The sequence below is a fragment of the Nocardia sp. CC213A genome (genome assembly GCF_030766805.1).
Taxonomy (GTDB): domain Bacteria; phylum Actinomycetota; class Actinomycetes; order Mycobacteriales; family Mycobacteriaceae; genus Nocardia; species Nocardia otitidiscaviarum.
Genome location: NZ_JASFXA010000002.1, coordinates 403,701 through 461,371, shown reverse-complemented (window position 1 = coordinate 461,371; position 57,671 = coordinate 403,701). Strand labels below are relative to the sequence as shown.

General features: G+C 69.5%; 49 protein-coding genes and 1 tRNA gene (2 of these 50 cut by a window edge). 22 read left to right on the top strand and 28 right to left on the bottom strand.

From position 1 onward, the window contains the following. From QJS31_RS05230 to QJS31_RS05215, 4 genes are all read right to left on the bottom strand, one after another. Nucleotides 1-7,154: the 5' portion of a non-ribosomal peptide synthetase gene (locus QJS31_RS05230; RefSeq protein ID WP_306356046.1), read on the bottom strand. It extends 1,027 nt beyond the left edge of the window; 7,154 of the gene's 8,181 nt are visible here — the first part of the coding sequence; its start codon is at nt 7,152-7,154; the stop codon falls past the left edge of the window. A gap of 123 nt (nt 7,155-7,277) precedes the next feature. Further along, a complete protein-coding gene (locus QJS31_RS05225; protein WP_282781335.1) occupies nt 7,278-8,117 on the bottom strand; it encodes an ABC transporter ATP-binding protein in 840 nt (279 codons plus the stop codon). An 11-nt stretch (nt 8,118-8,128) separates the two neighbouring features. Next, the gene (locus tag QJS31_RS05220) at nt 8,129-9,178 is read right to left on the bottom strand and encodes an iron chelate uptake ABC transporter family permease subunit (RefSeq protein WP_306356045.1); all 1,050 of its coding nucleotides are present in this window, start codon (nt 9,176-9,178) and stop codon (nt 8,129-8,131) included. Continuing rightward, a complete protein-coding gene (locus QJS31_RS05215; protein WP_306356044.1) occupies nt 9,175-10,227 on the bottom strand; it encodes an iron ABC transporter permease in 1,053 nt (350 codons plus the stop codon). Before QJS31_RS05215 ends, QJS31_RS05220 begins: the two co-directional genes overlap by 4 nt. 342 nt (nt 10,228-10,569) lie before the next feature. On the opposite strand from QJS31_RS05215, the gene QJS31_RS05210 reads away from it, so the two are divergent. From QJS31_RS05210 to QJS31_RS05200, 3 genes are all read left to right on the top strand, one after another. Continuing rightward, nucleotides 10,570-11,208: an MspA family porin gene (locus tag QJS31_RS05210; RefSeq protein ID WP_029931915.1), complete on the top strand. Its 639-nt coding sequence runs from the start codon at nt 10,570-10,572 to the stop codon at nt 11,206-11,208. Nucleotides 11,209-11,273: 65 nt separating this feature from the next. Then, nucleotides 11,274-11,939, top strand: a complete 666-nt coding sequence (locus QJS31_RS05205; RefSeq protein WP_029931914.1) for an MspA family porin — start codon at nt 11,274-11,276, stop codon at nt 11,937-11,939. A 228-nt stretch (nt 11,940-12,167) separates the two neighbouring features. After that, nucleotides 12,168-12,980 carry a DUF4389 domain-containing protein gene (locus tag QJS31_RS05200; RefSeq protein WP_306356043.1) on the top strand — a complete coding sequence of 271 codons (813 nt, stop codon included), beginning with the start codon at nt 12,168-12,170 and terminating at the stop codon, nt 12,978-12,980. Here QJS31_RS05200 and QJS31_RS05195 read toward each other — a convergent pair. Genes QJS31_RS05195 through hutH form a run of 4 tightly spaced genes read right to left on the bottom strand, consistent with a single transcriptional unit; the run spans nt 12,977 to nt 18,679 of the window. Beyond that, nucleotides 12,977-14,272, bottom strand: a complete 1,296-nt coding sequence (locus tag QJS31_RS05195) for a formimidoylglutamate deiminase (protein WP_306356042.1) — start codon at nt 14,270-14,272, stop codon at nt 12,977-12,979. The genes QJS31_RS05200 and QJS31_RS05195 overlap by 4 nt on opposite strands. Beyond that, nucleotides 14,269-15,483, bottom strand: a complete 1,215-nt coding sequence (locus QJS31_RS05190) for an allantoate amidohydrolase (RefSeq protein ID WP_282785252.1) — start codon at nt 15,481-15,483, stop codon at nt 14,269-14,271. Before QJS31_RS05190 ends, QJS31_RS05195 begins: the two co-directional genes overlap by 4 nt. Nucleotides 15,484-15,488: 5 nt before the next feature. Further along, nucleotides 15,489-17,138, bottom strand: coding sequence for a urocanate hydratase (hutU, locus tag QJS31_RS05185; RefSeq protein ID WP_282785251.1), 1,650 nt, complete (start codon nt 17,136-17,138; stop codon nt 15,489-15,491). Continuing rightward, on the bottom strand, nt 17,135-18,679 hold the full coding sequence (gene hutH, locus QJS31_RS05180) for a histidine ammonia-lyase (protein ID WP_306356041.1): 1,545 nt from the start codon (nt 18,677-18,679) through the stop codon (nt 17,135-17,137). Before hutH ends, hutU begins: the two co-directional genes overlap by 4 nt. 104 nt (nt 18,680-18,783) lie before the next feature. Here hutH and QJS31_RS05175 point away from each other — a divergent pair, with 104 nt between their 5' ends. Then, on the top strand, nt 18,784-19,572 hold the full coding sequence (locus tag QJS31_RS05175) for an IclR family transcriptional regulator (RefSeq protein ID WP_306356040.1): 789 nt from the start codon (nt 18,784-18,786) through the stop codon (nt 19,570-19,572). Nucleotides 19,573-19,579: 7 nt separating this feature from the next. Here the strand turns inward: QJS31_RS05175 and QJS31_RS05170 are convergent, their stop codons facing one another. Further along, entirely contained in the window at nt 19,580-21,235 is a 1,656-nt protein-coding gene (locus QJS31_RS05170; protein ID WP_306356039.1) for a S8 family serine peptidase, read from the bottom strand. Between the two features lie 532 nt (nt 21,236-21,767). Between QJS31_RS05170 and QJS31_RS05165 the strand changes: the two genes are divergently transcribed. Further along, complete coding sequence (locus QJS31_RS05165) at nt 21,768-22,949, top strand: cation:proton antiporter (RefSeq protein WP_306356038.1); 1,182 nt, start codon at nt 21,768-21,770, stop codon at nt 22,947-22,949. 17 nt (nt 22,950-22,966) lie between these two features. Further along, nucleotides 22,967-23,368, top strand: coding sequence for a hypothetical protein (locus QJS31_RS05160; protein ID WP_372341490.1), 402 nt, complete (start codon nt 22,967-22,969; stop codon nt 23,366-23,368). Between the two features lie 41 nt (nt 23,369-23,409). On the opposite strand, the gene QJS31_RS05155 is transcribed toward QJS31_RS05160, so the two are convergent. Both QJS31_RS05155 and QJS31_RS05150 read right to left on the bottom strand, forming a co-directional pair. Then, a complete protein-coding gene (locus QJS31_RS05155; RefSeq protein WP_143979858.1) occupies nt 23,410-24,162 on the bottom strand; it encodes an SDR family oxidoreductase in 753 nt (250 codons plus the stop codon). Between the two features lie 106 nt (nt 24,163-24,268). After that, a complete protein-coding gene (locus tag QJS31_RS05150; RefSeq protein ID WP_282777342.1) occupies nt 24,269-25,189 on the bottom strand; it encodes a LysR family transcriptional regulator in 921 nt (306 codons plus the stop codon). A 152-nt stretch (nt 25,190-25,341) separates the two neighbouring features. On the opposite strand from QJS31_RS05150, the gene QJS31_RS05145 reads away from it, so the two are divergent. Continuing rightward, complete coding sequence (locus QJS31_RS05145) at nt 25,342-27,153, top strand: hypothetical protein (RefSeq protein WP_306356037.1); 1,812 nt, start codon at nt 25,342-25,344, stop codon at nt 27,151-27,153. 33 nt (nt 27,154-27,186) lie between these two features. Here QJS31_RS05145 and QJS31_RS05140 read toward each other — a convergent pair whose 3' ends face one another. After that, on the bottom strand, nt 27,187-27,552 hold the full coding sequence (locus QJS31_RS05140; protein ID WP_029931897.1) for a hypothetical protein: 366 nt from the start codon (nt 27,550-27,552) through the stop codon (nt 27,187-27,189). Nucleotides 27,553-27,916: 364 nt separating this feature from the next. On the opposite strand from QJS31_RS05140, the gene QJS31_RS05135 reads away from it, so the two are divergent. Then, the gene (locus QJS31_RS05135; RefSeq protein ID WP_306356036.1) at nt 27,917-28,963 is read left to right on the top strand and encodes a hypothetical protein; all 1,047 of its coding nucleotides are present in this window, start codon (nt 27,917-27,919) and stop codon (nt 28,961-28,963) included. Here the strand turns inward: QJS31_RS05135 and QJS31_RS05130 are convergent. Next, complete coding sequence (locus tag QJS31_RS05130) at nt 28,950-29,591, bottom strand: dihydrofolate reductase family protein (RefSeq protein WP_306356035.1); 642 nt, start codon at nt 29,589-29,591, stop codon at nt 28,950-28,952. The two genes, QJS31_RS05135 and QJS31_RS05130, sit on opposite strands and share 14 nt — an antisense overlap. Before the next feature lie 220 nt (nt 29,592-29,811). On the opposite strand from QJS31_RS05130, the gene QJS31_RS05125 reads away from it, so the two are divergent. Beyond that, the gene (locus QJS31_RS05125; RefSeq protein WP_143979854.1) at nt 29,812-30,273 is read left to right on the top strand and encodes an SRPBCC family protein; all 462 of its coding nucleotides are present in this window, start codon (nt 29,812-29,814) and stop codon (nt 30,271-30,273) included. Nucleotides 30,274-30,285: 12 nt separating this feature from the next. Here the strand turns inward: QJS31_RS05125 and sigJ are convergent, their stop codons facing one another. Beyond that, entirely contained in the window at nt 30,286-31,182 is an 897-nt protein-coding gene (sigJ, locus tag QJS31_RS05120) for an RNA polymerase sigma factor SigJ (protein WP_282777353.1), read from the bottom strand. A gap of 160 nt (nt 31,183-31,342) precedes the next feature. Here sigJ and QJS31_RS05115 point away from each other — a divergent pair, with 160 nt between their 5' ends. After that, nucleotides 31,343-33,535 carry an MMPL family transporter gene (locus tag QJS31_RS05115; protein WP_306356034.1) on the top strand — a complete coding sequence of 731 codons (2,193 nt, stop codon included), beginning with the start codon at nt 31,343-31,345 and terminating at the stop codon, nt 33,533-33,535. Between the two features lie 106 nt (nt 33,536-33,641). Beyond that, nucleotides 33,642-34,511 carry a class I SAM-dependent methyltransferase gene (locus tag QJS31_RS05110; RefSeq protein WP_282777358.1) on the top strand — a complete coding sequence of 290 codons (870 nt, stop codon included), beginning with the start codon at nt 33,642-33,644 and terminating at the stop codon, nt 34,509-34,511. A 39-nt stretch (nt 34,512-34,550) separates the two neighbouring features. Here the strand turns inward: QJS31_RS05110 and QJS31_RS05105 are convergent, their stop codons facing one another. Genes QJS31_RS05105 through QJS31_RS05095 form a run of 3 tightly spaced genes read right to left on the bottom strand, consistent with a single transcriptional unit; the run spans nt 34,551 to nt 38,528 of the window. Further along, nucleotides 34,551-35,768 carry an aminotransferase class V-fold PLP-dependent enzyme gene (locus QJS31_RS05105; RefSeq protein ID WP_306356033.1) on the bottom strand — a complete coding sequence of 406 codons (1,218 nt, stop codon included), beginning with the start codon at nt 35,766-35,768 and terminating at the stop codon, nt 34,551-34,553. 4 nt (nt 35,769-35,772) lie between these two features. Next, on the bottom strand, nt 35,773-37,092 hold the full coding sequence (locus QJS31_RS05100; RefSeq protein ID WP_143979849.1) for a pyridoxal-phosphate dependent enzyme: 1,320 nt from the start codon (nt 37,090-37,092) through the stop codon (nt 35,773-35,775). Beyond that, nucleotides 37,089-38,528 carry an alanine racemase gene (locus QJS31_RS05095; protein WP_282777362.1) on the bottom strand — a complete coding sequence of 480 codons (1,440 nt, stop codon included), beginning with the start codon at nt 38,526-38,528 and terminating at the stop codon, nt 37,089-37,091. Before QJS31_RS05095 ends, QJS31_RS05100 begins: the two co-directional genes overlap by 4 nt. A gap of 320 nt (nt 38,529-38,848) precedes the next feature. Here QJS31_RS05095 and QJS31_RS05090 point away from each other — a divergent pair, with 320 nt between their 5' ends. The 4 genes from QJS31_RS05090 to QJS31_RS05075 all read left to right on the top strand — a co-directional run bounded on the left by QJS31_RS05090 (nt 38,849) and on the right by QJS31_RS05075 (nt 41,691). Continuing rightward, complete coding sequence (locus QJS31_RS05090; protein WP_282777364.1) at nt 38,849-39,385, top strand: hypothetical protein; 537 nt, start codon at nt 38,849-38,851, stop codon at nt 39,383-39,385. A 196-nt stretch (nt 39,386-39,581) separates the two neighbouring features. Further along, a complete protein-coding gene (locus tag QJS31_RS05085; protein ID WP_282777365.1) occupies nt 39,582-40,163 on the top strand; it encodes a DUF1707 domain-containing protein in 582 nt (193 codons plus the stop codon). A gap of 371 nt (nt 40,164-40,534) precedes the next feature. Continuing rightward, complete coding sequence (locus tag QJS31_RS05080; RefSeq protein ID WP_282777367.1) at nt 40,535-41,110, top strand: ABATE domain-containing protein; 576 nt, start codon at nt 40,535-40,537, stop codon at nt 41,108-41,110. Next, the gene (locus QJS31_RS05075; protein WP_306356032.1) at nt 41,107-41,691 is read left to right on the top strand and encodes a GNAT family N-acetyltransferase; all 585 of its coding nucleotides are present in this window, start codon (nt 41,107-41,109) and stop codon (nt 41,689-41,691) included. Before QJS31_RS05080 ends, QJS31_RS05075 begins: the two co-directional genes overlap by 4 nt. Nucleotides 41,692-41,752: 61 nt before the next feature. On the opposite strand, the gene QJS31_RS05070 is transcribed toward QJS31_RS05075, so the two are convergent. The 4 genes from QJS31_RS05070 to QJS31_RS05055 form a co-directional block, all read right to left on the bottom strand. Next, nucleotides 41,753-42,127: a VOC family protein gene (locus QJS31_RS05070; protein ID WP_282777371.1), complete on the bottom strand. Its 375-nt coding sequence runs from the start codon at nt 42,125-42,127 to the stop codon at nt 41,753-41,755. 186 nt (nt 42,128-42,313) lie between these two features. Continuing rightward, nucleotides 42,314-43,162: an SDR family NAD(P)-dependent oxidoreductase gene (locus QJS31_RS05065; protein ID WP_306356031.1), complete on the bottom strand. Its 849-nt coding sequence runs from the start codon at nt 43,160-43,162 to the stop codon at nt 42,314-42,316. Nucleotides 43,163-43,342: 180 nt separating this feature from the next. Continuing rightward, a complete protein-coding gene (locus QJS31_RS05060; protein WP_306356030.1) occupies nt 43,343-43,786 on the bottom strand; it encodes a PIN domain-containing protein in 444 nt (147 codons plus the stop codon). A 133-nt stretch (nt 43,787-43,919) separates the two neighbouring features. After that, a tRNA-Ala gene (locus tag QJS31_RS05055) sits at nt 43,920-43,992 on the bottom strand. Between the two features lie 128 nt (nt 43,993-44,120). On the opposite strand from QJS31_RS05055, the gene QJS31_RS05050 reads away from it, so the two are divergent. Next, on the top strand, nt 44,121-46,037 hold the full coding sequence (locus QJS31_RS05050) for a DUF222 domain-containing protein (RefSeq protein ID WP_306356029.1): 1,917 nt from the start codon (nt 44,121-44,123) through the stop codon (nt 46,035-46,037). 481 nt (nt 46,038-46,518) lie between these two features. On the opposite strand, the gene QJS31_RS05045 is transcribed toward QJS31_RS05050, so the two are convergent. From QJS31_RS05045 to crcB (QJS31_RS05020), 6 genes are all read right to left on the bottom strand, one after another. Beyond that, complete coding sequence (locus tag QJS31_RS05045) at nt 46,519-47,256, bottom strand: thioredoxin domain-containing protein (protein ID WP_282777379.1); 738 nt, start codon at nt 47,254-47,256, stop codon at nt 46,519-46,521. Nucleotides 47,257-47,318: 62 nt separating this feature from the next. Then, a complete protein-coding gene (locus QJS31_RS05040) occupies nt 47,319-48,545 on the bottom strand; it encodes an MFS transporter (RefSeq protein ID WP_282777381.1) in 1,227 nt (408 codons plus the stop codon). Further along, nucleotides 48,542-50,179, bottom strand: coding sequence for a phosphoglucomutase (alpha-D-glucose-1,6-bisphosphate-dependent) (pgm, locus tag QJS31_RS05035; RefSeq protein ID WP_282777383.1), 1,638 nt, complete (start codon nt 50,177-50,179; stop codon nt 48,542-48,544). Before pgm ends, QJS31_RS05040 begins: the two co-directional genes overlap by 4 nt. 47 nt (nt 50,180-50,226) lie before the next feature. Further along, nucleotides 50,227-50,604, bottom strand: a complete 378-nt coding sequence (crcB, locus tag QJS31_RS05030; RefSeq protein ID WP_372341491.1) for a fluoride efflux transporter CrcB — start codon at nt 50,602-50,604, stop codon at nt 50,227-50,229. Nucleotides 50,605-50,606: 2 nt separating this feature from the next. Further along, nucleotides 50,607-50,954, bottom strand: coding sequence for a DUF190 domain-containing protein (locus tag QJS31_RS05025; protein WP_282777387.1), 348 nt, complete (start codon nt 50,952-50,954; stop codon nt 50,607-50,609). Then, the gene (gene crcB / locus QJS31_RS05020) at nt 50,951-51,385 is read right to left on the bottom strand and encodes a fluoride efflux transporter CrcB (protein WP_282777389.1); all 435 of its coding nucleotides are present in this window, start codon (nt 51,383-51,385) and stop codon (nt 50,951-50,953) included. The genes QJS31_RS05025 and crcB (QJS31_RS05020) overlap by 4 nt, the downstream gene beginning before the upstream one ends. Nucleotides 51,386-51,509: 124 nt before the next feature. On the opposite strand from crcB (QJS31_RS05020), the gene QJS31_RS05015 reads away from it, so the two are divergent. Continuing rightward, complete coding sequence (locus QJS31_RS05015) at nt 51,510-52,718, top strand: lipase family protein (protein WP_282777391.1); 1,209 nt, start codon at nt 51,510-51,512, stop codon at nt 52,716-52,718. Between the two features lie 146 nt (nt 52,719-52,864). Here the strand turns inward: QJS31_RS05015 and QJS31_RS05010 are convergent, their stop codons facing one another. Further along, on the bottom strand, nt 52,865-54,361 hold the full coding sequence (locus tag QJS31_RS05010) for an MFS transporter (RefSeq protein WP_282785974.1): 1,497 nt from the start codon (nt 54,359-54,361) through the stop codon (nt 52,865-52,867). 111 nt (nt 54,362-54,472) lie between these two features. Between QJS31_RS05010 and QJS31_RS05005 the strand changes: the two genes are divergently transcribed. The 5 genes from QJS31_RS05005 to QJS31_RS04985 all read left to right on the top strand — a co-directional run. Next, nucleotides 54,473-55,198, top strand: coding sequence for a TetR/AcrR family transcriptional regulator (locus tag QJS31_RS05005; RefSeq protein WP_081592936.1), 726 nt, complete (start codon nt 54,473-54,475; stop codon nt 55,196-55,198). A gap of 33 nt (nt 55,199-55,231) precedes the next feature. Continuing rightward, entirely contained in the window at nt 55,232-56,530 is a 1,299-nt protein-coding gene (locus tag QJS31_RS05000) for a D-arabinono-1,4-lactone oxidase (RefSeq protein ID WP_306356028.1), read from the top strand. Between the two features lie 163 nt (nt 56,531-56,693). After that, a complete protein-coding gene (locus QJS31_RS04995; RefSeq protein ID WP_282785972.1) occupies nt 56,694-56,903 on the top strand; it encodes a hypothetical protein in 210 nt (69 codons plus the stop codon). A 14-nt stretch (nt 56,904-56,917) separates the two neighbouring features. Then, a complete protein-coding gene (locus tag QJS31_RS04990) occupies nt 56,918-57,253 on the top strand; it encodes a hypothetical protein (protein WP_306356027.1) in 336 nt (111 codons plus the stop codon). Between the two features lie 171 nt (nt 57,254-57,424). After that, a protein-coding gene (locus QJS31_RS04985) for a BCCT family transporter (RefSeq protein WP_306356026.1) crosses the window boundary here: on the top strand, nt 57,425-57,671 show its 5' end (the start). 1,280 nt of this gene lie beyond the right edge of the window; only the first 247 of its 1,527 coding nucleotides appear in the window; it begins with the start codon at nt 57,425-57,427; the stop codon falls past the right edge of the window.

Here is a 57,671-nt window from a genome sequence, read left to right as displayed (position 1 = left end):
GGGTGGGAGACCACGGCGACCGGGACAGGCGGGGTGGCGCGGTCCGAATGGTCCGCGAGACCGCCCGCGGCAGCGGGGCCGAGCACCGCGCCGCGCGCGCCGATGCGCAGGGCGAGGGCACGTGCGGTCGGGGCGGCGAAGATGTCGTCCAAGACGGTGTCCATGCCGGTGCGTCGCAGCCTGCCGGTCAGGCGGACGGCGGTGAGCGAATGACCGCCCGCGGCGAAGAAGTCGTCGTCCACGCCGATATCGGGCGCGGACAGCACCGCCGCCATGGCGGCGCGGATATCGCCGAGCAGCGCTGCCTCCGTGTGCGAATCGGTTGCCTGCGCGACGGCAGCGGCCACCACCGACGCGAGCCCGCCCGCAGGTGGGCACTCCGGCTCCCCGGGGAGCTGGGAGGACGCGGCCGTGTTTCCGCCCGCCGCCGCGGATCGGGCTGTGGCCGAACGACTGCTCGGCACCGTGTGCGGGTCTGCGGGCATCGTTGCGCGGCCGGTGCCGCACGTCGCTGCCTCCGCCGCCGGGCCGGAGTTCTCCACCACGCCGGTACCCGCTGTCGGCGCGGATTCCGAGACCGAGCCGGGGTCGCGCGGCACGGCGGCATCCGCTGTCCGCGCGAGACCCGCCGTGCCCGACAGATCGTTTCGTCCCGGAGACTCATGCTCCGCTGCGCCGACGCCGTTCCGAGCGCGGTCCGCACTCTCGCCCGGCGTTTCGTGGGCTGGTGTCCGGCCGCCGGGGACTCCCGGAGCGGTCGAGTCGGCAAGGTCGGCGTCGTAGCTCGGGACCGGCAGGGCCCTGCGGTCGATCTTCTCGCTGGCGGTGCGGGGGATCCGGTCGAGGGCCACGTAGCCGGCGGGGATCATGTACGCGGGGAGGGTGGTTCGCAGTTCGGTGCGGATCGTGTCGGGGTCGAGATCGGCACCGGCGCGCGGGATGAGGTAGGCCACCAGGCGCTGGTCGCCGGGGGTGTCCTCGCGCAGCAGGACCGCCGCCTGCGCCACGCCGGTGCAGGTCGACAGGGCCGCTTCGATATCGCCGAGTTCGATGCGCTGGCCGCGCAGTTTCACCTGGCTGTCGCCGCGGCCGAGGTAGTCGAGTTCGCCGTTCGGGTTCCACTTCACCAGGTCACCGGTGCGGTACATGCGGGCACCGGGGGCGTAGGGGTCGGCGACGAAGGCGGCGGCGGTCAGGTCGGGGCGGGACAGGTAGCCGCGGGCCAGCTGGGCACCGGTCAGGTAGAGCTCGCCGATGGTTCCGGCCGGGACGGGGAGCAGCCGCTCGTCCAAGACGCGGGCCCCGGTTCCCTTGGCGGGCTTGCCGATCGGCACCGATGCGGTATCGGCGTCGGTGGCCTCGTGGTAGGTGATGCACACCGCGGCCTCGGTCGGGCCGTACAGGTTGTGCACCCGTGCGCCGGTCAGTTCCCGTACCCGCCGCGCGGTAGCCGGGGGCAGCGCCTCCCCGCCGGTGATGACGCAGCGCAGATCGGCGCACCCGGCCAGATCGGTCTCCTCGGCGAGCACGGTCAGCATGGAGGTCGTCATCTGCACGACGCTGACCTGCTCGGCGCGCATGAGTTCGGCCTGGTAGTAGGGGTCGCGGTGGCCGTCCGGGCGGGTGAGCACGATCCGCGCGCCGACCAGCAGCGGCAGATACAGCTCCAACAGCGAGGCGTCGAAAATGGGCGGGGTGCGGTACAGCACGGTATCGCCGGGGCCGAAACGCTGCTGCTCCCACAGCCATTCGAAGGTGTTCACAATGGACTCGTGGCTGACTGCCACTCCCTTGGGCACGCCGGTGGAGCCGGAGGTGAACAGCAGGTAGGCGGTATGGGCGGGCCGCAGCGGTGCGATGCGATCGGCATCGCCCAGTTCGGTGTCCGCGAATCCGGCGGTGTCGATATCGTCCAGAGATTCCAGAACCAGCGCCGGAGCGGCGGTGTCGAGTATGCGTTCGCGGCGCTGGGCGGGCTGGTCGGGGTCGACCGGCAGGTAGACGCCGCCGGAGCGCGCGATGGCGTGGGCGGCGACGACCGCGTCGATGGTGCGCGGCATGGTCGACGCCACCACGGTCTCGGGGCCGATACCGCGCGCGATCAGCCAGCGCGCCAGACGATTCGCGCGGGCGTGGAACTCGCCGTGGTCGATCGTGGTGTCCGCGAGCGTCACGGCCGGTGCCGTCGGTGCGACGACGGTCCCCCAGTCCGCGAGCGTGCTGCCCCGCGTTTCCCGCAGAGCCGTCGCGGCGGCCAGCGCCGCCACCGTGGCGGTGGGATCGGTGACCAGAGCGGACAGTACGGCACCGAGGTGCTGGGCCAGGCGTGCCGCCGTCGTATCCGCGACCGCCGCCGGGTCGTGGTGCAGCATCAGACGGAACCGCTCGCCGGGGCGTGCGGTGACCGTGATCGGGAAGTGGGTGAGGCTGTGCACCGCTACGTCCGCGACCCGCACCTCATGGGTGTCGGGTTGGCGCAGGCCCGATTTCGGGAAGTTCTCGAAGACGACGAGGGTGTCGAAGAGTCGTCCGAGCCCGGCAGCGCGTTCGACGGTGGCCAGGCCGAGATAGCCGTGGGCCTGTATGTCGAAGCACGACCGCTGGATCTCACCGAGCTGCGCGGCGAGCGGCCGGTCCGAGTCCAGCCGCACGCGTACCGGCACCGTATTGCTGAACAGCCCAACGGTTCTCTCGACCTCCGGCAGTTCGGCCGGGCGGCCGGAGATGACGGTCCCGAAGACCACATCGGTGCGGCCGACGTACTCGGCGAGCACCATCGCCCATGCGCCCTGTACGAGCGTGCTCATGGTGAGGCCGTGCCGGCGGCCCAACGCCTCCAGGTCGGTGCCCAGGGTCGCGGGTAGGTCGACGTCGCGGCCGACGGCGGGCAAGCGTCGCCCCGCGGGGACACCCACCAGCGTGGGTGCGGGCAACCCGGCCAGGTAGTCGCTCCACCGTTCGACCGCCGTCGCGTTGTCGCGGCCGCCGAGCCAGGCCAGATAGTCACCGTAATACGGTGGGGCGGGCAGATGTCGGTCGTCGCCGTGGTACAGCGCGAGCGTTTCGCGCAGCATGATCGGCACCGACCAGCCGTCGGCGAGCAGATGGTGGGCGATGAGCACCAGTCGGTGCGCGGTATCGGTCAGGCGGATCAGGACGACGCGCAGTAGCGGCGGTTCGGCGATATCGACGGGTTCGGCACCCGCGCGCAACTCCAGTTCGGCGGCGGTCCGCTCGGCGGCCCCGGCCGTGCGGTCGCGCAGGTCCACCACCCGGACGTCGGCCCGCGGCACGGCCGGAACCACCTGGACCGGCTGATCGAAGTCCTCGTAGCGGAAGGCCGCACCCAGATTCGGGTGCCGGGCCAGCATACGCTGGAAGGCCGTCGCCAGCCGGTCCGGGGCGACCGGACCCTCCAGGTCGAATCGCGCCGTCATGGTGTAGACGTCGGCGTCTCCGTCGCGCAGTGCGTGGAAGAGCAGGCCCTCCTGCAAGGGGGACAGCGGCAGTACGTCGGCGATCTCGCCGTAGCGGGCGGTCAGCTCGTCCAGGCTCGTCCGCGGCAGCGTCAGCCCCCGCGCGGGTCGGCCGGGGAGCGCGGCCTCCCCGGCAACCGTTGCGCCGGCGGCGAGTTCGCTCAGCGCCCGGCGGGACAGCAGCTCCTGCGGTGACAGCACGAGCCCGCGCTCACGCAGGCGGCTGCTGACGCTGATGGCGGTGATGCTGTCCCCGCCGACACCGAAGAAGTCCTCGTCCACACTGACGGTGTCGTGACCGAGCGCGGACCCGACCACCTCGCACACCGCGATCTCCGCCGGGGTGGATGGCGGACGGCCGCCGGTGTCGGACGGCGGTTCGGGCAACGCCGCACGGTCGATCTTCCCGTTCACGGTGTGCGGCAGCGCGTCCACCACGACCAGCCGCGACGGCACCATGTGGTCGGGCACCGCATCCGCCAGCCGCGAACGCAGTTCGACCGCGTTCGGCGCGGCCCCGGCCGCGACCGCGTAGCCGACGAGCGTGGGTCGTCCGGAGATCTCACGAATGTCGGCGGCCGCCGCCCGCACCTCGGGCAGCGCCCCGAGCGCGGCCTCGACCTCCCCCAGTTCCACGCGGTGACCGCGGATCTTGACCTGATTGTCGACGCGGCCGACGTACTCGTAACCACGACCGGGCACCCAGCGCGCCCGGTCGCCGGTGCGGTACATGCGCGCGCCCGGCGGTCCGTAGGGGTCGGCGACGAAGCGGTCCGCCGTCACGTCCGCACGGCCGAGATAGCCGCGCGCGAGCTGCGGTCCGGCCAGATACAACTCGCCCACCCGATGGTCGGCGACCGCCTGGAGGGCATTGTCCAGCAGATGGATTCGCGCTCCCCGAACCGGCGCACCGATGGCCGGAAGCGCGCCGTCCACCGGTGCGCTGAGCGCGTCGACGGTGGCCTCGGTCGGCCCGTACAGATTGACCGCCGTGATCCCCGCGCGCTGCACGGCCCGCCACAGCTCCGGCGGGCACGCCTCCCCGCCGAGCGCCAGCAGTCGCGGCCCGATATCGGCCAACCCGTGCTCCAACAGCGCCGCCGCGAAGGTGGGCGTTCCGTCCACGACGTCGATCCCGTCCCGCGCGAAGGCCGCGACCAGTGCGCCGGGATCACGCCGAATCTCACTGTCGTACAGGTGGATACGGTGGCCGTCGAGCAGCCACAGCAACGGATCGAGCGCGGCGTCGAAGGCGAACGACGTCGTATGCGCCACGGCCAGCGGCCGTCCCGCGCGCTCGGCCGTCTCGGCGTACATCCCGGCCCGATGCGCGGCCAGCAGCGCCGCCAACGCCCCATGCTCCACCAGCACGCCCTTGGGCCGCCCGGTCGACCCGGACGTGTAGATCAGGTACGCGCCGTGTCCCGCGTCCGGACCGCCGCTGGGCGACGACGGCTTCCGTGCGCCTGCCCCCGCGCCGACGGCGAGAGCCGACACCGTGCCGTCCTCGGCCGGGGCGACGACGCGTGGAGCGGACCCGGGTGCAGATGCGACCGCCGCCAACGCTCGCGAATCCGCGACCGCCGCCGCGGTGGAGCCCGTACCGCGATCAGCACCCGCACCCACGGTCTCGGGTACGGTCGACTCGGTCCCGGAGGAGCGGTCACTGACCATCCAGGTCGACCCGATCCGGGAGGAGGGGTCCCCCGTCTGCCGGGTCAGCGGTTCGGGGCCGACCCCCGCACCGTCCACACCGTCGGTATCGAATGGAGCGCCCGAGCACCGGTCGAGTTCGTCGTGGAATCCCACGGCGTCGATGTCCACATAACGGCTCGGTGTTCGTCCGTGCTCCGGACACCCTGCACCGGACCCGACGGTTTTCGGGTCGCGAGCGTCGTCCTCGGCCGCTAGCCGGGCCGCCAGGTCGCCCGCGCTGAGCACCAATTCGGGGTCGGCGTCGTCGATGACGGCGCGCAGGCGCGGGAGGGGATGTTCGGGGTCCAGGGGCAGGAAGACGCCGCCCGCACGCCACACCGCGAACATGGCCACCACCAGGTCCGGCGTGCGGGGCAGGGCGATGCCGACCACGGATTCCGGGCCCACTCCCCGGCCGCGCAGCCAGCGGGCGAGGCGGTTCACCCGGATGCCGAATTCGGCTGCTGTCCACGGGTTCTCATGCGGTTGTCCGCTGCCCGCCGCGAGTACGACGGTGTCGGGTCGCTCGGCCACCAGACGCTCCAGGGCGTCCGGCACCAGTTCGGCGCTGTCGGTCGCCGCCGCGCCGGACCGGGCGGCCAGCAGCCGGGCGCGCTCCGCCCGCGCGATGAGTTCCAGCGCCCCGACCGCGGGTTTGCCACCGCCGGTGAAGGCGTCGATCACCCGAACCAAGCCGTCGATGCGCCGCCGCACATCCTCCGGATCATTGGTGCGCGCATCGGGTTCGAAGCCGAGCAGCACCGTGCCGTCGGGCAGCGGGGTGACGGTCAGGCCGAGGTCCTCCGGCGGCCCGCCGGCCACATTGCGCAGGACGCCGCGCGCACCGTCGAAGTCCAGTGCGAAGTCGAAGACCTTGAGGTTGATGCCGACGCCGTGCAGCAGCTCGCCCGCACCGTAACCGTGGAAGTCGCGGGCCAGATCGTCGCCGCTGTAGCGCTGGTGCGCCCGCACCGCACGCAACGCCTCGGCCACGCGCGGCCCGAGATCGCTCAGGCGGTCGTCGGCGCGCACGGGCAGGCGCAGCGGCAGCACGTTCACGGCCATGGCCGGGGTCGTCAGGGCGGCCCGGCCGACTCGGCCCATGAGCAGCATGGAGATCACCACATCGGAGGTGCCGAGCTGCCGGTTCAGGAAGGCCGCGTAGCTCGCCACCAGTACATCCGCCCAGGTGATGCCGTAGTTCTCCGCGCATTCACGCAGCCGGGCCAGCGTTTCGGCCGACAGCACGGCCTCGGCGCGCAGGGTGCGCTCCACCGCTCCGCCCACGTGACGACCGCGGCCGTCGAGATCGGGCCACGGGGTGAGCTGATCGCGCCAGAACCGGCGGTCGAGTTCGAATTGCGCACCGGCGCGGTACTCCCGCTCCTCCGCCACCAGCGCGGCGATGGTGCCGAAAGTGGGCTTGGGCGCGGGCTTTCCGCGCCGCAGCGCGGTGTAGTGCGCGGCCACCCGACGCGAGAGCAGGGCCGCGCTGTAACCGTCCACGATGAGGTGGTGGTAGAGCTGCACGCACCACACCTGGCAGTCGGTGACCCGGATGAGCGTGTAGTTGTACAGCTGCCGGTCCACCATGGCGCGGCAGTCCTCGGCGGCGCGCTGCCGTTCGAGGGCCACCGCCTCGTGGGCCAGCGCCACGGGTTCGGCGGCGGCGCGCAGGTCGATGGTCGGCCGCAGCACGGCCTCGGCATCGGTGACGAACTGCCGTGGCCCCTCGGCGGTTTCCCGGAAGCGCAACCGCATGTTCTCGGCCTCGGCCACGGTGCGACGGATGGCCTCGGCGAGCAGTTCGACATCGACGGGAGCGTCGCCGGTGATCTCCAGCACCTCGCCGACCAGGTAGCGGTCCGAGTCGGGATCGAAGCGCTGAGCGTTCCAGATGCCCAGCTGCGGTCCGGTCAGCGGCAGTCCGAGAGAGGTTCTCGCATCGTTCCGCTCCACCGACACCACGGCAACTCCCTTCATCAGCAACAACATTCGGCCCGCACCACCCCTGCGGACGTCCCACCAAAAGACAACTGAAGTAGGTTAGCCTAACTTAAGTTGGAGTGGGGAAGCTTCGTCTCGACGCACCCCGACCGGCGGTCGTCAACCGATTCGGGCCGCGTCGCGCGCCAGTGGAACGACCAGCGGCGCACCGGTTTCCGGATCGTCGATCACCCGGCAGCCGAGCGAGAAGACCTCCCGCACCAGCTCCGCCGTGACGATCTCACCGGGCGGTCCGGCGGCGACCACGCGCCCGTCCCGCATGGCGATGAGGTGATCGGCGTAGCGGAAGGCGTGGTTCAGGTCGTGCAGCACCGCCACCACAGTGCGACCGGATTCCCGATTCAGCGCCCGGCACAGATCCAGCAGGTGAATCTGGTGGGCGATATCCAGGTAGGTGGTGGGTTCGTCCAGCAGGATCACCGGCGTGTCCTGCGCCAGCACCATGGCGATCCACACCCGCTGCCGCTGCCCGCCGGACAGTTCGTCCACCGGGCGCGCGGACAGTTCGGTCACGCCGGTGGCGGCCATGGCGGCGGCGACGGCCTCGGCGTCGGCTCGCGACCACTGCCGCAGCAGCGACTGATGCGGATAGCGGCCACGTGCCACCAGATCCGCCACTCGGATGCCGTCGGGCGCGGTGGAGGTCTGCGGCAGCAGGCCGATGCGCCGCGCCACCTCTTTGGCCGGATACGACGCGATCGCCTTGCCGTCCAACAGCACCGCGCCGTCCTCGGGCTTCAGCAGCCGGGCCAGCGCCCGCAGCAGCGTGGACTTACCGCAGGCGTTGGGGCCGATGATGACGGTGAACGTCCCATCCGGAATATCCACCGAGAGCCCGTCACTGATCACGCGGCCGCCGTAGCCGAGCCGAACCCGGTCCGCGCGCAGCCGCGCCGCGGCGGCGGCTGATTCCCCAGCGGTATCGGCGGTTTCGTTCATCGTCGCTTCCTCTAGTTCCGTCGCGCCTCGGCCACCAGCAGATAGGCCAGGTACAGTCCGCCGATCGAGACGGTGACGACGCCGACCGGAAGCGTGGTGGGGGCGAAGGCACGCTGGGCGATCCAGTCGCAGGCGACCAGCAGCAGCGCACCCATGGCGGCGGCCGGGGCGAGCGCGGTGGACGGGGTGCGCGCCAGGCGGCGACCCAGTTGCGGCGCGGCCAGGGCCACGAAGGCGATCGGTCCGGCGACGGCGGTGGCGGTCGCGGTGAGCGCCACGCTCAGCACGATCAGCAGCATGCGGGCCCGGCCCACTCGAATCCCGAAGGCGTGGGCCAGATCATCGCCCAGTTCCAGCGTGCGCAGCCGGGGCGCGGCCGGAAACACGGCGACGGTCAGGACTGCCAGGATGGCCAGTGCCGGACCGACCTGGGGCCAGGACAGGCCGTTCAGGGAACCCGCGCCCCAGGCGGCAGCCGACATGGCCGCGTGCAGATCGGCCCGCAGGATCAGCCAGGTGTTGACCGAGGCCAGCATGGCGCTCACGCCGATGCCCACGATGATCAGCCGGAAGCCGCTGACATGATGGCGGAAGGCCAGCAGTTGAATGGCCAGCGCCGCACCGAGACCGCCGAGCAACGCACCGGCCGCGGTCTGGAAGCTGCCGCCGCCCAGGGTGAGCATGACGATCAGCGCACCGGTGTAGGCCCCGGTGTTGAATCCCACGATATCCGGACTGCCCAGCGGATTCCGGGTCACCGATTGCAGGATCGCGCCGCTCACGCCCAAGGCCGCGCCGAGCGCCAGCGCGAGCAGCACCCGTGGGAATCGCCACTCCCACACCACGAGTCGGTCGAAGCGGTTGTCACCGACGAACAGGGCGCGCACCACCCGATCCGGTGGAATGGCGTAATCGCCCGTGCCCAGGGCCAGTACGGCCACACCCAGCGCCACGGCCAGCAGCACCGCGCACACCACGACGGTGCGCAGCCCCATCCGGACGCTGCGGCCGCGGGCGCGCACCACCAGGGTGGTGCGGCCGAAGTCGATCGCCGTGCTCATGCCGCACCCGCCCGGGCGCGACGGGCCAGCCAGATGAGCACCGGTGCGCCGAGGAAGGCGGTCACCAGACCCGCCGGGACCTCGTCACCGGGAATGAGGATGCGGCCCAGTACATCCGCGCCCAGCACCAGGGTCGGCGCGAGCAGCAGCGAGTAGGCGATGATCCATCGCTGGTCGGGGCCCACGATCCAGCGCGCGATGTGCGGGACCGCCAGGCCGATGAAGGTGATGGGACCGACGGCGGCTGTCGCGGTGCCGCACAGCAGGGTCAGGGCCGCGGCGGTGAGCAGCCGGGTGCGGGTGACGCGCACGCCCAGTGAATGGGCCAGATCGTCGCCGAGGGCGACGGCATTGAGCGACCGGGCGGCGATGACGGCGGCCACCAGTCCGACGGCGATGAAGGGCGCGGCACCGGCGATGATGTCGTAGCCTCGCCCGGTCAGCGATCCGGAATCCCACTGGCGCATCTCGTCGAAAGCCTTGGCGTTCAGCAGGATCAGTCCCTTGGTCAGGCCGGTCAGCACCGCGGTGACCGCCACGCCCGCCAGGGTCAGGCGCACCGGATCCGCCCCCTGCCTGCCCGCGGTGCCCAGGCGGTACACCACCAGCGCGATGAGCGCGGCACCGATGAAGCCGAACCACACGTAGGAGGCGAGCTCGGTGACACCGAGGAAGGCGACCGCGACGGTGATCGCGAAGGCGGCCCCGGCATTGATGCCCAGCAGCCCCGGATCGGCGAGCGGATTGCGGGTGAGTCCCTGCATCAGGCAGCCCGCGACGCCGAGCGCGACGCCCGCCAACAGCCCGAGCAGGGTGCGCGGCAGCCGGTACTCGGTGACGATCAGCCGGTCCGGCGAGTCGCCGCCGTGCCACAGGGCTGCCCAGAATTCGCCCACGGCAATGGCTTTCGCTCCGACGAGCAGGCTGAACAGGCAGACGAGCGCTAGCACCGCACCCGCCGCGAGCCAACCCCGCCAGTGCCGGGTGGGCGCGGCGACGATTGCCGGAGCATCGCTGGCCGTGCTGAGGCTTTCTCGCGGTCTGTCCATCGGGGCTTTCTCATCAGCGCGTCAGTGCAGGTCACGCGGCACGTCAACGACTCCGGTCACATCAAGCGAGGTTAGCCTAACCTACAAACCGGGGGATTTGTCCAGCCGCGCGAATGCCGGGGAGCAGTACGGCCAATACCCTCCTTCTTAGCGAACTCATTTGCCCACCAGGGATTTTCGCCACAGCACTGTGATACATCCCATATTTTTACACCGTACGAGCCCTATTCCCGGTCCTGGTGGTGGTAGTCCTTCCCACTGCTAGACGCGAGTCGGTTCCCGGTCGCTGCGAGTTGTCCGAGAACGCGATTCGATTCACCCACCTGATGAGGAAATCCCACGATGCGAAAACTCCTTGCTGCCTCCGCGCTGGCAACCGCCGCCCTCGGGCTGGCCAGCGGTACGGCGACCGCCGACACCTTCGTCCCGCTGCCGGACGGTGAGACGGTCGGACCCGGCGTGACCATCAAGCGGGTCGCGGAGAGCGCCCTGATCTCGCCGTCCATGGCTGCCAACGGCGCCGGACGCGTGGCCTGGGTGAGCGGCACCGTACTCGCCGACGTGACCGAAACCCCCAAGGGCGACCCCAAGCCCTTCGTCGGCGGCAGCGGTGCGCCGGGTACCAACAACTCCTCGACGCACGGCTCCTCGCGCATCAACACCGGCTACATCATCGGCTGCCAGGTCAGCATCGCCGACAACGCCATCTCCGCCGGCGTCTCCGGCGGCATCACCACCACCGGCATGAACGCCGGTGGCTCCATCTCGGTGAAGATCGGCCCCGGCGAGGTCAAGTTCGTCGGCGTCGAGGGCTTCGACATCGTCGAGGCGGGCCAGTACCACGTCAGCTACAAGGATGTGGAACTCCAGATCCAGGGCTGCGCCGGATACGCACAGGCGCGCGCCTACACCGTGGTCGAGATCATCGGCACCAACTACTCGAAGACCACCCTCTACGGGGCTCCGTTCAGCATCGGCTGACACCGGCCGTCTTCGTCGATCCCCCTCGTGCTGAACAGCATTCACGCTCCGAAAGAGACATCATCATGACCATCCTGAAGAAAGCCGCCGCCCGCCTGGCCGGTGTCGCGGCGACCGCCACCGTCGCGCTGGGCCTGTTCTCCCCGGGTGCCGCGCACGCCGACACCTTCATCCCGCTGCCCGGCGGTGAGATCACCCAGACGCTGCCCGACGGCACCGCCGTCACCATCCGGCTGGTGAACGAGTCGGTCAATATCAACCCGTCCATGGGTGCCACTCCGCTGCACCGCAATGTGTGGGCGTCCGGCCGGGCCGAGGTGGAGATCCACGGCGAGCACAAGTACTCGAAGATCTACCCCGGCTACGTGGTCGGCTGCCAGGTCGACATCAGCGGCGGCAACGGCACCGGTGGTGCGAACGCCGCCACCACCTGGGAGGGCAAGGGCAGCGGCGGGGTCAGCACCGGCGGCAACCTGACGCTGGGCCCCGGCCAGGCGTCCACCTTCTGGCTGCTCGACCTCGAGGGTCCGGATGCCTACGGTGAGAAGAGCTACCTGCGCGGCTTCAAGTTCACCGAGCAGCAGGCGTCGGTGAACTGGAAGGACTCCACGCTCGGCCTGTCCGGCTGCGCCGGATACGCCCAGGCCCGCGCCTTCGTCGGCGTCGAGGTGACCACCAAGTTCGGCCGTTCCGAGCTGCGCCTGTGGGGCCAGCCGTTCAGCCTCGGCTGACCAGACGGCCCTGGCGCGGCCGCGGTCCCACCCGAATCCCACGGGCGGGACCGCGGCCGCACCTGTGATCCCATCGAAATCGAGGTAGCACCGGCGGCTCTCGAATGAGACCATGTCAGCGTCACTCGGAGGCGTCCGGGGGTTTCGCACCACCCGGCTAGCGAATTCTGGGCTACATTCGCCTGAATCGAAGAACGCACCGACTACGTCGACCCGGGAGGTCCCGTCATGACTGGCCCCGAAAACTATCCCGCCCCCGAAACCGGAGTTCCGGGCAAGGAACCCACTGTCGATCTGGATATCTTTCCACCGGAACAGCATTCACGCCTCACCGTGTTGCTGCGCCTGCTGCTGATCATTCCGCAGGCCATTGTCGTCTGGCTGCTGGGGCTGGCCGCGATCGTCGTCGTGATCTGCGGCTGGTTCGGTGCGCTCGTGCTCGGCCGCCTGCCCGACTGGTGCACGGAGTTTCTGCGTGGCTACTTCTCCTACACCACTCGGGTCTACGGCTACGGCATGCTGCTGGTGGACGACTACCCGCCCTTCGCCCGGAATCCGACCGACTATCCGGTCCGCGTGCTGTTCCACGCGCCGACCGAACTGAACCGGCTGACGGTGCTGTTCCGCCTGATTCTGGCCATCCCGATCCTGATCTTCGCCAGCTGGCTGACCACCGGGTGGACGGTCATCGCCTTCTTCATCTGGCTCATCGTCCTCATCACCGGCCGCATGCCGCAGCCGGTGTTCGAGGCCACCGCCGCGGTGATCCGCACGCAGCTGCGCACCAGCGCCTACGCCTATCTGCTCACCCCCACCTATTTGAAGGGGCCCTTCGGTGACGGCACGCAGCCCACCGATCCGGTGCTCGCCGCCGCGCAGCCGCCGGTCGCCTCCCCCACCCGACCGCTGTGGGTTTCGCAGGGCGGCAAGATCCTGCTCATCGTCATTCTGGTGCTGGGCATTCTGGCCAGCATCGGCCAGTCCGTCGCCCAGCCCGGCTACGACGACACCGATACGGTCGACACGTCACAGGCCGACTAGGTCGTCAGCGCGGCGATTTCGGCGGCGAGTGCCGCCGCGATATCGGTGACGTCGCGGTGCACTCGCCCACGGACCACCCACCGGCCCGCGACCATCACATCGGTGACATCGGAAGCGGTTGCGGCGCACAGGGTCCCAGCGCCATCCGCACCCGCCGTACGCGGCGAGCCGGTATCGACGACCACCAGGTCGGCATCCCGCCCGGGTGCGATCTCCCCCGGCCCGAACCAGCCCGAGGCGGCGTGCCCGGTGGCGGCGGACAGCAGTTCCACGGGCTCGAAGCGGCCTCGGCGACCGGCGGCCAGGCGTTCGTGCCATTCCAGCGCCCGGGTTTCGAACCACGGATCGACCACCGCGTTCGAATCGCTGCCCAGGCACAGCCGCACCCCGGCGTCCGCGAGCCGCCGTGCGGGGCCGATACCGTCGCCCAGATCGGATTCCGTACTGGGACACAGGCATACCCAGCTCCCGGCCAGCGCGGTGATGTCGGCGGGTTCCAGATGGGTGGCGTGGACGGCCACCGTGCGGGGCGTCCACGCACCGGCCGAGGCCAGCAGTTGCGTGGGAGTGCATCCGTAGCGTTGGCGGCATTCCGCGTTCTCGCGCGGCTGTTCGGAGAGATGCACGTGCAACGGGCGGTCCGCGGCCGCGGCCACCACGATGGGCAGCTGGTCGACCGGGACGGCCCGCACGGAATGAATCGCGGCTCCGGTGACGACGAGACCGGCCGCCGGACGGAAGGATTCGACGCGTCGCGCCCAGGCGTCGGCATCGCCGTCGTCGAACCGCCGCTGCGCACCGGCGGTGGGCTGCTCGAAGCCGCCCGCCAGATAGCACACATCGAGCAGGGTCAACCGGATTCCGGCGTCGGCGGCCGCGGCGACCAGCGCGTGGGAGAACTCGTTGGGATCGGCGTAGCGCTGCCCGCCGCCGGGATGGTGCAGGTAGTGGAATTCGGCGACGCTGGTGTAGCCCGCCGACACCATCTCCGCGTACACCGCACGAGCCAGCCGGTAGTAGGAATCCGGTTGCAGCCGTTCGGCCAGCGCGTACATGCGGTCGCGCCACGTCCAGAAGCTGCCGCGATCGTCATGGGTGCGCCCGCGCAGAGCACGGTGGAAGGCGTGTGAGTGGGTGTTCGCGAAGCCGGGCACCACCAGGCCGGACAGCACCGTCCCGGCGCGCGGCGCGCCGGTGGACACCGCGGTGATGACGCCGTCGGCCACCTCGACGCGCACGCCGTCCGCGACGCCGTCGGGCAGCCACGCCCGCTCGCACCAGTACGTGGTCATGCGGCGAGGTCCCGTAGCACGCGAGCCAGTTCCACTGTCCCGTAATCGATATCGGCGGGTTCGGCGAACTCCTCCGGCGCATGGCTGATACCGGTGGGGTTGCGCACGTAGAGCATCGCCGTGGGCACGAAGGGGGCCAGCACGGCGGCATCGTGCCCGGCTCCGGTCGGCAGCATCGGCGCGCCGCCGAGCAGCGCGCCGAGCCGATCCCGCAGGGCCGGATCGAAATCGGCGGTGCCCTCGAAGGACTGCTCGCGCACCTCGACCGTGCAACCCTCGAGTTCGGCCGCCGCGCGGGCCGCGTCGGTGATCTCGGCGACCAGATCGCGCACACTGCCCGGCTCGGGCAGTCGCGCGTCCAGCCAGACGTCGACCTGGGACGCGATCACATTGGTACCGCCCGGGGTCGGCGTCAGCCGCCCCACGGTGGCCCGGGCCTCCGGTACGGCCGCGGCACACTGCCGCACCGCCAGCACCAGCTGGGCCGCGGCCACCATAGGATCGCGGCGGTCGGCCATGAGCGTGGTGCCGGCGTGATTGCCCTGGCCGGTGAAGCGGAACCGCCAGCGCCCGTGCGGAATGATATTGCTGCCCACGGCCAGGGGCGCGTCCAGGTACACCAGGCCGCGCCCCTGTTCCACGTGCAGTTCCACGAATGTGCCGATGCGGCCGAGAGTTTCGTCGTCGCGGCCGAAGTGCTCCGGACGCGCTCCGGCGGCGCGGGCGGCCTCGGCGAAGGTGGTGCCGTCCGCATCGCGCAGGGCCAGCGCCTCCGGAGCGGCCAAGGTGCCGGTGAGCAGCCGAGAACCCAGGCACGGCACCCCGAAGCGGCCGCCCTCTTCCTCGGCGAACACCACGATGGCGAGCGGACGCCGCGGTGTGAATCCCTGTGCGCGCAGCAGATCGACGGCGGCCAGCGCGCTCACCACGCCCAGCGGACCGTCGTAGGCCCCGCCGCCCGGGACCGAGTCCAGGTGGCTGCCGGTGACCACGGCATCCGGTCCGGGTGTGCCGAACCAGGCCCACAGGTTGGCGTTTCGATCGGTGTGCACCGCCAGGCCGCGCGCCCGGGCGGCGGCGGTGAACCACTCGCGCAGTGCGCCGTCGGCGGCGGTGAAGACATGCCGCGAATAGCCACCGCGCACGGCGTCCGCGCCGATCCGTTCGATCTCTGCCAGCAGGGCGTTGGCCGCGGGCGTCTGCACGCTCACCGGGATCACCGCTCCCACAACGGGATTCGCACATCGCGGGCGCGCGCCACCTCGTCGGCCTCCGGGTAACCGGCGTCCACGTGACGCAGCACGCCCATCCCGGGGTCGTTGCTCAGCACCCGCTCGATCTTCTGCGCCGCGAGTTCGGTGCCGTCCGCGACGGTGACCTGCCCGGCATGGATGGACCGGCCCATGCCCACGCCGCCGCCGTGGTGAATGGACACCCAGCTCGCGCCGGAGGCGGTGTTGACCAGGGCATTGAGCAGCGGCCAGTCGGCGATGGCGTCGGAGCCGTCGGCCATGGCCTCGGTCTCGCGGTACGGCGAGGCCACCGAACCGCAGTCCAGGTGGTCGCGGCCGATCACGATGGGCGCGGACACCTCGCCGCTGGCCACCATTTCGTTGAAACGCAGCCCGGCCAGGTGCCGTTCGCCGTAACCGAGCCAGCAGATACGAGCGGGCAGCCCCTGGAACTCCACCCGCTCCCCCGCCAGGCGAATCCAGCGGGCCAGGGATTCGTTGTGCGGGAACAATTCCAGGATGGCGCGGTCGGTGGCGGCGATATCGGCCGGATCGCCGGACAGGGCCACCCAGCGGAACGGTCCCTTGCCCTCGCAGAACAACGGGCGGATATAGGCGGGTACGAAGCCCGGGAAGTCGAATGCGCGCTCGTAACCGGCGAGCTGCGCCTCGCCCCGAATCGAGTTGCCGTAGTCGAACACCTCGGCCCCGCGATCCAGGAAGCCCACCATCGCGCCGACGTGGGCGGCCATGGATTCGCGGGCGCGGCGGGTGAATTCGTCGGGCTTGCGCGCCGCGTAGTCGTCCCAGTCCTCGAGCGCCACCCCGATCGGCAGATAGGTGAGCGGGTCGTGCGCCGAGGTCTGGTCGGTGACCACGTCCACCTCGATCTCGCGGCGCAGCAGTTCCGGCAGCACCTCGGCGGCATTGCCGATGACGGCGACCGACAGCGGCCGCCGCTCGCGTGTGGCGGCCAGCACCCGGTCCAGCGCATCGTCGAGATCGGACGCGATCTCGTCGAGGTAGCGCGTCTCCACCCGCCGCTGCGCGTGTGCCGGATCGCATTCGATACACAGCGCCACACCGTCGTTCATGGTGACGGCCAGCGGCTGCGCACCGCCCATGCCGCCCAGGCCCGCTGTGACGGTGAGGGTTCCGGCCAGGCTGCCGCCGAACCGCTTGGCCGCCACGGCCGCGAAGGTCTCGTAGGTGCCCTGCAGGATGCCCTGGGTGCCGATGTAGATCCAGGATCCGGCAGTCATCTGGCCGTACATGGTGAGCCCCAGGGACTCGAGCCGCCGGAACTCCGGCCACGTCGCCCAGTCCGGCACGAGATTGGAGTTCGCGATGAGCACCCGGGGTGCCCATTCATGGGTGCGCAGCACACCGACCGGCTTGCCCGACTGCACCAGCAGCGTCTCGTCCGCGCCCAGATCGGTCAGACAGCGGCCGATGGCGTCGAAACTGGCCCAGTCCCGGGCCGCCTTGCCGGTGCCGCCGTAGACGACGAGATCCTGTGGGCGTTCGGCGACCTCGGGATCGAGGTTGTTGTGCAGCATGCGCAGCGCCGCCTCGGCCTGCCAGGTGCGCGCGGTGAGGTCGCCGCCGCGGGCGGCGCGAATGGTCCTGCTCATGAGTTCGAAGTCCCCTCGTCGAGAATGCGATCGACCGCACCGGCTCGGATCAGCTCCACCGCCGCGGCGATATCCGGAGCGAGATGGCGATCCGGACCCGGCCCAGGTACGTGGGTGCGCACCAGATCCCGTACCGCGCCGGTCACGGGCGCGGGCCGCAGCGGCGCGCGCAGGTCGAGCGCGCGTGCGGCGGTGAGCAATTCGATGGCCAGCACGGTGGTCAGCCCGTCCACGGCGCGGCGCAGCTTGCGTGCGGCCGCCCAGCCCATGGACACATGGTCCTCCTGCATGGCACTGGACGGAATGGAATCCACCGAGGCGGGGGCCGCGCAGCGCTTGAGCTCCGACACCACCCCGGCCTGGGTGTACTGGGCGATCATGTAGCCGGAGTCGACGCCCGGGTCGTCGGCCAGGAACGGCGGCAGGCCGTGCGAGCGATGCACATCGAGCATGCGGTCGGTGCGACGCTCGGCGATGGATGCCACATCCGCGATGGCGATGGCCAGGAAGTCCAGCACATACGCGACCGGTGCGCCGTGGAAGTTGCCGTTGGACTCCACCCGGCCGTCGTCGAGCACCACCGGATTGTCGACGGCCGCGCGCAGTTCCCGCTCGGCCACGGTCTCCGCGTACGCCAGGGTGTCGCGCGCCGCGCCGTGCACCTGCGGGGCGCAGCGCAGCGAGTAGGCGTCCTGCACGCGCGGGCAGTCGTCGCCGCGGTGGCTGGCGACGATCGCCGAATCGGCGAGCGCCGCACGCATATTCGCCGCGGAGACGGCCTGCCCGGGATGCGGGCGCAGGGCCTGGAGATCGGCGGCGAACACCCGATCGGTGCCCAACTGCGCCTCCACGCTCATGGCGGCGGTCAGATCGGCCACATCGAACAGTCGGTGCAGATCGTCGATGGCCAGCACCAGCATGCCGAGCATGCCGTCGGTCCCGTTGGTCAGCGCCAGCCCCTCTTTCTCCGCCAGCACGAGCGGGGTGAGCCCGGCCGCGGCGGCGGCCTCGGCCATGGGGCGCGGGCCGTCCGGACCGTGCACCGAGCCCTCACCCATGAGCGCCAGCGCCACGGCCGCGAGCGGGGCCAGATCACCGGAGCAGCCCAGCGAACCGTACTCCGGCACCACCGGAATCAGGCCGCTGTCCAGCAGCGCCGCCAACGCCCGCGCGGTCTCCGGCCGCACGCCGGTGTGCCCGGACATGAGGGTGCGCAGGCGCAGCAGCATCATGGCCCGCACCACCTCCGCCTCCACCGGGGTGCCCGCGCCCGCGGCATGGGAGCGGATGAGCGAGCGTTGCAGGTCGGTGCGCCGGTCCGGCGGGATATGCCGCAGGGCCAGCGCGCCGAAGCCGGTGGACACGCCGTATACCGGCCGCTCCCCGTGCGCCAGCTCGTCGATATGGCCGCGCACCTTCGCCAGGTGCGCCAGATCCGGTTCGGTGAGCTCCACGCGCGCGCCGTGTCGCGCGACCGCCACCACCTCCGACCGCGTCACAGGGTTCGCGCTCACCAGCACCCGCTGGATTCCGATCGTCATGGGCACCATTCCAGCGCCTCGGGCCGTCGCGATCGAGCACCCCGGGCCGGGTTTTGTCTGGTATTTCAGACAGAATGGACGGCGGACGGGTGAGGTGATGGCGGATGAGCGGTGATATTCCGGCGCTGCGGCGCGGTCTGCGCATCCTCGGACTGCTCGCGCAGCGGCCGCATCCGGTACCCGCCGCGGTGATCGCCCGCGAGCTCGACATCCCCCGCTCGTCCACGTATCAGCTGCTCAACGAGTTGCAGGCGGCCGGGTACGTGGCCTATCTGGCGGCCGAGCGCAAATACGGGCTCGGCATCGGCGCGTTCGAGATCGGTTCGGCCTACCTGCGGCACGATCCGCTCGAGCGGGTGGCGGCTCCGCTGCTGCGCGGCCTGGTCGACGCGGTCGGCTGCACCGGGCACCTCGGCGTCCTGCACGGCAACGAGTCGCTGTACCTCATCGAGCAGCGACCGCCGCGCCCGCAGACCCTGGTCACCGATGTGGGGGTGCGCCTGCCCGCCCATCTCACCGCCACCGGGCGCACCATCCTCGCGCACCTGACGCCGAAACATGTGCGCGCTCTCTTTCCGGGCCCGGCCGCGTTTCCCATGCGTACCTCCCGGGGCCCGCGCGAACTGCGCGCGCTGCGCCACCTGCTGCGCGTGGAGGCCGCACGCGGCTGGGCGGTCGAGGACGGCTACATCACGCCGGGTTTCGCCACCGTCGCGCACGCGGTGTTCGATCACGGCGGGCGGCCCATCGCCGCCCTCGGGCTCACGCTGCGCCACCACTGCCGGGACGAGGCGATCGAATGCGGCCACACCTGGCCGGAGCTGGCCGCCCCGCTGCGCACCGCCGCGGCGGCCGTGACCGCCGCCATCGGCGGCCGTCCTCCGGCCGGGTGAACGCGGTTCAGACCACCGGAACCGGATCGGGCACCGCCGCCTGCGCGGCCTGCACCGCGGCCAGCGCGTTGAGCCTGCCGAAGCCGTACCTGGCACTGTGGCCCGCCGCGTCGTATCCGCCGCCGGAGCTGTCGATGCGATCGCAGGAGCCCTGGAGCAGATCCTTGACCTGCCGCCAGGTCAGCTCCGGACGCACCGACAGCACCAGTGCCGCGACGCCGGCCGCACCCGGGCAGGAGCTCGAGGTGCCGCCGAAGCTGTTGGTGAAATGTCCTGCGGCATCGCCCCATTCGGGATCGCCCGGGTTATAGCCGTCCGCGCCGCGACGATCGACGGTCCAGATGCCCGGGGTGAGAGGGTCGGGATGACCGAAGGGGGCGTGGCCGAAATCGTTGCTGGGGAAGGCACACCACACGGCCTTGCCGAAATCGCTGTAAACGCTGCGCTTTCCGGTGTCGTTGCAGGCCGCGACGGCGATCACGGACGGGTGGCTGGCATAGCCGTCGTTGTCGACGGACTCGTTGCCGTTGCCCGCGGCGAAGCAGATGACGCAGCCCTTGCCGCCGCGGCCCTTGGTGATCGCGTAGTCGATGGCGAGCCGGGTGCTGGCGGGCATGGGCACCACCCGCTGGTGGGCCGGGTCGTCCGGCCGGAACCACAGGCCGTCGGCCGGACCCCAGCTGCACGAGATGACGTCCGCGCCGTGATCGGCCGCCCACTGGAACGCCTGCGCCTCCGCCTGGGAACCGAGTCCCGAGGCCAGGCGAATCGGCATGAGGGCCGCGTCGGGAGCCACCCCGGACGCACCGAGCGCGCCATTGGCGCAGGCCACGCCCGCGCAGGCGGTGCCGTGATTGTCGCCGAAGTCGGGTCCGGTGCCGAACGGGTCCTTCGGTCGCGGATCGTCGGTGCGCAGGGTGGCGTCGCGCGGGGCGACCACCTTGCCGGTACCGGCGAATTCCGGATGGTCGATGTCCACGCCGTCGTCGACGACGGCCACCGTCGCGCCGGAGCCGCGGGTGATGGCATGGGCCGCTTCGACATTCGCGTGCGCGTCCACGGTGACCCCGCCGATGACGGTGGTGCGCAGATGCCACTGCGGGGGAAAGACGGCCTTGCGGGCGCGGCGGCGAATGAGTTCGGGATGGGAGTAGATGACATCGGCGCGGCGCAGCAGCGTGTTCGCGATATCGAAGGTTCGCTGTCCGGTGCCTTCCGGCGCGGCGGCGAAGTAGGCGTTCTCGGCGTAGTCCACCCGCTGTTTGATCGACAGTCCGGCCTCGCGCAGCACGGCCTCGCAGTCGCGTGGATCCGCCTCGTCGACGAACTTCACGAAGATGTTCTCGGTGTACAGCACGGGTTCGTCGCCGACCGGATCCACCAGCACGTGTCCGGCGAAACGCACCTCGGGAGCGGCGTTCAGCCGTGTCTTGCGTTCCTCGACCGACCGGGATCCGGGCGGAATGCGATACACCTCGACCCCCGCCTCGGGGTAGGTCTGCACGAGGCTCGCGTCCTCGAGCACCCCGCTGACGGGCGTGCGCACCGACCCCGCCTGCAACGGCACCCCGCGCCCGTACCGTGCGCGCACCACGATCAGATCCGGACTCTGCTCGAGCTCGAAACCGGGTTCGTCCTTCGTCCCGAAATTCGCGGTAGGCATGATGACTCCCTTTCGCCCTGCAACCCCGGACCCACCGTAGAACCTATCCCCGGCACATCACGGTGTACCGAGTACCCGAGTACTCGATTCGCGGCGGAGACCCGTCGTTACCGGGCGTCCGCTACCGGGCGTCGGGGACGTATCCGGCGTGGTGGGAGAACCGCCCGGGGCGGCGACTGCCCCGGGCGGCGGCGCGGCTACGGGATCAGCAGCCAGGCGAGGAGGTTGTTGATTGCCGAGGTGACGTCGTCGATGAAGCGCGGGATCATAGGTATTCCTCCTTCGTGAAGATGCGTTATGGAGCAAGGTGATTCGTGCGGTGATCGCTATTCGTTGCCGCGCGGCGAAAGGATGGCTACCGGTCGGCATTGGCCGGAAGCCGGTGGCCGACCAGGGCGTTCGGTTTGCAAAAACAACTTCTTTACGGAATCATTACCATCGAGCGAGCCGGGAGGTCTGGACGGAGAACACTCCGCGACAACGGCTGATGCCCCACCCGCCGCCATGACTGTGACGGGATAGCTGAAAGTAGATGGTGGCACACGAAACCGCGCTCGCACTCATTCAACTGGGCGCGGTCTTTTTCGGATTGGGACTGCTCGGACGACTGGCCGCGCGGATCGGCATGTCGCCGATCCCGCTGTACCTGATCGGCGGGCTGGTATTCGGCACCGGCGGGCTGGTCGAACTCGACCACATCGACGAGTTCATTCACCTGGCCAGCGAGATCGGTGTGGTGCTGCTGCTGTTGCTGCTCGGATTGGAATACAGCGCAAGCGAACTCGTCACGGGTATGCGCAGATCCTGGGCGGCGGGCGTGGTCGACCTGGTGTTGAACGCGACCCCGGGGGTGCTGGTGGCGCTGTGGCTGGGCTGGGGCGTGACCGGGGCGGTGGCCATGGCGGGCGTCACCTACATCTCCTCCTCCGGCATCGTCGCCAAGGTGCTCAACGACCTCGGCCGACTCGGCAACCGGGAAACGCCGACCATTCTGTCGATCCTGGTGTTCGAAGACCTCGTCATGGCCGGATATCTGCCGGTGCTCACCGCGGTGCTGGCCGGAATCGGCTTCCTCGCCGGACTGCAGTCGGTCGGCATCGCCCTGGCGGCGGTCACCGTGGTGCTCGTGGTGGCGCTGCGCTACGGCCGCTACGTGTCCATGATCGTGGACAGCGATATTCGCGAGATCTTCCTGCTCAAACTGCTGGGTGCGGCACTGCTGGTCGCCGGGGTCGCCTCCGCGCTCCAGGTCTCGGCCGCGGTGGGCGCGTTCCTGCTGGGCATCGCGATCTCGGGATCGACGGCGCACAACGCCGCCAAACTTCTGGAACCGCTGCGCGATCTGTTCGCCGCGCTGTTCTTCGTCCTGTTCGGGCTGAGCACCGATCCCAGCAGCATCCCGCCCGTGCTCGGCTGGGCCGTCGCGCTGGCCGTGGTGACCACCGCCGCCAAACTCTTCACCGGCTGGTGGGCCGCCCGCCGCGCCGGAGCCTCCCGCAACGGCCGCGCACGAGCGGGTGCGGCGCTGGTGGCGCACGGGGAGTTCTCCATCGTCATCGCCGGACTCGCGGTCGCGGCCGGTGCGGTACCGGCGGAATTCGCGGCCCTGGCGACCACCTACGTCCTGCTCATGGCGGTGCTCGGACCGATCGCCGCCCGCGTGGTGGAACCGCTGCTGCGCACCTTCGCGCCGCCGGTGCGGGTCAGCGCCTGACGGACCTCTCGAAACCGGTGCCGGAGAGCGCCCTGTGGCGCTGGCCCGTCGCCCCGCTCGACCGGCGGAGTGGCGGTGACGGTGTCACCCCGGCCGCAAACGCGTGCCCGTCACATGATTCCCGGGTCCCCGCCGTCGGGCGGCGGGTCGCGGCGGCGGTCCACCGCTACCGCGTCGAACCGCTGGCGCCGGACGCGCCGTTCGGCGCCTGCCACTGCATCGACCTGCCACTGCTGTTCGGTGACGCCGACGCCTGGCGCGACGCGCCCATGCTGGGCGGCCTCCCCTTCGACCGGGTCGACGCACTCGGTGCGCCCATGCGCCGCGCCTGGGGCGAATTCGTGTGCTCGGGCAACGCCGACCCACTGCGCTGGCAACCGCACACCGTCGGCTCCCGCACTGTCTTCCCCTTCCCTTGATCACGAAAGGCCCACGGATACACAGCGCTGTTCCACCCGGGTCAGCGGGTGGTGTAGCCGCCGTTGGCGAAGATGGTCTGGCCGGTGACCCAGCCGCCGTCGGTGACCAGGAATTCCACCAGGGGGGCGATGTCCTCGATGCGGGTGAGGCGGCCGCCCATCGCCTGGGACTTGTGGAACTCCACCCGCTCCGGAGTCTCCTGCGGATAGAAGAAGGGGGTGTCCATCGGCCCCGGGGCGACATTGTTGACCGAGATGCCGCGGGCGGCGAACTCTTTCGCCGCGGCGCGGGTGAAGTGCTCCACGGGGGATTTGGCACCGGCGTAGGTGGAGTAGCCGTCGGTGAAGGCGGCCAGCAACGAGGTCACGACGGTGACGATCCGGCCGCCGTCCGCCAGACGCTTACCGGCTTCCTGGAGGAAGAAGTAGGCGGCCTTGGCATTGATGTCGAACATCGAATCGTATTCGGCCTCGGTGGTTTCCACGATCGGCTTGCGCAGCACCTTGCCGACGGTGTTGACGGCGATATCCACGGTGCCGAAGGCATCGACGGCCGCGTCGAACAGCTGCCGCACATTCGCCGGAACGGTGAGATCGGCCTGGAATTTCACCGCCTTGCGGCCGAGTGCCTCGATGGCGGCGACGGTCTTGTCGGCCTCGGCCTCGGTGCTCGCGCTGTTGTAGTGCACCAGCACGTTCGCGCCGCGTTCCGCCAGGGAGTTGCTGATCAGCCCGCCGAGGTTCTTCGCACCCGCGGCGACGACCGCCGACCTGCCTGCCAACGTGTTGCTCATAGGTCAGTCCTTCGTTCGGAGTTCGGAGATCTTCCGGTACCGACGCTATGAGTCGGACTGACAAATGAGAAACAGAATATTTGGGTGAACCTACAAATACTGCTTGTTAGCCACGCGTATGCGGGTTATCGCCCGTGGTCAGTAGATCGCGAATGGCCGAACGAGTATGCGGGAGCCACACGGCCTGCACGGGAGCCAGCGGCGGATGCTCGATCTCGACAACCCACACCCGATCGCCGAGTGCCGAACCGGGCGGCGCGGTGACGAAGGCGACCGCATCCGGATAGTCGAGCACGGCCGTCGCCGGCGTCGTGCCCTGAATCCGATCGACCACCAGCGCAGGCTCGAAACCCGCACGGCGGCAGGTGCTCAGAATGAAGTCGGTGTAGAACGACGCACCCGGTGGAGCCCACACGACGATTCGTTCCGTGCGCAGCTCACCGAGGGTGACGGTACGCCGCCCGGCCAGCGGATGTCCGCTCGCGACGGCGATCCGCAGCGGGTGATACGCGATCACCGCCGAGGCCAGGGTGGCGGGCACGGTCGTGCCCCGCCGCAGCGCCAGATCGACCCGGCCGTCCAGCACCGCCGCTTCGAGCTCCTTCGGAAACATCTGGATGGCCGTCACGGACAATTCCGGCATCCCCGCGCGCACCGGCTCCAGCACCTCGTGCACCTCCTCGCCGGTGATGGCCGGCGTATGCGCCACCACGAACGGCCGCTGCTGCGCCGCCGCCGCATCCCGCACCTGCCGCGCCAAGACCTGGCCCGCCGCCAACAACACCGACGCGCCCGCCCGCAGTGCCTCCCCCGCCGCCGTCAGCCGCACCTGCCGACCCGACCGATCGAACAGCGACACCCCCAACTGCCCTTCCAACTTGGCGACCGAACTGCTGAGTGCCTGCTGACTCACATGCAGACGCTCGGCGGCCCGACTGAAGCTGGCGACCTCCGCCACACACAGAAACTGCTGCAAACGCCGCGAATCCAGCGGCTCCCCGAGCGGCGACAACGCGGTATTCAGCATGCGCCGGATGCTACCGGCTGGTTCGGCGCTGCCCACCGCACCGACGTGCGGTTCTCGCCGTTCGCCGGACCGCGCTGACCGGATGCGCGCCCCACAGCCCACCAGCACGGGCTCCACGCCCTCCGAGCGTCCGCGCGTTACGGTGGGGCGGCATGGACACCGTCATGATCGAACCGCCGCGGGCCGATGTGCGCGCGGAATCGGTGCACCGGTCGCGGGTGCGGCCGATCGTGGTCGCGGCGGTGGGTGTGCTGGTGTTACAGCTGGTGATTCGAGGGTGGGTCGCCGGGTCCGGGTTCTTCTACTGGGACGATTTCATTCTGGTGAGCCGGGCGGCCGAGTATCCGGTGTGGTCGGCGGAGCTGCTGCTGCACGACCACGACGGGCATTTCATGCCCTTGGCCTTCGTCACCGCGTGGGTGGTGACGGCGGTGGCCCCGTTGGGGTGGACCGCGGCAGCGGCCTCCATGGTGCTGCTGCAACTCGTCGCATCGGTGGCCGTACTGCGCATGCTGCTGGTACTGCTGGGCGCGCGGTGGGCGGTGCTGGTGCCGCTGGTGTTCTATGCGTTCTGCCCGTTGACGATTCCCGCCTTCGCATGGTGGTCGGCGGCGCTCAACGCGCTGCCGTTGCAGGGCGCGCTGGCCTGGGTGATCGCCGATGCGGTGCTGTTGACGCGGACTCGGCGGCGACGGTACGCGATGTCGGGGGTCGCGGTCTCGGCGGTGGCGCTGCTGTTCTTCGAGAAGGCGGCGATCGTGCCGTTCGCGGCCTTCGCCTTCGCGGTGCTGATCCGGTATCTCGACGGGCGGGCAGCGCCGGTGCGCACGGTGGCGCGGCGGGGTGCGGCGCTGTGGATCGGGTCCGGCGTGGTACTCACCTGCTGGTCACTGGCCTATCTCGCGGTGGTCGGGCTGCCCCGCGCCTCGGGCGGCAGTACCGAGACCCGGGAATTCCTCTCCGGGACAGCGGCATTGGACGTCACGCCCGCACTGTTCGGCGGCCCGTGGCACTGGGAGCGCTGGCCCCCGGCGACACCGTGGGCGGATCCGCCGGACTGGGCGGTGGCGGCGGCGTGGTTCGCGCTGGCCGCCGTGGTGGCGGTGACCATCCGCGCCCGCCGGCGCGTGCTCGCGGTCTGGCTGGTGGTTGCCACCTACATCCTGCTCGCACAGCTGCCGGTGGTGCTGGCGCGCGGCGGGCCGAATACCGCTGCGGCGGAACTGCTCCGGTCACTGCGCTATTTCGCCGACTCGACGGTGGTGCTGGCCGCGGCGCTCGCCCTGATCCTGTCGGCGCACGCCCGCCGCAGCACCCGTGCGCGCCCCCGCGTCACCATCGCGGTGACAATGGTGTTCATCCTGAGCTGCCTGTGGTCCACCTGCGCCTTCGTGCGCTGCTGGCAGCCCAACCCGGCGCGCACCTACATCGCGAATACCGAGGCGGCACTGCATGGTTGGCGGCAGGAACCACTGCTGGAACAAGAAGTGCCGTGGCAGGTGCTGAACCCGACGGTCTATCCGCAGAATCTGATCAGCCGGGTGCTGTCCGCCGTCGCACCGGCGGACGCCTTCGCCACCTCCACGCCCCGGCTGCGGATGATCACCGACACCGGCGCGATCGTCGACGCCGAGGTCTGGTGGAACCGCAGCATCACTCCAGGACCCGACCGCGACTGCGGATACCGCGTCCAGGGCACCGCGCCCACCGTTCTCCCGCTCGACGGCCCCCTGCTCGATCACGAATGGACGGCCCAACTCAACTACCTCGCGAGCGGGGACGGCAGCATCACGGTCGCCCTGGAATACGGCGACTGGGTGACCGTTCCGATCCGGCGCGGGCTGAACACCGTCTATGTGCGTACGGTCGGCAGCGGCCGCGCGCTCCGGATCGGCGCGCTCACCCCGGGGCTCACGGTGTGCGTCGGCGTCGGGCCGGTCGGCGTCGCCTCCTGGGACAACTGAGTAGGTGCCGACCGAGCCGACGATCGAGGCGCATCAGCAAACCCGGGCCAGCGGCCGGCACACTACCCAACCGGAGCCGTTGTCGCGGCCGACCTGAGTCCAGGTGGTGGTGGTGCCGCCGGAGCTGTTCGACGCCTCGGCCTGCTCGCCGAAGGAGGTCGGGAGGTGGTCACGCCGCGCCCGATCCCGCTCGGCCCGCGACCGGGGGTCGTCGAACGAGTGGTGGAACCCGCGCGGGTCGATGTGATCCCATCCGGTCGAATCGCCGAAGTCCTTGTCGGGCGCGGCACTCGCGGCCCCGGTGCCCGTGATGAAGGCCGCGCCGGTCAGTGCGCAGGCGAGGGTGGCACCGGCCAGCAGTCGGCGGGCCCGGGTGGTCGGCATCGTGGTGCTGGACATCGAATTTGCTCCGTTCATACCGTTCGGTCGAATCGGCGGGCTGGGTAGTGGCCGATCGATCCGGTAGCTTCTTGCCGCTATTCAGTGGCGCGTTAACCAGTGTCACACCTAGGAGGGAACTCACTCTTCCCAGCACCGGGAAGATCGTCATCGGCCCACCGATGGCCTTTCACCAGGTGAAATCCGCCGGATGTAGCCCTTTCTAGGCAATCCGAAGAGTGACCAACAGCCCCGAGATGCGACCTTCCAGCTCTGAGAACACACCATTCAATGTGCCGCTAGACAGCGGTACATTGAAGGCATTGAGGAGTTCCGACCCCTTCGGTGCGATGGCACGGAAGGCATCCGATGAACGGAGACTGGTATGCGCACTGCGAGACAGCGTGGCCGCACACCGACACTGCTGGCCACCACGGCGATCGCGGCCTCATTGAGCCTGATCCCCGCCGGTGTCACGGCCGGGTTCGCCGGCGGCGTATTCACCGCCGCGACGGCGACGGCCGCCCCGGGTGCCGACGGCTCCGCGGGTGACAGCGACACCGGCGGCGGGTTCGACGGCGGTGGGTTCGACGGCGGTGGGTTCGATACCGACAACTGGTCGGACCCCTCACGTACCCCTGGAGATTCACCGGGCGGCAGCACACCCGGTATGGGCGGCTGGGACGGGAACGGGCCGGGTTTCGACGGCGGCACCGACGATGACCACGGATTCGGCGGACCGGGGGTGGACAGCCCCGGCATCGGAGGCGGAATCCCCGACGCCCCGGGGTTCGACGGCGGCCGTGGCGATGGACCCGCGTGGCAGCGGGATGACCACGACTCGGATGGCGGTATCGGTCACGGCACCGGCGGCCCCGGTCACGGCGGCCCCGGTCACGGCGACGGGGACGGACTCGACCTGCCGAACTTCCCGGTGCGGCCCGACATCCCGGCACAGCCCGCCGTCCCGGTACAACCCGGCGGACCATCGCAGCCCACGGAACCGCCCCACCCCGCGGAACCATCGGAGCCCGCGGCGCCCCCGCGTGCCGACCAACCACCGCAGCACGGAATTCCGGGGGGACCACTGTTCCCGTGGGACCCGGCCTTCCCCGGCGGGCCGTGGTTCCCCTGGCTTCCCCATCCCGGCTTCCCCGGCGGGCCGATCGACGACGGCGGGGATCACGACGACGATGACGATCACGATCCGGGCGGAAACAGCCTCGGCTGCACCGACTTTCCGTCGGCGCCACAACCGCGGCCCACCTGGTGCGACCCCCAGCACATCCAGGTCCCGCAGCTGCTGGTCCGGCCCGGAACCGTTCACACACCGTGGGGCGAGGTCGAGGTCCCCGTCGTGGAGTTCAGCGCTGCGGCATCCCACCTCGGCGCGACAGCACCGGCGGAGCGGCCCGGACTCACGAGTCGTTGAACACCTCGGCGAATCCGCAGGCCTCGCGACGTTCGGGACGGTAGCGCATCATCACGACGGCACTGTCGAAAGTGGTCACGTCCGTCAACCGGAGCCGCGAGGTGTCGACCGACGACGGAAACAGCGGTATGCCGCGACCGAGCAGAATCGGGTGTACGAACAGCCGATACTCGTCGATCAGATCGTTGGCGATACAGGTCGATGCCGTCTCGACGCCGCCGAACAGGATCACGGTGCCCCCGGGACCGGACCGCAGCGCGGCGATTTCGTCGACCGCCCGGCGACCGATCACCCGGGTGTTCCACCCGGGTGCACGCAATGTACGGGACAGCACGATCTTCGGCTTGTCCTTCCAGACCCGGGCGAAGTCGGCATAGAACGGCGAGAACGCGTGGTCGGAATCGGCCGTCGGCCACAACGCGGCCATGATCTCGAAGGTTTCGCGGCCGTAGAGAAAGGCGTCGGCGGCGCGGAACTCGTCCAAGAACGGTGCGCACAGTTCCTCGTCCACCACCGGCCAGTGCACTTCGCGGCCCGCGCCCTCGGCGAAGCCGTCGAGGGACATCTGCATCCAGAGCGCCACGCTTGCCATCACGCACCTACCTGTGTATCCGAGCCGAAGGGACACTGAAGTCTTCGGTCATCGCGGTGCGCGGCGCATCGGTATTCCCGCGGCGGCTACTTAAGTAGCCGAGTTCGTGCTCTGAGTCCCGCGCCGCCGTGGTGAGCGGTGCGCCGGACCGTTTATCGGTGCACCCGCCGGGTAGCCCGACCACTGTGTCGAAGGTATCGGCAGACGAAGATCCGGTCCCGTCACGCCGGGCGGGCGCCGGGAGAAGGAGGTTGCTATGAGTACCGTCACCGCTTCGACCGAGGTCAATGTGCCGATCCGGACGGCCTACAACCAGTGGACGCAGTTCGAATCGTTCCCCCGCTTCATGGAGGGGGTGGAGCGCATCGATCAGCTCGACGACACCCATACGCACTGGAAGGTGAAGTTCGGTCCGGTGGAACGTGAATTCGACGCCACCATCACCGAACAGCATCCGGAGGAGCGGGTGGCCTGGCACTCCGACAGCGGGCCGGAGCACGCGGGTGTGGTGACCTTCCACCGCATCGACGACACCACCACCCGGGTGATCACTCAGATGGATATCGATCCGGAGGGATTCGTGGAGAACGTCGGCGACAAGCTCGGCGTCCTCGACCTGCGGGTGAAGGGCGATCTGAAGCGTTTCAAGCAGTTCATCGAGGAGCAGGGGCACGAGACCGGGGCCTGGCGCGGGGACGTGCCACGACCGGGAAACTGACCCGATGCGGGCTCAGCGCGCCATGCCGATGAGTTTGTCGGGATTGCCGATGGTGTAGACGCATCGGATGCGCTCGGTCTCGGGATCGATGTCGAGCACGCCGACGCCGTAGGGCTCGCCCCGGCGGAAACAGACGACGGCCGGCTCACCGTTGATGTGGCCGAGCCGAAGGTCGAGATCGACCATGGTGCTCCGGACGCCGGGACCGGTGAGCAGGCGGGCGACCTTGGCCGCACCCTCGATGGGACGCAGTGCGGTCCGGATACGTCCACCGCCGTCGGAATGGAAGATGACGTCGGGCGCGAGCAGGTCCATCAGAGCCGACAGATCACTGCCCCGCTGCGCGTCGAGGAACCGCTCGGTCACCCGCCGCTGCACCACCGGGTCGGCGCGGAAGCGGGGTCGGCGCGCCTGTACGTGCGAGCGGGCGCGGTGCGCGAGCTGCCGCACGGCGGCCGCCTCCCGGCCGATCATGGGGGCGATCTCGGCGTGCCGGTACCCGAAGACCTCGTTCAGCACGAAGACCGCCCGCTCCAACGGGGTCAAGGTCTGCAGCACCACCAGCATGGCCATGGACACCGCCTCGGTGCGCAGCGCGGCATCGGCGGAATCGGCGTCGTCGGTGAGCAGCGGTTCGGGAAGCCATGGGCCGATATAGGTTTCGCGGCGACGAGCGATGTCCGACTGGCGTGCCAGGGCGGCATTGACCGCGATGCGCACCAGGTACGCGCGCGGGTTGGCGATCTCGCCCGTGCCGCGTCGCTGCCGCGGCATCCAGGACAGCCAGGTCTCCTGCAACACGTCCTCGGTATCGGCGATACTGCCCAGCAGGTTGTAGACCAGGGCGAACAGCAGATCGCGATGTTCGGCGAAGGTCTCGGTCGCGGTGTCCGCGGCAGCGTCGGTCACGTCTCCTCCTCTGACGGTGTCGAGCTTAGGAGGGCCCGCGCACCGCGAACTGTGACATGGCGACCGCATGTGAACCGCATCGCACGCCGTCACATTCACCGCTCCCACCCGTCTCTCATACGCACCACGGCATTGCCGCGGTCGACGGGAGGAGACAGAGGTGCTGGAGAGAACGACGAGCCTGTGCGCACGCCATCGGCGGGCGGTACTGGTCGTGGCCACGATCGCCGTGCTACTGGCGGGCATCGCGGCCGCGACTCTGTTCGACCGTTTGAAAGGCGGCGGATTCGATGATCCGGGAGCGGAATCCCGCGCCGCCGCCGACATCCTGAGCGAGCAGTTCGGCCAGGGTGAACCGAATCTGGTGTTGCTGGTGCGGACGCCGGGTTCGGTCGACGATCCGGCCGCCACCGCCGCCGCCACGGCGCTCACCGCGCGCCTCGGCGCGGAACCCGACGTCACCGGGGTGACCTCCTATTGGACGGCGGGCAGGCCGCCGGTATTGCGCGGCTCCGGCGGCGACCGTGCGCTGGTGATCGCGACCATCCTCGGCGACCCGGACCATATCGACGAGCGGATCGCCGATATCGCCCCGCGCTACGCCGGTGCCCACGACGGACTCGAGGTACGGGTCGGCGGCTACGCCATGTTGCAGCGGGAGATGTTCGAGCAGAGCGAGCGCGATGCCATCGCGGGTGAATCCATCGCCTTCCCGATCACGCTCGTCGCCCTGTTGTTCGTTTTCGGCAGTGTGGTGGCCGCGCTGTTGCCACTACTGGTCGCCATGGTCACGGTACTGCTCACCATGGGCGCGATCTGGCTGCTCGCCGGGGTGATGGACCTGTCGGCGCTGTCGATGAACGTGGTGACGCTGCTGGGACTGGGCCTGGCCATCGATTACAGCCTGCTGATCGTGAGTCGTTTCCGCGAGGAGCTCGCGGCCGGGGACGAGCCGAGTCCGGCCTTGGCGACGACCATGCGGTCGGCGGGACGGACGGTCGCGTTCTCCGCGGTCACCGTGGCGGTGGCGCTGTCGGGGCTGCTGTTCTTCCCGTTGCAGGCGGTGCGGTCGGTGGGTATCGCCGGTATCGCGGTGGCCCTGATCGCGGCGCTCAGCTCGCTGACCGTGCTGCCCGCCCTGCTGGCGGTACTCGGGCGGCGGGTGGACAAGTGGCGAATCCGCAATGCCGACAGCGAGTCCCGGGACGTGCGGGAGGGTCGCTGGCATCGGCTGGCCGTCTTCGTCATGCGGCGGCCCGGTACGGTCGCGGTATCGGTGATCGCACTGCTGCTCGCGGTCGGTTCGCCGTTCCTGGGATTGCGGCTGGGCTTCCCGGACGAGCGGTCCATGCCCGAATCCTCGAGCGCCCGGCAGGTCGCCGAAACCGTGCGCGCCGATTTCGACACCAGTGAGCAGAACGCGCTGACCGTCGTACTGCCCCGGCTCGACGCCGATCCGGGCGCGTATGCCGCGCGCCTCTCGGAACTGCCGCATGTGCAGCGGATCGACACCATCACCGGCGGCTATGCCGATGGCGCACAGGTGATTCCGCCGACGGCCGCGCACGCCCGGTACGGCGCGGACGGCGACGCCTTCCTCACCGTGGTGCCCGACACCGACGATGCCGGGACGCTGGAGGCGCTGGTCTCCGATATCCGCGCGGTCGATGCGCCCGGCGAGGCGCTGGTGGGCGGGGTGGCGGCGGTCAGCCTGGATGCGACCGACGCTCTCGTGCAACGGCTCCCGCTCGCGCTCACGGTGGTGGTCGCCGCCATGGTGGTGCTGCTGTTCCTGCTCACCGGCAGCGTCTTCCTGCCGGTGGTGGCGGTGCTGCTGAGCTGCCTGAGCCTCACCGCGACCTTCGGCTCACTGGTCTGGATCTTCCAGGACGGCCATCTGTCCGAACTGCTCGGGTTCACCGTCACCGGCACCCTGACCGCCACCGTCCCGATCATGCTGTTCGGGGTGGCGTTCGGCCTGGCCATGGACTACCAGGTGTTCCTGCTCGCCCGCATCCGCGAGGAGTACGAACGCACCGGCGATCCGACCGCGGCCGTGGCCAGCGGCTTGGAGCGCATCGGCCGCATCGTCACCGCTGCCGCGGTGCTCATCTCCGTGGTGTTCCTCGGCTTCCTGGTCTCCGACATCACCTTCATGAAGGCGTTCGGCATCGGGCTGCCGCTCGCGGTGCTGGCGGACGCCACCCTCATCCGGGGTTTCCTGCTGCCCGCGGCCATGCGGTTGGGCGGCCGGTGGACCTGGTGGGCGCCCGCGCCGCTGCGACATCTGCACGCCCGCTTCGGTATTCGGGAGGGTGATAGCGTCGATACCGGGGAGCGGGTGACCGTGTAGCGCTCGCGCCGGTGTCCGCGCTTCCGGCCGTGGCGGGTGCGCCCGGTCGGAAACGCCGACGCCGCGTCGACTTCGCATTGAAAACGATGTTCAGTAGTATCGCCGCGTGACGATCAGCGCGCAGCAGCGGACCGGCAAACCGGGAACCGGAACGTCCACCGACGATCCGGCCGCCGCCGAAGCCGTATTCCTGGACGCGACCATGCGCCTGCTCGCACCGCTGGGCGTCACGACCGGCGACGTGGTCGCCGACGTGGGTCCCGGAGCCGGAACCGCCGCCGTCGCACTGGCCCACGCCGTCGGCCCGCGCGGCCGCGTCTACGCCGTCGACCTGGATCCGGCCATGCTCGAAGCCACCATGGCCGCGGCCCACGACGCCGGTGTGGGCGATCGGATCCGGCCGGTCCTGCACGATCTGGAGGACGGCGCACCGCCGCTGCCCGAAGCCGTCGACGCGGTGTGGTCGTCATGGTGCGTACACCACGCCCGCGACTGGGATGCCGCCACCCGGGCCCTGGTCGGCATGCTGCGGCCGGGCGGCGTGCTGTGCCTGGCGGAGGGCGGGCTGCCCACCCGATGCCTGCCCTGGGACACCGGCATCGGCCGCCCCGGACTGGAGATCCGGTTGGACGAGGCCCACGATCGGCATTTCACCCAGTGGTTCTTCGGCCGGGCGGGCGCGAAACGCCCCGGGCGGGGCTGGGCCGACATCCTCGCCCGCGCCGGGCTCACCGATGTCACCGCCTTCACCGAACTGGTCGACATTCCCGCACCGCTGCCCGTCGAGGTGCGCGGAGTGGTGCTGGCCGAACTGGCGGCGCGCGTCGGCCGGGCGGGACCGTTCCTGAGCGCCGACGATGCCGCCGCGTGGGAGCGGCTGCTCGACCCGGACGACGACGCCTGGCTCGGCCACCGTCGCGACCTGGCCCTGCTCACCGCCCGCACCGGCTGGCGGGGGCGCAGGCCGGGGGCGTAGGCCGGTTGCCCAAACCGGTTGCACAGGCCGGGCGCGCAGTCAGCTCGCCATCTCCTCGCAGCGCCGCACCACCTCGAGCACCCGGTCGATCTCCTCCGGCGTGTTGTAGACGTGCGCGCTCACCCGCACCGCATGATCGTCGGAAGCCCGACCGGCCTGGCAGTGGCCGTCGGCGCGCACCATGATGCCCTCGTCGGCGAGGACGAAACCGAGATCGTCGGACCGGACCCGCGCGTGCCGGAAGGTCACGATGCCCTCCCGGCGCTGCACCGGGGAATCCGCGCCGAGGCTGTCCTGACAGCCCAGCACCCGCACCCCAGGCAACCGGGAGAGGCCGTCGGTGAGGCGGGCGGCGAGGGCGGTGTTCCAGGCCCCGATCTCGGCCAGCCCGGCCGCGTCGAGCCAGTCGAAGGCGGCCGCCAGACTCACGATGCCGGTCGTATTCGGCGTGCCCGCCCAGCCTCGCAGCGCGAAGCGGGGGCCGCGCCGATTGCGTGCCCACACCGCGCCGACACCGGGCAGCGCCAGTGCTTTGTGCCCGGAGAACACGACGAAGTCGACATCGAGATCCGCCACCGACACCGGCCGATGTCCCACGCTCTGCGCGGCGTCCAGGCAGATCGGCACGTCCGGTCCGACCGCGGCGCGCACCCGGTGCACGTTCAGGTCGACACCGAACACGTGGTGCACGTGGGTGACCGCGACGAAGCGGGTCCGGTCGGTCACAAGGGACGGCAGTGCCCGGTGGTCGTAGTCCCCGGACGCCGGGTCCACCGGCATCGGCCGCACGGTGACACGAATGCCACTGCGCGCCAGGCTGTCTCGCAGGTCCAGCCAGGGCCGCAGATTGGCTTCGTGATCACCGAACGGGGCGATGATCTCGTCACCGTCGACGAGCGACTCCGCCAGCCAGTCCCACGCCACCGCCCGCAGCCCGTCGCTGGTGCCGCCGACGAACTCGACCGTCGACTCGGAGCCGTTGTCGCCCAGCGCCTGTCGGATGCGATCGCGGGCGGCGTCGATGCGTCGGCCGGTGGCGGTGCCCCACGGGTAGGAGCCGCGCCCGGCATTGGCGTTGCCGGTGGTGAGGTACGCGGTGACGGCGTCGAGCACCGCCGTCGGCTTCTGCGTGGTGGCCGCGCTGTCCAGATACGCCAGTCCCGGATTGTTCGCGATGATCGGGAACTGCGCCCGCAATCCCCGCTGCCAGTCCGCCAGGCGGTGCAGGACCTCGGCCGGATTCGTCATGGTGGTCATGGCATCAGTCCCGGACCAGCGGTGCGCCCGCGTCGCGCCAGGCCACGATGCCGCCGCGCAGGCTGCGCGCGTCCCGATGCCCCATTCTCGTCAGCAGCGCCGCGTAGCGGGCGGACTTCTCGCCGACCGGGCACACCAGCAGCACCGGCCGGGCCGAGCCGAACGGCAGGCCGCCGCGCAGCAGGTCGTCGAAGAGTTCGTCCACCATATTGATCGAGTTCTCGATATGCAGTGCGGTGTAAGCGAATCCGCCGCGCAGGTCCACCACCAGCGGACGTTCCCGCTCGATCCACTCGCGCGCCTCGGGCACATCCACCTGGACGGCGGCGGCGATCTCGGCGTCGGTCAGCGTATCCACCGAGTTGGGACGCGGCGGCTGCTTGAACAGGTCGGGACGGCGCTTGCGCAGATAGCTCATATAGCTCTCCACCCGATCGCACACGATGAACACCGCGGTGCGGCGCTCGGTGAGGGTGGCGTCCAGAGCCGAAAGATGACGCAGGGCACCGAAGTACGCCGCACCGGCGGTGGGGCCGCCCAGGATGCCGCAGCGGCGGTTGAGGGTGAGCATGCCGTCGATGGCCTCGGCGGCGCTCACCGCGTCGAGGGTGTCGTAGTTCTCCGGGTCGAACAGCCCGACCTCGTTGACCTCGTCGATATTTCGGATACCGGGGATGAAATCGCTTTTGGCCGCGACCAATCCGACCACCGATACGGACGGGTCGTGTTCCCGCAGCACACCGGCCACCCCCGATGACGACCCGGCCGTGCCGACGCAGGCGATGAAGACGTCCGGGGCGCGACCGTCCAGATCCTTGATGATCTCGGTGGCGGTGCCGACCCGGTGCGCGTCCAGATTGCGCGGATTGAAGTACTGATCGGTGTGCAGATAGCCGTTGCCCTCCTCGGTGAGCATCCGGTACATGCGAGTCAGCGGATCCTCGGTATCGGTCGGGTCCAGGCATTCGGTCTGGCCGGGCAGCTCCTCGATCTGCGCGCCGAGCAACAGCAGCAGATCCTTGATCTCGGGCACCCGCATGCGGTTGGTCACGCTCTTGAACGGCAGGCCGTGCATGGCGGCGATGACCGCGAGGGCCTTGGCGGTATTGCCGCTGGACAGTTCCACGATGGCGTCGCCGCGTTCGATGGCCGCGGGCAGGTCCTCGCGCACCATATTCCAGGCCGGGCGGTCCTTCACCGAGCCGAACGGATTGAGCATCTCCAGCTTGGCGTACAGGTCGATATGGCGCAGCCCGTGCACGGTCGGGTCGATCCGGACCAGCGGCGTATCCCCGATGGCGTCGAGAATGCTGTCGTACTTCATGAGCGGTTCCCTTTCACCGGCCAGTACTGTTCGTCCAGGCACCACGACCATCCGCCCGCGGCGCGATGGACCGCGACCGTGCGGGCGATGGGCTGCATCAGCGCGTGATCCGCCGCGAAATCCATGAAGTAGCCGGCCGTGTTCACGAAGGCCAGCAGATCTCCCGGCTCCGGTGGGCGGGGCAGCGTCACCTGACGGCGGGTGATCAGGTCGTCCTCGAGACACAGATTCCCCGCCAGGTACACACCGGTCGGCGTACCCGGGCGCGATGGCAGCAGCACCGGATCCATCAGCACCGCATGCTCTTCCGCGCTGATATCGCGCGAATTGGCCGCCAGCCGGACCAGCGGGTCGCCGCTGTGGGTGGTGCGCACCTCGGCGATCCGGGCCAGGGTGAGGCCGCACTGGTCGGCCAGTGCGCGTCCGGGCTCGATGTACAGGTCGTAGAGGTTTTCCAGCAGCAGCGTGGCGAACGACCGTTGCAGGCTGACGGATTCGCGATCGAGCAGCTCGTCCAGGTACCGCGCTCCGGCCGTGTCGCGGTAGGCCGGATACACGCCCAGCGCACCGCGCAGGGTTCCGGCTTCGGCGCGCAGGCCGTAGCCGTGGTTCTGCCAGGTCATGGGCGGGCGCAGGCCGAGGACCGCGGTGCCGAGTTCGGTGGTGTAGCGCTCCCATTCGCCGCGGTCGGCCAGATAGTTGACGCCGAAGCCGCCGCCGATGTCGATCGCGGTGGGGGCGAACCCGCGCCCCAGTGCCTCGTGCATGGCCAGCAGGCAGCCTTCGAGGGCGAGCGCCTTCTCCTCGATGCCGGTGGTGTCCAGGTGGTAGGACACGCCGAGTAAACGCAGCGCGGCCCGGTGCTCGTCGAGAACGTCGAGCACGTCGGCGAGTTCGCGGGCGTGCACCCCGAAACGGCTGGGGCGGCTGAGAATCGGCACACCCGGCGAGTCGAAGGCGGAGAGCCGGATCATCACCCGCGCCGGCGGCAGGCCGAAGCGTGTGACGATGGCGGCCAGTTCTCGCAGTTCCGCGCGGGAGTCGGCGTTCACCACCGCCCCCACCCTGGCTGCGAGCCACAGGAATTCGGCGTCCTTGGGGCCGGTCGCCATGATCCGATCGCCGCTGAACCCGGCCGCCAGCACATGCCGCAGCTCACCCAACGAGGCGACGTCCACCCCGCACTCCCCCGCCGCCAGCTCGCGGATCAGCGCGCTGGACCGGTTGGCCTTGTGCGCGAAGTACACCTCGCCGCTCAGCCGCCGCCGGTCGTACACCGCGCGATACTCCGCCGCGTTGGCCGTGATCTGCTCGGGTACAACGATATTCAGCGGCGAACCGAGCGCGTCCACCATGGCGGACAGTCGCTCCGGGACCGCGAGGACATCCCTGATCAGCTCGCTCATCAGCGGCGTCAGAACCAGCTCCGGCTTCACCTATCCAACCCCGTCCGAGCTCCGGCACCGCACCAGGCGCAAACCACCGTCTTGCTTGTAAATCCAGGGTAGCGACCAGTATGGAACCGGACCGCTTCTCACGACGCGAGGGGCAGCGAACGGGCAGCAGTCGCTCCCGGCGGCAAACTCGACCGAAGCGGGCACGAAGCGAACCATGCCTCGGTCAAGTGCTGACCAGTCGGATTTGATCCGATAATTCTCCGGGAGATTGCATTGTCAAGTACATGCTCTTGGTCATTCGTATAATTCGTTGTAGCGGAGCATATTACGATCCACCCGGCCATCGGAGGATGAATACGATGCCCACCACCAAACTGAAGGAATGCCCCCAGGAACTCTGGCTCGGCGACGTCGGCTATTCGAGCGGCGGAATCTGTTACTACATGAGCGAATACGTGCGCGAGAGCATGTGGAACGGGGTCAAGAAATTCTCCGAAGCCGTCGAAGTCGCCAAGAACGCGGTGCCCGCCACGATCGTGAAAGCGGGTAAGGCCAAGAACCTGCGCGACAAGGGCGGCGAAGCACACGGCAAAGCCCAGCAGGCCTACAACCAGATCCCCGCCGACCTGGCCGCCACCAAGGTCTATCGCGTCGGCCTCTGGTTCGGCAAGAACGGCAAGAACCCCGACAGCGCCCAGCACCAGAACCATGAGGCCGTCGTCCTCACCAGCGGCGGCACCGAAGTGGTCTTCTTCGAACCCAATTTCGGCTTCTACCACGCCGACGAGAACACCACCCGCAAAGCGGCGTTCGAAGGAGCGGTCCGCGCCCTCTACACCGGCAATGGCGAACATGCCGAGAACTTCCACTACCAGGAGGACCGCACCGTCAAATAGCGATGATCGACACCGCGTCGTGAGGCGGGGAACTCGCCGGAGCCGCGGATCGCCGATCCGCGGCTTTCGCTCATGACAAACGGAGTCCGCCGACGCAGTATGGGCGATGATGTGCTGAGCAGCACCCGCGCGGCCCACGAGTGCCACACTGGAGAGGTACCGACGAAGTCAGCTCGCACAAGGACACACCGACGCCATGGCCGCCAATCCCGACCCCGACGACCTGTTTCTCAGCGACGAGGAGCGGACGCACGCCCTCGACGCGCTCGGCAAGCACTACGCCGACGGGCGCTTGGACAGCGCCGAGTTCTACGACCGCTCGGGCGCGGTCGCCACCGCCCGCACCCTGGGCGCTCTCGGGGAGGCGTTCAGCGGCCTGCCCGGCGGCGTGCCGCTGACGCGAGTCAACGGGCAGGTGGCCAAGGTCCCCGTCAACGACAACTCCCCGGCGACGGGTGGCGACAACGCGGCGGCCGAACTCGCCGCGCTCCGCAACCGCGGCAACACCATCGACTCACTCGACTGGATCATCGTCGGTATCACCCTCATCACCTTCCTCGTCCTCCAGGTGATCGTGAGCTGGGACTACGCCTGGATCGTCTGGCCCTCACTGATCATCACCCTGAGCATTCCGCGCATGATCCTGCGATTCAGCGATTCCGACGAAGAGGTGTACGAGGAACTGAAGAAGTCCGACGCGGCCGCCCGCAAGAAGCGACTCTCCGAGGCCACCAAGCGGATCCGGGAACTCGAAGGCGGCGGCAACACCGGCGGCTGACGGTCAGTACAGCAGCACGCCCATTGCGGCCGCGACGGGAGAACAACCCGCCGCCGCAATCCCGGCTGACGCTCGGCCACGGACGGCACGACGGCAGTGCCAGTGCGACGAACTGCTGTCAGTCCGGTCGTTCGGCGTGTAGTGCAGTCCATTGTTCGGGCGGAAGAGACCGCGGTGGATACGGCGGCTGGGCCTCATTCCCCTGATTCCAGAGTCCGCCGATCTGCGGGCGCGTGGCGAGCCCGCGCGTCGGCGAGTTCGAAGTACTCCGCCGGGGCGAACGGAATGCGCCAACGGGCGGCGACTCGGCATGAGACACGAGGCACGAAATCAATGGCTGACGTTTGGATGGTCGTGTTACCGTCAGCAGCATGACGGAGGTCGACCTTCCTATCCTCGGCACGGAACCTCTGCCGGTCGAGTTCGCGAACACCGACTACGGCGGCGGTGCGGACCGCATCGACTTCCTGCGGAGCGCCGAACAGATCGATCGATGGTTCGCGCTCGTCCACCCGCCCGCGATCGAGGGTGAGATGGGACGTGCCGGTGAGCGGGTGCGGCAGTTGCGGGACGGTGTGCGTCACCTCCTGAGCGCTGCCGCCGACAGGGCCGCACCGGATCCGCGACGACTCGATATCGTCAATGAATTCGCCCGAGCCGCACCCACATTCGCACAGTTGACATGGACGCCGGATATTGCGCCCGCGGCCCGACGGTTCGACATCGCCACCGGCGCACCGGCTCTGCTGGGCCGCATCGCCACCTGCTGTATCGAATTGCTCACCGGGCCACAGTCGGACGCCCTGCGCCGCTGTTCGGGTCCGGGCTGCTCCCTGCTGTTCGTCAAGAACCACGCGCGGCGACGCTGGTGCCACCCCTCCTGCGGGCACCGCGACCGCCAAGCCCGCTACTACCGCCGTCATCATCCCCGAGAGGTGCACCCATGATCACCTGGCGTCGACTGCGCGAGCAGGACTTTCCCCTGCTCGCGCACTGGCTCGAACAGCCGCATGTCGCCCGCTGGTGGCATCACGAAACCTCGCCCGAGGCGGTCGCCCGCGACTTCGGACCCGCCACCCGCGGCGAGGAACCCTCCGAAGACCTCCTGGTCTTTCTCGACGGCCGCCCGGTGGGCCTGGTCCAGCGCTGCGCCTTGGCCGACTACCCCGACTATCGCGACGAGTTGGCCGCCGCGACCGAGGTGCCCGCCGACGCACTGACGATCGACTATCTGATCGGCGACCTCGACCGCACCGGCCGCGGCCTGGGCAGTCGCATGATCGCGGCCGTCGTCGAGGCGACCTGGACCGATCACCCCACCGCGACAACCATTCTGGTCCCGGTCGTCGCCGCCAACCGCGCCTCCTGGCGGGCGCTGGAGAAGGCCGGTCTGCACCGGGTAGCCGAAGCCAACCTGGAACCGGACAACCCGGTCGACGGTCGAACCCACTACCTCTACCGGGCGGACCGCACCCGCACCACCGCCCACACCGGACGCGACGACTCGCCCCGACACGCGGTGCGGTGACTCGACCGGCTGGACCGCCGAGCGCCCTCCGCATCCGAAAGGCGCTCGGCGACTTCGCGAATCACAGATACGGACGGGTGATCATCTCGATACCGTGACCGGCGGGGTCGCGGAAGTAGACCCCCCGCCCACCGTGCCCGGAGTTGATCTCACCAGGCCGCTGGAAGTGCGGATCGGCCCAGTGCTCCACACCCCCGTCGCACAGCTTGGCGTACGCGCGATCGAACAAGTCGTCGTCGACGAGGAACGCGTAGTGCTGCATCTGGATGTCCACCGGCGGTTCGGCGAACTGAAGCAACACCCCGTCCTCGCACAGCAGGTTGGTGAACACTCCCCACGAGGGCGCATCGGCGAACTCGAAGATATCCCGGAAGAACGCCGCGGACTCCTGACGGTTCTTGGCGGCGATGATGGTGTGGTTGAAACGTGCGGACATGAACTCTCCTGTCGTGATCGATCTGTCGAGCTGGTGATCATCACGTACCAGGCGGTGCCCGCGCGGCGCTCAGAACAGCACCGGGTCACCAATCCGTGTGTGGCACAAGGCCGTCCCGGTAGTCATCACGGCGAGTATAGCGCGGCGCAGGCCGACCACCGAAGGGCCGCGAGCGCCCCACATCGGCTACTCGGTTCCCGGCGGGGGCAAGGGAGTGAGGTTCTCGCCGTTGAGGATTGCCTGCATCCGGTGTTCTATATGGCCCTTCCATTCCGGGTGGGTCAGCACGTAGAGGCGTTCCTCCCGGATGGCACGCAGCATCTGGTCGGCGACGACCCGCGGGCTGGTGCCGTGGGCGAATAGTTTCCGCAGGTCGTCCATGCTCACTCCGGGCGGGAGCTGACTCGGGCCGACATCGGAGAGGCGGTCGGGGCGATTGCGGTCGGCGTCCAGGATGCGGGTGTCGACCACTCCCGGCATTAACACCGAGATCCGGGGCTTCAATTCGCTGCCGACGAGTTCCATGTGGACGGTTTCCGACAGCGCGACCACCGCGGATTTGGTCGCACCGTATACCCCGGACCCGCCCACCACACCCGCCACCGACGCCGTGTTGACGATGTGGGCCTCGTCATCCTGCTCGATCATGATCGGCAAGAAGCTGCGGTGACCGTGCACGACTCCCATCAGATTGACCCCGAGCATCCACGCCCAGTCGTCGAGCGTGCTTGCCCACGACGGCACGCCGCCACCGGCCACCCCGGCGTTGTTGCACAGGATGTGCACGGCCCCGTACCGCCCCAGGGTCGCGGCAGCCAGTGTCGCCACCTCGTCGGGATTCGACACATCCGTCACGATGCCGTGCACGTCCCCGCCGGCCGACCGCAACTCCGCCGTCGTCGCCGCGAGCGCATCCTCCTCCACATCGCTGAGAACCACCCGGGTTCCGGAGTCGAGGAATGCCTCGACCATCCCCCGCCCGATACCGCTGGCCGCCCCGGTGACAACGGCGACCTTGTCGCGCAGATCCCGCACCGTGCCTCCCTTTTCGCCCGGACAAGACCCTTCCCACCGTACGGCGGCGACAGGCACCGCACATCAGCCCGACGGGTGATGTCGCGAATCCGGTTCGACGCCCCCTGACCCGAACGACTATCGGGCACTTCGGCATGTCTCGATATCGGCGGTGGCCGCAAGTTCGCGGCAGCGAGCGGTTCAGTCGCCCTGGAGCAAGAGTCGGAACGACGGATGAGCGGGCGTCAGGGGCCGCACGGCGCGAAATTCCTTCTCATCCAACGTCAAGATGTCATTGGTGAGGTAACGCTCGGCGAGTACGACCGTGACCGCGTCGGCCAGGTCGAGGCGGAGGCCGCGATAGTGCTCGATGATTCTCTGGGCGACTCGGAGGTCATCACGGTCCACCTGCGGTACGAGCACCGCGCCCTCCTCGGCCGAGGTGAGCAAGTCATCGAGGACGAGATCGGCTGCGCGGCGGTCCTTTCCGAACCGCGCCACGAGCAGATGATCGACCTCATCCAGCACCAGCGGCGAGACAACCGCAACAGAGGTGGAGAGAAATTCGCGCGACCGCTCGTGCAGTTCCGCGGCACGGTCGTAAGCGGCGATGATGGCCGAGGTGTCGGCGATGAAGAAGCTCACTCGCCGTATGCCTCGCCGAGCAAGTCCTCACTGTTGGCGGCGAACCCAGGATCGCCGGAATCGAATGACGGCCAGGGCATTGCCGGAAAAACAAAAGAGCCGCAGGTCGATGACCTGCGACTCTGTCGTGGAGTGGAGCTAAGGGGACTCGAACCCCTGACCCCCACACTGCCAGTGTGGTGCGCTACCAGCTGCGCCATAGCCCCGTGTTCAGTTTTGTGTCAGCGGGGTGTTCCCCGCTGGCTTGAACGAAGTTACACCACCGCCGTTGTGCGGACCAAATCGCCTGGACAGGTGGGTGACAAGAGCGATCTTCGGAGGTAGGCTCGAACATATGTTCGACAGCAGGGAGGTCCAGGTGATGGGTGACGAGGAGCTGGTCGACGCATTGCGGAGGGCGCACGGGGCCGCCGCATTCGCACAGGCGGCGGAAATCACGGCCGTGCGGGAGTTGTATCGGCGGCATCGGGCGGCCAATGCGGCGCCGGGGGCCGGCGGGGTGCGGGCCGGGGAGTTCGCGGCGGCCGAGGTGGCGGTGGCGGTGCAGATCTCCGAGCCGGTGGCGGCGGCGCTCATCGATATCGGGTTGGCCCTGGACGAGCTGCCCGGGACGCGGAAGGCGTTCGGGGACGGACGGATCGATCTGGCGCGGGTGCAGGTGATCGCGGAGACCACTCGCGGGCTGGCCCGCGAGGTGCGGGAAGCGGTGGAGCCCAAGCTGATCGACGCGGCGACCCGCAATGATCCGGTGCGGCTGCGGCAGACGGCGCGGCGGTGGGTGGCGCGACTGGATCCGGACGGCGAACGGGAGCGGCGCGAGGAACGCGAGCACGACCGGGACGTGCGGATACGTGCCGTACAGGACGGGATGGCGGTATTCGACGGGCTGCTGCCCGCGGTGGGGGCGCAGACGGTGGCCAATCGGCTGCGGGAACTGTGCGGGCAGGTGTGCGCCGAGGACCCGCGCACCATGCCGCAGCGCCGCGCCGACGCGTTGGTGGCCTTGGCCGACGGGTCGCAGCGGCTGTGGTGTGCGTGCGGGCGCGGTGCGCGCTGCCCGAAGTCGGCAACCGCATCCGGAGTCGGCGGCGGCTGGGCATCCACCGCGACCGACCCGGCACACACGTACGGCGACCACGCCCCGCCCGCAGCCCAACCAGGAGGATCCGATACCGCACCCGGAACCCGCGTCGCGGGCGGTGCCTCCGCAACCGGAGCCGAATTCGCGGCGCCGCGCGATACCACCGAACCGGCACGGACCGAATGCCCGGCGACTCACGACGATGCCGGAGCGGCCGAGACCGAACTCCCGGCGACTCCGGAGAGCAGCCAATCGGCGCAGACCAGCCCCCCGGCGACTCCGGACGGCACCCAATCGGCGCGAAACGAACCCCCAGCGCCCGTGGGCGGCGCCCGATCGGCGCAGACCGGATCCGAAGCAGCTGGCGGCGACACCGCACCTTCGTGGACCGGACCCGTGACTCGCCGCGACGACACCGCGCCGGGGCGAATCGAACCTGCCGGCGTGGCTCCCGCAGGACCCGGGGCGCAGCCGCCGCGGCCACCGCTGATCCAGATCGGGGTGTCGGCCGAGACACTGGCCGGGCTGCGGAACGATCCCGCCATGCTGGTCGGGTACGGGCCGATCGATACGACATTGGCTCGGGAGCTCGCGAAGTACGCGCGGTTCGAGGTGGTGCCGGAGCCGCCGGCACCGGAGGCGGGGGCGCGGCGGCCGACGTCGTCGCAGTCACCCGAGGATGTGCGGGCCATCGACGGGGTGTGCCGATTTCCCGGATGCGGAATGCCCGCCACCGATGCCCAGCTCGCGTATGTCGAGGCGACGAACGCCCGGCCGCGGCTCCCCGGTATGGCGCACGTGGCAGCGTTGTGCACGCGGCACCACCGGCTGAAGATGCTGGCGGACCGGGGAAGTCAGGCGTGGCGGGTGCGTCGCGCGGACGCCGATCGGATCGTGTGGACCGACCCCAGCGGCGAAACCCACACCACGACGCGCGAAGGTGCGCGGTATCTGTTCCCGCACACCGATATCGACGCCCCCACGGTGCCGCCGACACCCTACGAGCGGGTGCACGTGCCACCGCCGCAGCCAGTGCGCACCGTCCCGGCCGATCTCACCTACCCGATCGACGGGCACGCCCTCATCCACCCGCAGCTGTCCCGCTGCACCCCCGACAACGATATCCCCGACGACCTACCGGTGAACCACACCGCGTCCTTCCGCCGTTGAGCACCCGCCTGCGGCGTGCGCACCGCCACGGATCACCCGCGGGGAGCGCAGCGCCGCTCCTTGCGGGCGACGGCCCCGGGGACCTTCGAACCTCCGTCCACCGAACAACGACGGTCGTGTCGTCAACCGAAGTCATGCCGGAGGTTCCGCTCACAGGGCGAGTCGTCCGATGCGGCGGATGCGGCAGCGGACAGTCGCTCCGGCACGGCTGCCTCGCGCCGGGCCCGGGGGGTGCGCGGTGCGATCTGAACTGAACACAGCGCGACTGGACTGAACACAGCTTGTCCGGCACAGAGAGCGAGCCGCGGGTCCAGTGCCCGCGGCTCGTTCGTGCGGTCTCGTTGCGGCCGTTCCCACTCAGTGCCGCTGCATCCATCCGATGCTGTGCGGCAAGCGGATTCGGGGATCGGTGCTACGAGCGTCCCGCGTCGGCGGCGTGGCGAGGGCCGTACACGCGCGGGCGCCGATGCGCCGGCCCCGCTCACTTGGCGGCGTCGAGCACCCAGTCCTTGTTGTTGACGTCGATCTCGCGGCCGTCCAGGAAGACCGACGGGGTGCCCGCCGCGCCACCGCTGGCCGCCTCGAGGGCGGCGATGGCCGCTTCGGCGTGGTTGCGGGCGGAGTCGACGCGGTCGCCGGAGGTGATGCACCGCTGGGCGGATTCGGGGGCTCCGGCTTCCGCGGCGATGGCGGCCAGTTGCTGGTTGTCCAGGTCGCCGCTGCCTTCGGCGGGCTGCTTGTCGGTGAAGAGGAGTGCGTGGAACTTGGCGTAGACGGGGCCGTCGCCCTCCTGCGCCACGCATTCGTTGGCGGCGACGGCGCGGGTCGAGTAGTCCTTGCTGCCGGACCGCTCGTCGAGGAAGTTGACCAGGCGGTAGCGGACCGCGAGCGTGCCCTCGTCGATCTGCTGGGCGATCTCCTGGCCGTAGATGCGTTCCAGGGAGCCGCAGGCGGGGCACAGCGGGTCCTCGTAGATCTCGACGGTCTTGGCGATATCGGGCTTGCCGAGCACGATCGCGCCATCGGAGTCGAGGGCCACGCCGACCGCCGGGTCGTGCGCGGGACCGTAGCCGTCATTGCGGATCTCGCTGTCGCCGCCGCTCCACTGGAACAGGGCGAACACGATCAGCGCGACCACCACCACGGCCACCGCCCCGAGGGCATAGGTGGTCTTGTTGGACACCGGACGCGGGGTGTAGTTCGTCGTCGGTTTGCTCACGGCCACCACTCTGCCGCAACCCACCGCCGCGCGGGTACGCAACCCGTCCGAACGCTACCGGGTCAACCCTGCGGGCGGGTCGTCGTGGCGGCCGTCGTCTCGACCAGCGGCTTGCGCTGCAACGGTTCCGGCACGATCGCCCACGCCACCGCCGCCGACGCCAGCAGTGCGCCGGTGACCGCGAGCGCGAATCCGTACGAGAGGTGTTCGGCCAGCAGGCCGACCGCGTACGGGCCGAGCACGGTGCCCAGGTCAGCCGACATCTGGAAGCCCGCCAGCACCGGTCCACCGCGCCGTCCCGCGCCGACGATATCGGCGACCGCGGCCTGCTGGGCGGGGGTGAACATGCCGGACCCGAGGCCCGCGACGAAGGAGGCGACCAGCAGCCAGGGCAGGTTCTCGGCGAAGCCGAGTCCGGCCGTGCCGACCGCGCACAGCAGCGTGCCGCAGATCAGGAACGGCCTGCGGCCCAGACGATCCGACCAGCGCCCCGACTGGAACAGCACCACCGCGTTGCCCGCCGCGAACACCGTCAACGCCACCCCGGCCAGGGCGGCGTCGTAGCGCAGTACCTCCACCACCAGCAGCGGCACCAGCGCCATGCGCACCCCGAACACCGCCGCGCCATTGCCGAAGTTGGACCACAGCACCGCCCGGTACTCGGATTTTCGCACCGCCTCCCGGAAGGTCATGACCGGGGTGTCACCGAGCGCCTCGGGCCGCACCAGCGGCGAATCCTTCAGCGCCAGATACACGATGGCGCTGGCCACCAGCAGTGCGACCGCGTAGATGACGAACGGCGCGCGCAATCCCAGTCCGGCCAGCGCCCCACCCACCAGCGGACCGGAGATGGAGCCGATCAGGAAGCTGGTCGAGTACACCCCGGACACCCGACCCCGCTCCGTCGGCGGCGACATGCGGATCACCAGCGCCAGCGACGACACCGTGAACATGGTCGACCCGATACCGCCGAAAGACCGCAGCACCAGCAGCTGCCAGTAGCTCTGCGCCAACGCGCACGCCCCCGTGGACACCGCCACGATCAGCAGCCCGCCCAGATAGACCGGCCGCTCCCCCAGTTTCTGCACCAACCGCCCGCTCATGGGCGCGAACAGCAGTCGCATCAGCGCGAAGGCGCTGACGATCGCCGAGGCCGCCGCGACGCCCACCCCGAAGCCGCGCGCGTACTGCGGTAGCGCCGGTGCGACGAGCCCGAATCCGATGGCGATGGTGAATGCCGCCCCCACCAGCACCCAGATCTCGACCGGCAGGGATTTGGATCTGCTCACTCCGATAGCGCCTGTCGCACAACTTCCTCCGCGGCCGCCTGCACCTGGGCCAGATGCTCCGGGCCCTCGAACGACTCCGCGTAGATCTTGTATTTGTCCTCGGTGCCGGAGGGCCGGGCCGCGAACCACGCGTTCTCGGTGGTTACCTTGACCCCGCCCAGGGCCGCGCCGTTGCCGCGCGCGCGGGTCTGAATGCCGGTGACGTGCTCCCCGGCGATCTCGGTCGCTGTGATCACATCCGGCGTCAACGCCGCCAACCGGGCTTTCTGTTCCGGGGTGGCGTCGGCGTCGGTGCGCGCGTAGGCCGGGCTGCCGTAGCGCTTCTCCATCTCGGTGTAGCGCGTGGACGGGCTCTGCCCGGTGACGGCGGTGATCTCGGCGGCCAGCAAGGCCAGCAGAATGCCGTCCTTGTCGGTGGTCCACACGGTGCCGTCGCTGCGCAGGAAGGAGGCTCCGGCGCTCTCCTCACCGCCGAATGCCAGGCTGCCGCTGAACAATCCGGGGACAAACCATTTGAAGCCGACCGGCACCTCGTACACGTCGCGGCCCAGCACCCGGACCACCCGGTCGATCATGGCGGAGGTGACCACCGTCTTGCCGATCTTGGTGAGCGCATCCCACCCCATCCGGTTGGCGATCAGGTATTCGATGGCCACGGCCAGGTAGTGGTTCGGATTCATCAGTCCCGCATCGGGAGTCACGATGCCGTGCCGGTCGGCGTCGGCGTCGTTGCCGGTGGAGATGTCGTAGTCGTCGCGAATCGACACCAGTGACGCCATGGCGTAGCGCGAGGACGGGTCCATGCGAATGCGTCCGTCGCTGTCCAGGGTCATGAACCGCCAGGTGGGGTCGACGAACGGGTTCACCACCTCGAGTTCGAGGTCGTAGCGCTGCCCGATCTCCTCCCAGTAGTCCACGCTGGCGCCGCCCATGGGGTCGGCGCCGAGCCGGATGCCCGCGCCCCGAATGGCGTCCAGATTCAACACGTTCGGCAGATCCGCGATATAGCGGTCCAGGTAGTCGTAACGCTCCACCTTGCCGGCCAGCGCGTGCGCCAGTGTCGTGCGCTTCACCTCGGACAGCCCGTTGCGCAGCAGATCGTTGGCCCGCGCGGCGATGGCGTCGGTGGCGACGGTGTCGGCCGGACCGCCGTGCGGCGGGTTGTATTTGAACCCGCCGTCGCGCGGCGGATTGTGCGACGGCGTCACGACGATGCCGTCGGCCTGATGCCGGGTGCCGCCGCGATTGTGCCGCAGCACGGCATGACTCAAAGCCGGTGTGGGCGTGTAGCGGTCGCGCGCGTCGATGATGGCGGTGACGTCGTTGGCGGCCAGCACCTCGAGCGCGGTGGTCCACGCGGGCTCGGACAGGGCGTGCGTATCGCGCGCCAGATACACCGGCCCGGTGATGCCGCGGGTGGCGCGATATTCCACGATCGCCTGTGTGATGGCGAGTATGTGCGCCTCGTTGAATGCGTTGTCGAGGCTGGACCCGCGATGCCCGGAGGTTCCGAAGGCGACGAGCTGCGCGGGATCAGCGGGATCCGGGATCCGGCTGTAGTAGGCCGTCACCAGGTGCGCGACGTCCACGAGGTCCGCGGCCCGGGCCGGTCGACCGGCTCGATCGTGGGCCATGCTCGGGCCTCCCTTCCGTATCGCCTGTGCCCGGCTGGTCATCAGGATCACGGCAACCCCCCGTGCGCCGCGCCCAGGAACAACTGGGCGGCACCGGCACCGAGGAAGGCCGCGGCCAGGCTCGCCACAACGCCGATCACGACGTTCGCCACCGCATAGCTGTAAGCGCCCTCCTCAGCCAATCGAACCGTCTCGTATCCGAACGTACTGAACGTGGTCAGCGCACCGCAGAAGCCCGTTCCGGCCACGGCGAGCAGCCAGTGGTTTGCTCCCGCGCCGATCAGTGCGCCCAGAATCGCCGACCCGGTCACGTTCACCGTCACTGTGCCCAGTGGAAAGACACTAGCGAATCGACGGGCCATCGCGCGATCCACCAGATAACGAACCGGCGCTCCGACCATGCCGCCGAGCGCCACGAGCAGCATCGTCACGCGCGCTCCCCCTGCCAGGATTCCACCGGCGAGAGTGTCACGGTGAGCGAATTCAGCAGGTCCGCATTGGTTTCCACGAATCGCCGCAGCACGTCGGTGTCGTCGACGATCATCACGAGCACGGGTAGCCGGTCGGCCAGATCCAATAGTCGAGTGGTGTGGATATCCGCCGACGCCCCGAATCCCTCGACGCCGCGCCACACGCTCGCCCCGGCCAATCCGGCATCTCGGGCACGCCGCACGATCTCGTGGTAGCGGGGGCGATGCTGCCACCGGTCGTCCTCGCTCAGCAGCACGGTGAGCCGCGAGGCGGGCCGCCAGCGCGCACCCGTCGGGTCGTTCATCGCCTGCCCCCTTTCGCCGTGCCTGTCCCGGTCCGTCTCCACCACCGCGTCGCGCCCGCCCCGATCACGACCGCGCCCACCGACGCCACCACCGTTCCCCCGAGATAGCCGAGCGCGGAAACCGTCCGCCCCGATTCGAGCAGTGTACGAACTTCCACACTGAAGGTGGAGAAGGTGGTGAAACCGCCCAGGACCCCGACGCCCAGAAAGAGCCGCGGTAGCCGCCGGGCAACCCAGATCTCGGTCACGCACACCGTGAGGACGCCGATGGCGAGGCACCCGACGACATTGACGGCCACGGTCTGCCAGGGAATGTCCCCGCGCTGGGGCAACCACGCGGCCACACCGTAGCGCAGGCTCGACCCCAGCGCGCCGCCCGCGGCGATGGCGGCGAGGGCCGGTGCGTCGGATCGCGCGAACGTTGCGACCACCACCCCTCCGCCTCGATTGCCAATTCGTTGCTGTTCGGCGTGTTGCTGAGGCCGAACGACACCTCGGGACTGCGAGGATAGTGCCGCCATCTCAGTGTTGTCCCATCGGCCTGGAGGAGCGAAGTTGACGGTACGGCAGTCGATCAGGGGGTTGCTGGTCCGGAGCTCTGTTATCGCCGCGGCCGTAGCGGCGGCTCTGGCGAGCAGTCTCGGTGCGACTCCGGTCGCCCACGGCGCCATCTATCCCTTTCCGGACCCCGACGCGTTCTACGCGCCCCCGGGCAATATCGGCGCCTTCGCCCCCGGCGATGTCATCAACAGCCGCATCGTCCCCGCCCACGGCTATCCGGGCGCGACGGTGTGGCAGCTGAACTACCGCTCCACCAACTCCGCGGGCGCTCCCATCTCGGCGGTGACCACGCTCATCCTGCCCGGCGGCGGCGGACCGCGGCCCATCGTGTCGTATCAGCCGTTCGTGAATTCCCTGGGCACGCAGTGCGCTCCGTCGCACAGTCTGTTCGACGGCAGCCTGCAGGAGGCTCCGGCGCTGAATCTGCTGCTGGCCCGGGGCTGGGCGGTGGCGGTGCCGGATCATCTCGGGCCGACCAGTGCGTACGGCGCGGCCCGGATGGGCGGGCAGATCACCCTCGACGGCATTCGGGCGGTGAAGCGCTTCGCCCCTGCGGGACTGGGTGATTCGCCGGTCGGCCTGGCCGGATACTCGGGTGGCGCCATGGCGACCGGCTTCGCGGCCGCACTGGCGGCGGAGTACGCGCCGGAGCTGCCGATCGTCGGGGTGGCCATCGGTGGCGTACCGGTGAATCCCGGCAAGATGGCCCTGCAGATCGGCAATGCGCCGCATCCGCTGTTCGGGCTCGGCTTCGCGGTGGCGGTCGGACTGGAGCGCGAGTACCCGGCGGAGATGAATCTCGACGACGCGCTCAGCCCGGCCGGTCTGGCATTGCGCGCGCAGATCGCCAATGCCTGCGTGAACGAGATCATCAGCGCGGGCGCGAACCACTCCATCGGCGAGATGTTCCGTCCCGGAATGGAAGCCAGCGCCAACAACATTCGCATCCTGCACGAGAACAGCCTGGAGATCTATCCCGGCGTGCCGCGCGCGCCGGTCTATCAGTGGCACGGCGGCAACGACCAGGTGCCACTGGATCTGGCGCTCAGCGTGGCGGGACGCTACTGCCACGCCGGCACCCCGGTGCTGTTCGACGTGATCCCGGGAGCCGATCACGGCACGGCCATCTTCTCCGGAGCGCCGCGCGCCTTCAACTACCTGTCGGATCGTTTCGCGGGCCTCGCGGCCCCGTCCAACTGCTGAGCACGGACCGCCGTCGCGCTCGGCAGGGCGCACCGGTCACCCGCGCGGGCCGTCGTCGGGACCCACGCACCGCGTCGAGAAGTGCCCCGTCCACGATCGCGGACGGGGCACTCCCGGTATCGGCGCACCGCTCCGGCGCGTGGGACTCAGTGCGCCAGTACGGGTTCCCCTTCGGCCGGGACCGGCACGGTATTCGGCATGATCATGCCGGTGATGACCGCGCCGACCAGGAAGATGCCCGCCGCCCACCAGAAGGTGGTGGTGTAGCTCTCCACGGCGGCCTGGGCCAGCACGCCGGGGTTGGGCGGCAGGTGATCGGCGACGTAGCCGTCGAAGGCGCTGGCCGCCAGCGTGCTCAGCAGGGCGGTGCCGATGGAGCCGCCGACCTGCTGGCTGGTGTTCACCATGGCCGAGGCGACGCCCGCATCGGTGTGGTGCACCCCGGCGGTGGCGCCGGCGAAGGCGGTGGACATGGCCGCACCGAGACCGACGCCCATGATGATCAGGCTCGGCAGGATGTGGCTGGCGTAGCCGGTGTCCACGCCGATCCGGGTGAGCAGCACCATGCCCAGGGTGGCGAGCAGGTAGCCGGACACCACCGTCACCCGCGGCCCGACCCGCGGCAGCACCAGCGACGGCACCGTGGTGGAGGAGATCACCATGCCCGCCACCATCGGCAGGAACGCCACGCCGGTCACGATCGGGGTGTACCCCAGCTGCTGCTGCATGTAGTAGGTGAGGAACAGGAACATGGCGAACATGCCGATGCCGATGGCGAATACGGTGAGGTAGGACGCCCCGCGGGTGCGGTCGGCGATGACCCGCAGCGGCAGCAGCGGATGCGCTACCCGCTGTTCGATCCAGAAGAACACCGCCAGCAGCACCGTGCCGCCGATCAGGAAGCCGAGCGTGGCGGAGTCGGTCCAGCCGTCGGATTCGGCCTTGGAGAAGCCGTAGACGATGGCGAACAGCGCCGCGGTCACGGTGATGGTGCCGGGAATGTCGAGTTTCGGCCGCTCCGCGGTGGTGACGTGCTTGGCCAGCAGCAGCACCGCGCCGATCAGCGCGACGGCCGCGAAGATCAGGTTCACGTACATGACCCAGCGCCAGGAGGCCCATTCGGTGAGTGCTCCGCCGAGCAGCAGACCGAGTGCGCCGCCCGCACCGGCGATGGCGCCGAAGATGCCGAATGCCTTGGCGCGTTCGCCCGGTTCGGTGAAGGTGACGGTCAACAGCGACAGCGCCGCCGGGGCCAGCAGCGCACCGAAGACGCCCTGGGCGACCCGGGAGGCGACCAGCATCTCGAAGTTGGCGGCCGCCCCGCCCACCGCGGAGGCGACGGCGAAGCCGACCAGGCCGACGATGAAGGTGGTGCGCCGACCGAACAGATCGGAGAGCCGTCCACCGAGCAGCAGCAGGCTGCCGAAGGCGAGCGCGTAACCGGTGATCACCCACTGCCGGTCGGCGTTGGAGAAGCCGAGATCGGCCTGCGCCTCCGGTAGCGCGATATTCACCACGGTCGCGTCGAGCACGACCATGAGCTGGGCGACGCCGAGTACCGCGAGCACCCACCAGCGCAGGGCGTGGGAGCCGCGTCGACCGGTCGGCGGAGCCGGTTTCGCTATGTCGATGGTGGAAGTCATGCGGTGTCCTCGTCCCGTACACTTAGTGGAGGAAGGCCCTCCGGTTTCCTGTCAGAAGTTACCATCAAAACGGAGAGATAGCCTCCACTTAATCCCGAAGGTTGCTAGCATATGGGTGTGAATCACGCCACCACCACGGCCGCAGCGGCCGCGACGACCCCCTCGGGTCGTCCCGCCACGGGACAGCCCACCCGTCGCCTGCGCGCCGACGCCGCCCGCAATCAGCAGCGGATCATCGCCGCCGCGCGCGAGCTGTTCGCCGAGCACGGACTCGAGATCACCCTCGACGACGTCGCCGACAAGGCGGGAGTCGGTGTGGGCACCGTGTACCGCCGCTTCGCCAACAAGCAGGAACTGATCTCGGAGGTGTTCGACCAGAACGTCAACGAGTTCGCCGCGGCGGTGGAAACCGCCCTGCACCATCCCGACCCGTGGACGGGCCTGGTGGATCTGTTCGAGTACGCCTGCCGCCACATGGCCACCAATCGCGGCCTGAGCGAGGTGCTGCTCGAGATGAAGGACAGCATGGAGCGCTTCGAGTGCATGCGCGACCGCGTCCGGCCCGGCATGTTCCAGGTGGTACAGCGCGCCAAGGACGCCGGAGCGCTGCGGCCCGAGATCGAGTCCGGCGACTTCTTCGCGATGGTCAATATGGTCGACGCGGTCGCGGGTTTCGCCCGACCGGTCAACCCGGACGTCTGGCGGCGCTACATGGCGCTGATCCTCAACGGCGTGCGCGGCGACGCGGTCCCCCGCATCCCCCTCGACGTGCCACCGCTCACCGAGGAGGAGGTGGAGCGGGGCAAGGCGGCCATGTGCATGAACCGGAAACGGTAGCGCCGATCACATGTCCGGTTTAGAGTTGGACGCATGACCAACTCTTGGGTGAACTGGGCCGGGGATCAGAGCTGTACTCCGGCAGCCATCGCCGAACCGGGCTCGCCCGAGGAAGTCGCCGCCCTGCTCGCGCGAGCGGAGGCCGCCGGACATACCGTCCGAGTGGCCGGATCGGGCCACTCGTTCACCGACACCGTCTGCACCGACGGCACGCTCATGCGGCTGTCGAAGATGAACCGGATCCATTCGGTGGACCGCTCCAGCGGACTCGTGCGCGTCGACGCGGGCCTGACGCTCAATGCCGCCAGCAATTCCCTGCACCCGCTCGGCCTGGCATTCCCCAATCTGGGTGATATCGACGTGCAGACCATCGCGGGCGCGACCGCGACCGGCACGCACGGCACCGGGGCCAAACTCCAGAACCTCTCCGCCGCCCTGCATTCGGTCGAGATGGTGCTGGCCGACGGCAGCCGGGTGGAGCTGAACGAGCAGACCGACCCGGACGGCTGGCGCGCGGCACGGGTGAACATCGGCGCACTCGGCGTGGTCACCGCGGTGACGCTGCAGATGGTGCCCTCCTTCGTCCTCGAGGGCATCGAACGGCCACTCCCGCTCGAGGACGTACTGGCCGATCTGGATTCCCACGTGGACGGCAACGAGCACTTCGAGTTCTACATGTTCGCCCACAGCGACATCGCCATGACCAAGCGCAACAACACCGTGCAGCTGCCGGAGCAGCCGCGCGGGCGGGCCGTCGAATGGTTCTCCGACATCCTGATCAACAACCACGTGTTCGACGCCCTGTGCCGCCTCACCCGCCGCACCCCCGCGCTCATCCCCCGGGTGCAGCAGTTCTCGGCGCTGGCGGGTAGCTATCGACGCCAGGTGGAACGCTCCTACCGGGTGTTCGCCAGCCCGCGGCTGTTCCGCTTCACCGAGATGGAGTACGCCGTCGCGCGCGAACACTCCGTGGACGCCATTCGTGAGATCAAGGAGGTGGCCAAGCGGTTCGACACCGTCATGCCCATCGAGGTGCGGTGGGTCGCGCCCGACGACGCCTTCCTCTCCCCCGCAGGGGGGCGTGCCACCTGCTATATCGCGGTGCACCAGTACGCCGGGATGGAGTACGAGCCGTACTTCCGGGCGTGCGAGGCGGTTTTCGACCGGTATGGCGGTCGTCCGCACTGGGGTAAGCGGCACTTCCAGACGGCGGCGACCCTGGCCGAGCGGTATCCGGAGTGGGAGCGGTTCGCGGCGGTGCGCCGGCGCTTCGATCCGAACGGCCGTTTCGCCAATCCGTACCTCGATCGGGTACTCGGCCCGATACGCTGACCTGCGACAACTCCCGTTCCCGCCCGGTCGGTTCCGGATAGTTCCGGACCGACCGGGCTTTTTCATGTGGAACGGGCGTAGGATCATTAGCTGAAAGATCGCTCGTCGAAGTACCCCGAACCAGCGCGCCCGGTCCGGGCGTGCCACACCTACGGAGGTTTCGATGTCGCTCATGGACAAGGCCAAGGAGGCCGCGCAGAAGGCCAAGGAGCAGGCCGACCGCATGGGGAACAAGATCGAGGATCAGGCCGACGAGTTCGAATCCAAGTTCCACGAGGCGACCGGCGACGCCAAGCGCCGGGCAGACGAGGCGCGGGACAAGGCCGAAGGCGCCATGCGCGACGCCAAGGACAAGCTCGGCGGCGGGCGGTAGGCGGGAGAGCACGCGTGACCGACGAGGACAACAATCTCACCGCGACATCCGACGAACTCGCCGAGAACATCAGCGATACCGCTGGCGAGTGGGCCGAACGCGCCGGGGACGCGGCGGGGCAACTGGCCGAGAAGGCCAGCAGCGCCGCCGCCGAACTGGCCGACCGCGCTCAGACGGCCGCGGCCGAATTCGCGGATATGGCCAAGGCATTGGCCGACAGACTCGCGGGTGAGGACATCCAGAAATCGCTCGAACAGGCTCGTGCGAATCTCGAGGGCGCGGCCGCCGACGCCATGCGGGCGCTCAACGAGATCGTCGAGAACCTGAAGAACAAGATGGGCGATTCGTAGTATCGCGGGTTCTCGACCCCGGCCGTCTGCGGGCCGGGGTCGAGAACCCGTCCGCACGGGGGATTCACAGGGGACATGCCAACACCACAGAGGACGGAGTACGTGAGCGCACCGAGCAGCGTTTCATCCGACACGAGCGCGGTTCACCCTCGATCCGCCGTCGAACCCAGGGTGTTCTGGCCCGCCGCCATCGTGGTGGTCGCGTTCACCGTCTATGCCATCGTGTTCCGCGATACCGCCGCCGAGCAGGCGAAAGCCTTGCAGGACAATGTGATCGGCGGAATGGGCTGGTACTACATCGTCATCGTGTCACTGTTCGTGGTGTTCGCGATCTGGTTGGGGCTGGGCCGATTCGGCGACATCACCCTCGGCGACGACGGGGAACCGGCCGAGTATTCGATCACCGCCTGGCTGGCCA

Coding starts and splice junctions, on each gene's coding strand:
- QJS31_RS04995 (WP_282785972.1), top strand. CDS start 56,694: ATGTCGCTCATGGACAAGGCCAAGGAGGCCGCGCAGAAGGCCAAGGAG.
- QJS31_RS05000 (WP_306356028.1), top strand. CDS start 55,232: ATGACCAACTCTTGGGTGAACTGGGCCGGGGATCAGAGCTGTACTCCG.
- hutU (WP_282785251.1), bottom strand. CDS start 17,138: ATGAGCAGGACCATTCGCGCCGCCCGCGGCGGCGACCTCACCGCGCGC.
- QJS31_RS05080 (WP_282777367.1), top strand. CDS start 40,535: ATGACGGAGGTCGACCTTCCTATCCTCGGCACGGAACCTCTGCCGGTC.
- QJS31_RS05225 (WP_282781335.1), bottom strand. CDS start 8,117: ATGAACGAAACCGCCGATACCGCTGGGGAATCAGCCGCCGCCGCGGCG.
- QJS31_RS05090 (WP_282777364.1), top strand. CDS start 38,849: ATGCCCACCACCAAACTGAAGGAATGCCCCCAGGAACTCTGGCTCGGC.
- QJS31_RS05140 (WP_029931897.1), bottom strand. CDS start 27,552: ATGTCCAGCACCACGATGCCGACCACCCGGGCCCGCCGACTGCTGGCC.
- pgm (WP_282777383.1), bottom strand. CDS start 50,179: ATGGCCCACGATCGAGCCGGTCGACCGGCCCGGGCCGCGGACCTCGTG.
- QJS31_RS05215 (WP_306356044.1), bottom strand. CDS start 10,227: ATGGACAGACCGCGAGAAAGCCTCAGCACGGCCAGCGATGCTCCGGCA.
- QJS31_RS05195 (WP_306356042.1), bottom strand. CDS start 14,272: ATGACCACGTACTGGTGCGAGCGGGCGTGGCTGCCCGACGGCGTCGCG.
- QJS31_RS05210 (WP_029931915.1), top strand. CDS start 10,570: ATGCGAAAACTCCTTGCTGCCTCCGCGCTGGCAACCGCCGCCCTCGGG.
- QJS31_RS05165 (WP_306356038.1), top strand. CDS start 21,768: ATGGTGGCACACGAAACCGCGCTCGCACTCATTCAACTGGGCGCGGTC.
- QJS31_RS05075 (WP_306356032.1), top strand. CDS start 41,107: ATGATCACCTGGCGTCGACTGCGCGAGCAGGACTTTCCCCTGCTCGCG.
- QJS31_RS05050 (WP_306356029.1), top strand. CDS start 44,121: ATGTTCGACAGCAGGGAGGTCCAGGTGATGGGTGACGAGGAGCTGGTC.
- QJS31_RS05125 (WP_143979854.1), top strand. CDS start 29,812: ATGAGTACCGTCACCGCTTCGACCGAGGTCAATGTGCCGATCCGGACG.
- QJS31_RS05010 (WP_282785974.1), bottom strand. CDS start 54,361: ATGACTTCCACCATCGACATAGCGAAACCGGCTCCGCCGACCGGTCGA.
- QJS31_RS05105 (WP_306356033.1), bottom strand. CDS start 35,768: ATGACCACCATGACGAATCCGGCCGAGGTCCTGCACCGCCTGGCGGAC.
- crcB (WP_372341491.1), bottom strand. CDS start 50,604: ATGCTGCTCGTGGCGCTCGGCGGCATGGTCGGAGCGCCGGTTCGTTAT.
- QJS31_RS05175 (WP_306356040.1), top strand. CDS start 18,784: ATGAGCGGTGATATTCCGGCGCTGCGGCGCGGTCTGCGCATCCTCGGA.
- QJS31_RS05155 (WP_143979858.1), bottom strand. CDS start 24,162: ATGAGCAACACGTTGGCAGGCAGGTCGGCGGTCGTCGCCGCGGGTGCG.
- QJS31_RS05200 (WP_306356043.1), top strand. CDS start 12,168: ATGACTGGCCCCGAAAACTATCCCGCCCCCGAAACCGGAGTTCCGGGC.
- QJS31_RS05220 (WP_306356045.1), bottom strand. CDS start 9,178: ATGAGCACGGCGATCGACTTCGGCCGCACCACCCTGGTGGTGCGCGCC.
- QJS31_RS05025 (WP_282777387.1), bottom strand. CDS start 50,954: ATGAACGACCCGACGGGTGCGCGCTGGCGGCCCGCCTCGCGGCTCACC.
- QJS31_RS05170 (WP_306356039.1), bottom strand. CDS start 21,235: ATGCCTACCGCGAATTTCGGGACGAAGGACGAACCCGGTTTCGAGCTC.
- QJS31_RS05005 (WP_081592936.1), top strand. CDS start 54,473: ATGGGTGTGAATCACGCCACCACCACGGCCGCAGCGGCCGCGACGACC.
- QJS31_RS05145 (WP_306356037.1), top strand. CDS start 25,342: ATGGACACCGTCATGATCGAACCGCCGCGGGCCGATGTGCGCGCGGAA.
- QJS31_RS05135 (WP_306356036.1), top strand. CDS start 27,917: ATGCGCACTGCGAGACAGCGTGGCCGCACACCGACACTGCTGGCCACC.
- QJS31_RS05100 (WP_143979849.1), bottom strand. CDS start 37,092: ATGAAGTACGACAGCATTCTCGACGCCATCGGGGATACGCCGCTGGTC.
- QJS31_RS05070 (WP_282777371.1), bottom strand. CDS start 42,127: ATGTCCGCACGTTTCAACCACACCATCATCGCCGCCAAGAACCGTCAG.
- QJS31_RS05150 (WP_282777342.1), bottom strand. CDS start 25,189: ATGCTGAATACCGCGTTGTCGCCGCTCGGGGAGCCGCTGGATTCGCGG.
- QJS31_RS05085 (WP_282777365.1), top strand. CDS start 39,582: ATGGCCGCCAATCCCGACCCCGACGACCTGTTTCTCAGCGACGAGGAG.
- hutH (WP_306356041.1), bottom strand. CDS start 18,679: ATGACGATCGGAATCCAGCGGGTGCTGGTGAGCGCGAACCCTGTGACG.
- QJS31_RS05205 (WP_029931914.1), top strand. CDS start 11,274: ATGACCATCCTGAAGAAAGCCGCCGCCCGCCTGGCCGGTGTCGCGGCG.